Here is a 57,671-nt window from a genome sequence, read left to right on the forward strand (position 1 = left end):
CTTCACTTTCCCATTAGGAAGAGGCATACTGATCATGGAAGCAGGATTGACGACCATTTCACCTTTTTCAAACGTGACCTTTCCGCCAATCTCTTCTAACAGATCTCGTAATGTGTCAATATCTGAAATATGCGGAAGGCCCTCAATCGTTACTGGAGAATCAGCGAGAATCGTGGCAGGAATCAGTGCCACTGCACTATTTTTCGCACCACTAATATGTACGGTCCCGCGTAAGGGGTCACCGCCGGCAATGTTTAACTTTTCCATATTTGTCTCCCTTCTTAAAGAAGATCACTGTTGGAGTTATACTGTTTGTGGATGTCGCGCTTTAAAAGGTCTTGTCCAAAATTTAGCCAATATCAAGAGAAAGAATACAGGTTAAACGAAATTTGTCGGAAGAAAAATAATCGAAGCTTTGCGAGGCTGTGATGTTCTCTTCTTTGCACAAAACATTTCTTAGCGTTTTTAAGGAAAACTGCGGCAAACAGGAGACAATCCCGCCTGCCACAATCACTTATTTATTCCAATCTGCTAAAAATTGCTCAATGCCCGCATCCGTTAATGGGTGTTTCGTCAGCTGCTTGATGACTTTCAGCGGCATTGTGCCGATATGAGCACCTCTAAGTGCAGCTTCTGTCACGTGCTGCGGATGACGAATGGATGCAGCAATGATTTGTGTATCTAAGCCATGAACATCAAAAATGGTTTTCACTTCGCTGATGAGATCGAGACCATTTTGGCCAATGTCATCTAAGCGGCCGAGGAATGGAGAGACATACGTCGCACCAGCTCTAGCTGCAAGAAGTGCCTGGTTTGCACTAAAAATCAAAGTGACGTTTGTTTTGATTCCAAGGTCTGTTAACGCTTTGACAGCTTTAAGACCATCTGTTGTCATTGGGATTTTAACCGTGATATTTGGTGCGATGGCAGCAAGCTCTTTTCCTTCTTCAATCATTTCTTCTGCTTTGAGGGAAATGACTTCCGCACTGACAGAACCTGATACCACGTCAGTGATTTCGCGAAGACGGTCGTGGAATGATACGTCCTTTTCTTTCGCTACTAAACTAGGGTTTGTTGTGACGCCTGCTAAAATGCCAAGCTCGTGCGCCTCTTTGATGTCTGCGATATTCGCTGTATCTACGAAAAATAACATAACCGTGCCACTCTCCTATCAATAAATTGTCTGAAATGTAAATTTTGATTGCGCTTTCTCAAGATATGGAGAAAACCGCCTGTGACTCAGGCGGCTTTCGGTTCTCATCAAATTATGCTTGGTTAGAAGAACCAAATTCACGCATTTTGCCGATAACAGTCGCTTTAATTGCGTCACGAGCTGGTCCAAGATATTTACGTGGATCATACTCTTCTGTTTTTGCAGCAAGTGTTTCGCGTACTGCTTTCGCAGAAGCAATTTGGTTTTCAGTGTTTACATTGATTTTAGCTGTACCAAGTGAAATTGAGCGCTTGATGTCAGCAGTTGGGATACCTGTTCCGCCATGAAGAACAAGTGGAAGACCTGTCATTTTACCAATTTCTTCCATTTCAGTGAAACCAAGGTTTGGTTCACCTTTGTATGGACCATGTACTGAACCTAATGCAGGTGCAAGGCAGTCAATACCAGTGCGTTCTACAAGCTCTTGGCACTCCTTTGGATCAGCATAAATAACGCCCTCAGCGATGACGTCGTCTTCTTGTCCGCCAACAGTTCCAAGCTCAGCTTCTACAGATACACCGTGGAAATGAGCAAGCTCAACTACTTTCGCAGTTGTTGCTACGTTCTCATCGAATGGATGGTGAGAAGCGTCGATCATGACAGAAGTAAATCCTGCATGGATTGCTTTTGCACAAGATTCAAAGCTTGAACCGTGATCTAAATGAATCGCAACAGGAACTGTTACATTATATTCTTCGATTAACGCTTTAACCATTGCGACAACTGTTTTGAAGCCGCCCATGTAGCGTCCTGCTCCTTCAGATACTCCTAAGATAACTGGAGATTTCTCTTCTTCAGCAGCTTGTAAAATCGCTTGCGTGAATTCTAAATTATTTAAGTTAAACTGTCCAACAGCGTAACCTTTTTCCTTTGCGTCTTTCAACATTTCTGTCATTGAAACTAAAGGCATGATGAAAAATCCTCCCTATGTAGCTAATTTGCTTACTAAAAAAAGCTCTCCACCCTAGCATGACCAGAATTTCTCGCCATATGTAAACTTTCAAAGTCAGATCGCTTTCTTCTTCTTATCTAGGATACCAATTATTCGACAAATCGGCAACAGAATGACTCGATTCAATCATTTCCAACTACCCATTTGTTTCGAGCGGCAAGTATTCTTTGACAGCATCTCGGATCTCATCAATATCAAAAGGTTTCGCAAAATGCGTCAAAGCACCGAGTTCTTTGGATTCTTGGATCATGTCTAATTCCCCATAGGCTGTCATAATGATGACACGGATGTCTTCATCAATTAATTTCATGCGTTTTAAAATTTCAATTCCATCCATTCCGGGAATCTTCATATCAAGCAGCACAAGATTTGGTCTATGATTTTTCACAATATCTAACGCCTGAAGTCCATTGGCTGCTTGGAAGGTTTGATAGCCTTCTTTATGAAACACTTCATTCAATAATATTCTAATACCATATTGATCATCGACAATTAAAATTTTCTCATTCATCTGTTACACCCCATTGCTTTCATTTTTCGCCATAAAAAGAGCTGTTGTTAAATAATTCTGTTTGATTTTCACATTTCCTTTATTTATAATAGTTTACTTTACGACATTTTCTGAGCATTTTTCCTAATATTCTCTTTATATTCTATTATAAAATGATCTGACCGAAGGAGGAAATCAGTCTTGTTAAAAATTTTCACGACCCAGTTATCAGGTATTTTTTCACGTATTGGAGAAAAGCAGGCTGAAGCGATCGAGGATGGTGCACGCCTTCTTGCACAAGCCATTGTCAGTGGACATGCTGTTTATTTTCACGGGAAGAATGAACTGGCTGCTGTAGCCCTAGAGGCAACTGAAAGCAAGGAGCCATTTCCAGGTGCGAAAGTGCTGCCGCTTGATCAAATGGAGCGCAGCTTGCTTCATCCAAGCGATAGAGTGCTGCTATTTTATTCAGACCCAGAAGACGAGGAGATTCAATCTCTTGTAAAAGAACTGCACGCGCAAGGGACGCCCGTTGTTGGTGTCGGGCCGGCACAAAAGGAGCCGTCCATGATTGAAGAGCTTTGTGATGTCCATATTGATTTTCAGCTCAAGAAACCGCTTGTGCCCGCTGATGACGGAACAAGGTTCGGTTATCCTGCTTTAATGACATGCTTATACGTCTACCACGCTCTATCGTTTACTGTGAAAGAAATCGTTGAGGAATATGAATAAAAAAACTGCCGAGAAGATGATATTCTCGGCAGTTTTTTTGTTTTATTTTGATTCAGATGCTTGCAGTGAAGCACCAACGAAATCTCTAAATAATGGCTGAGGTCTTGTCGGTCTTGAGACGAATTCCGGGTGGAACTGAGAAGCAAGGAACCAAGGATGGTCCTTCAGCTCGATAATTTCAACAAGACGTCCGTCTGGGCTTGTACCAGAGAAGACAAATCCTGCAGCTTCCATTTGCTGTCTGAATTCATTATTAAACTCATAACGATGGCGGTGGCGTTCGTAGACCACTTCATCGTTGTATGCAGCAAATGCTTTGGAGTCTTCATTTAATTTACATGGATACAGACCAAGACGAAGTGTTCCGCCTAAATCATCTACATCCTTCTGTTCTGGAAGAAGGTCAATAATTGGGAATGCTGTTTCAGGATCAATTTCCGCTGAATGAGCTCCTTCAAGGCCTAGTACGTTTCGTGCATATTCGATTGACGCAACTTGCATTCCTAAGCAAATTCCGAAGAATGGCACTTTGTTTTCACGGGCATATTGTGTAGCAATAATTTTCCCTTCCACTCCGCGGTCTCCGAAGCCTCCAGGAACGATGATGCCATCGACATCTTGTGCGAAATCAGCCATATTTTCTGCTGTCACTTCTTCTGCATTGATCCATTTGATTTGAACGTCTGCATCAAATGCATAACCAGCATGGCGAAGTGATTCAACGACAGAAATGTATGCATCTTGCAATTCAACATATTTTCCTACTAGACCAATTGTGACTTGTTTTGAGAGGTTTTGCACTTTATCGACTAGCGCTGTCCACTCCGTCATGTCTGCATCTTGGCAATCAAGTTTCATATGTTCACATACAAGCTTGTCTAGTCCTTGTTTTTGTAAATCAAGCGGAATAGAGTACAGCGTGTCTGCATCCTGACATTCGATAACAGCTTTTGTATCAATATCACAGAATAACGCAATTTTGTCCTTCATGTCCTGGGTCATTGGCATTTCAGTTCTGACCACAATAACGTTTGGCTGAATACCAAGGCTGCGAAGTTCTTTTACACTATGCTGTGTCGGTTTTGTTTTCAGTTCACCTGCTGCCCGAATGTAAGGAACAAGGGTACAATGAATGTACATGACGTTTTCACGGCCAATGTCACTCTTCATTTGACGAATCGCTTCTAGGAATGGAAGGGATTCGATGTCTCCTACTGTTCCGCCGATTTCTGTGATGACCACATCTGCACCTGTTTCTTTTCCGGCACGGTACACGCGATCTTTAATTTCATTTGTAATATGGGGAATAACCTGTACAGTTCCGCCTAAATAGTCACCGCGGCGCTCTTTCTTCAGAACAGTAGAGTAGATTTTACCTGTTGTGACGTTGCTGTACTTATTTAAGTTAATATCAATGAAGCGCTCATAGTGACCTAAATCAAGGTCTGTTTCAGCACCGTCATCTGTGACGAAAACCTCACCGTGCTGATATGGACTCATCGTCCCTGGGTCTACGTTGATATATGGATCGAATTTTTGAATGGTGACATCCATCCCTCTATTTTTCAGAAGGCGGCCTAACGAGGCAGCCGTGATCCCTTTTCCAAGTGAGGAAACAACTCCTCCTGTTACAAAAATATACTTTGTCATTTCGTATGCTCCTCTCTTTTTTACCCTTGCATGACTAGACATGCACAGCTTCATCCTTTTTAGAGTGTATCCCTAAATCTCTTGAAAAATAAGAAAGCTCCCTTTCAAATAAATGAAAGGGAGCGTAAATGAACGTATCTTTACGTACTCTTTTTAGAGAGCCCAAAATACATACTACATAGTTCGCTCTCGAAAGTCAAGACGGTTTTGTCCTGTTTTGAGGACCGGTTTATGAGGGTTATTTCTCTTCCTCTTTATCGTCTAAATCGTCTTCGTCAATTTCTGTTAAGCCGTCATCATCTTCGTCATCATCTTCGTCGAATTCTTCTATATCTTCCTCAATTTCCTCATCATCGTCTAGGTCGAGATCATCGTCGTCTTCAACAAGATCAAGGTCTTCTTCAAGCTCTTCGATTTCCTCTTCCTCTTCAATTTCATCGAAGTCTTCTTCAACGACAGCTGCTTTTGTTTTTTTCTTTTTCGCTTTTGTTTTCACAGCTGGCTGAACTTCTTCTTCGATTTGATCAACTGGATACCAGCTGCGAAGTCCCCATCTCTGATCACCTAACGAAATAAAGCGGCCATCTATATTTAAGTCTGTATAAAATTGAGCAAGGCGATCATCAAGATCAGATTTTTGTATTCCTTGTAAACGGACCATTTCATCTATTAACTCGGAAAACGTAATCGGTGTTTTGCTGTCTCTGAAAATTTCATAAGCAAGTTCAACTAAAGACATGTGCTTGAGCTGCTCCTGTGAGTATTCTTTCAAACTCAAGGTCAGACACTCCCTTTCTATTACATGTATGTATCCATTTATCAGTGAAATAATAAGTGTTTATCCCTTATTTTTACGACAAACCATACCTCTCATTATAAACAAATTAGGGGAGTTTATGCCACCTTTAATCATGTTAATTTTTGATTTTTTCTCAAGGGGAGCAACTAATGGTTCATCATTTAGGTGAAATGGGTCTAGCTTTTGTGTCCGGCCTGCATTTTGTAAACCGTTTTATTCATTCCAAACGAAAAAATGGGAACAATCAGAGGCAGCAATGGTGAATGAATAAATTTTGGCTATCATTCGAACGAAGTGATTGTCCATTTTTTATAAAGCGTATAAAAAGGTACACGCCAACGGGTTCAGTTGACGTGTACCTTTAATGAAAAAAATTGTATAACACCTTTTTTCTCAAGTAACCTTGAATTCAGTTTTTATGCGAATACCGTTACTTCTTTTCGCAAGAGTTCATGCTCTATTTATTATTCATTACAGTACAGCGACTATTTCTTTTCCTAAGGAAATGAAAGCATCTATAATAAATGGTGCCGCAAAGAGAATCGAAGCTTTCCAGTTCGCTTTTTTGTATTGAAAAAAGAACAAGATCAACACTGCTCCTATGAGTGCCGTGAAGAGGTACAGCCATAAGCTTTGTATTTGCAAGATCCCCATACATATTACATTAATAAACATAATGATAATCTTAGGAATTAGAGCATAAAACAAATGACCCTTAACCTCTGGAGCAAAGATGATTAATAGGAATTTTGCGATGAGATACTGAACTAATAGGCTGATGGTGGTTAGAATTGTTGTAATGACAACAATTAGATTCAGCATCGTTTCATAGGACATATCCTCTAACATAGCTCTTAAATCATCTAGTTGCGAAATGTAGCCATTCAGCTCAATAGCAAAAGTAACGAAATAATAATTGGCCATAATAAAAATGACCAATGATATCAATGATGTTATTCTTGGACGTTGTTCCATAATAACCTCCCATCCCCTATACTCATAATGCTTGAATGATCGTTTAAGCGTTTATTCACCATGCTATGGGAAACATATATGATGGTTGAAATTTTTTTAATAGAGAGATTCACTAGCCTCTCAGATAGCATCTCTATACTCTCTGAATCTAGAGATGACATGGTTTCATCAATTAGAATGGTTTCCCAATCTTTTACGAATAATAAAGATAATCCTACCTTCGCTTTCATACCCGTAGATGCTCTGCTATACGAACCATCTAGGTTACCATCAAAAAAATCATTCACTTTCCCCATTTGTTCTTCAGTCGGCACAATTTTAAACGTATTCCACAGAATCTCTAGGTTTTCTCTAATTGTAAATGGGTGAATGCCAATAGGATCCACATTTAAATAAAGAGTCGATTCTTTGTTTGCCTCAATATTTCCAGAGTATCTCTTATCTAAACCAGCTATCATTTTAAGGAGAGTGCTTTTACCTGCACCATTTCTCCCCACTAAATGAAAGAGACCTGTTGGAATTGAAAAATTCAATTTATCTAGTATGATATTGTTTTTGAACTTCTTCGTACATTCTACAAATTCTAATCCCACTTGAATCCCCTTCTCTGTCGTATAGAGTCTTCAATAAAACCATCTATGATTGATCATGATAGAAAATAATAAAGAATCATACCCTTCAATAAAAGCAGCTATTATTAGGATGACTAACGATAGTAGATAATAAGGAATCATTTTTTTCATGACACCTAAAGCAGCTTTAATTGATTTCGTATAAATTAGTGTGAAAAGCACATACTGGCTGATTCCTTGATAAAACAACATATTTGGAAATTCTAATAGCCCATGAGGAATTAGTTTACCTAAAGCTTCTTGTGCTCCTAGCGTTCTAAAACCCATCGTAATGACGAAGGACGAACCTCCAAAATCCATTATTTGAAATAACGGCGACAACAAGAAACCCAGTAAATACATTGCAAAGTTCGTTAAGTTATGTGTCAGGACTACAGACATAAATTCCTGGCCCGAAGTTGGTGGTGCGGCTTCAAATAAATCTTTGTTGACTATATTCCCTAGATAAATCCCTGTACCTATCAGCAATATACAGTAGATAGAGTAGTAACACAGAAAATACTTCAATCTTTTATGTATCATTTTCCTCCTCTTTTCATGAAGTAATCGTGAAAATAGTAATGCATATGAGTAATAAAATAGGCAAGGACAGCTTCAATAACTTATGTTCATAATCGTTGATTAATAGTTCTGTTTTTCTGAAATATACGACCCCAATAAAGATGATTAAAGGCAACGATAACGTATTTTTAAGAATAATTGAGATATCGGACGTGTTGATCATTACTCCGACTATTCCACACACACTGACAAAAATCAGTACAAGACATAGTAAATATATCGTACTGGATTTAAATCTCTCGTACGGACTCACAATCAAAGAGGATTGCAACGTCTCGATTCTTGCCCTATCAAGCACAATCTCTTCCTTTTTCGACCCTATTAAGATTTCTAAGATCGTAATAAAGTTTATATAGACTAAAATGAGCGCAGGCAGATTTTCTATTTTCGTTAAAAAGGATTGGGCGAAATAAGTAAGCATTGATACTAAGGCACCTATTAAAATGATCAATATTTTATTACTAGTGATATATGACAAAAATAAATACAGAATATTTCCAGACCTATATTGCTTATTCGCACTTTTTAGGAAGGAAAGTCCAGTTGTCAAAGGTATTCTATGAGAATTACTTATGTAAATGTAAATAAGAAGAGACTGTACTATTTGCAGTATCATCACTGCTTCAAAAACGGACGTTATGATATACCAAAATTGCAACAAAAGGAGTATTCTGTTGATGATATTGAATAGACCTGACAATAATTGAGATGCAAAAGAAAGCATCACGACAATAAGTGCTAGTATCATAATGAAATATTGATTTTCTACTAACAAAAAGGTTAAAGCGATGAAACAAGCCAAAAGTAATTGAACTGAATATCCTTTTTTAATCGTAAAGAATAAATGTTTCAACAACAATTGTTTAGAGACAAAGACCACGCCTGGCTGCTGTCTTCTATACGGTAATACACAACGATTAATATTAGCTGTAGCTACAATGTATATTGAAATAAAAACAAAGCTGTTTAGGTAAGTGCCGGGAATCTCACCCCGATAGAAAATCAACGCTACCATCACAATGAAAGAAAAAAGAATCATCCCAATATAATTGAGGTACCCCATTATACTTTGATCATATATTTTAAATAGTTTATTTGTTTTATGCATAAGTCATTTTAAAAAGCAGCAGCCTTGGCTTTTCCTTGTTTTTTAAGTACAAACAAAATAGCAGCGGGAGCCCCAGTACTAACACCTAGATTGGCTACTATCAAAGAACCATTTCTAACAACTAAAGATGCCATTGTAACTGCAAATAACAATAGTGAGAATGAGCCAAGATTTTTTGCTTTTATCATAAAATTTCCTCCTAATTAATGTTTTATTACAAGCCGGATGGGCATAAAACGTTAAATTAGTTTTTAAGTCACTATCTATTAAACGTTGTTTCATCTGATACAATACACTTTTGGAAAAAAAATCATCTCAATAAAGATTGAGATGATTTTTTTTTAGATTAAAAAGCAGCAGCTTTTGCTTTTCCTTCTTTTTTAAGAATAGCCAAGATAGCAGCAGCTACACCTGAACTAATTGTGCCTACGCCAGTGAAAACACCAACGATTGTAATGACAGTCGCTACTGAGGACCAAGTATCTAAGAAATTCACTACTGTTGCCGCAGTTGCAGTACTAACACCCAGATTTGCTGCAATCAAAGAACCATTACCAATCACTAAAGCTACTAATGTTACCGCAAGAAGTGACAGCGATAATAAAGCATAAAACTTAGAATCTGTTGCTTTCGTCATAATATGACCTCCTTCGATTATTTACTACTTCTTTAGTCTAGCAAGAAGGAAATGACATTTCAATATTTTTTTGGAAAATTTGTAATATTTATTTAATTAACGGTATTTGTAATCAGTTTTTATCAGGATTTACGTTCATTTTCCATTTTTACCGGGCACTTATGTAATAGCATAAAATGCTCTGATTCATTCAAATCTAGTCAGAATTTCTGATAAACTCTATCAAAAAATCAATTCGTTTCAAATCTTCAATGCCTTCTTTTTAGAGACAGGTAAACTTTTATGATGAATTTTTTTAAGAGATGCTCGTTTCCTGTAGTACTTTGATTATTACTGAGATATTCTTCAACAATCGGAGCTCACCTTCGTTAAAGACAGAGACCAAGTTCAAAAAATCACTGAAAGATCATGTTATAGATGTGGAAAAAGAGTTGATTTTATTTTGAATTCAAGAGAAATGATGAATAGAATGGGAAGTAAGTTATACACATTGACCCTAAGGAGAGAAGAACCGTATCCTGTATTAGGGAGCGATTCATTTTTGGAAATATATCAGTATCTTTATACATTTCAGTTCCTATCATAGCTTTTGAAAAATTGTAACATTTAGAAAATGTGATAAACATACTATTCTCTAAAACACAACATAAGTCCCTACAAATCGGAGTCGAAAAAGAAGAAAATGGATTAAATTACCTAGTTAAATTGAATCAATTTCCTCAATTCCAAAAAAATCGAGACACTCATATTGAGTTGTCTCGACTTCGATTTGATATCAAAATAGATACCCATTATTCAAATCTTTGAACGTATGATGAAAAATAATGGCTGCTTTTTGCATGAATCGTCTGTATAGTCATTTCTGTATTTTCTTTAGATCCAGATATTCGGGCAAAAAAAGCATTGCTCCTTTATGTAGGCAGAATCATAACCATCACGTTAGAAATGAGGCTGAACCCTGACATTTCTGCAAAGTCTAAACACATTAGTGAATGAGATGAACTTGCTATCTAGTTCTCAAGCATTGAAATATGCTTTCATAACGATACACTTTTATCGTTTATTTTAAGGCTAGAGATTCTGAAGTAATGAGATGACTACTGCTATGGTCAATATGATGCCTGCAAGCATTAAAACAATTAATTTTCTACGGCTATTTTCTTTTTCATTGTGATCTTTCTTTGAAGACTTCGAAAGTTCTGCGGAAACCATGATCCATATCACCAAAGTCACAATTGCTATAATGGTAGTAGTTGTGGTCATAATAACCTCCCATATTTTTATTTTCTTAATTTTAACATAATGCTAATATAATATGGATCGATACTGGAAATCATCTTAAATTCAGGAAAACCTGACTATTACCTTGTATGTGGGTTATAGCTATATCGTTCTTGAGGTCTAATTCTTTAGTAGGTATATTGCCAATTCACATGTACCAATACTCACTACTTCACCAGTTACAAATCACTCATACGTTAAAGCTGTTTCCTGTTGCCGACACTATCCTTTTACAATCCTAAAATAAAAAAACTTTGGATGATGCTAGTGATTAATGCTTCATGAACCAAACCAAAACAGACCACCTCACATCAGGTGGTCTTTGCTTTGTTTCTACATATCTAGCAGTTTGCGCGAGATGACTAGGCGCTGGATTTCCTGTGTGCCTTCATAAATTTGGGTGATTTTTGCATCACGCATGTATCGTTCGACTGGGTAATCCTTTGTATAGCCGTAGCCGCCGAAGATTTGGACGGCTTCTGTTGTTACCTTCATGGCTGTATCTCCAGCAAAGAGCTTGGACATAGCTGATTCCTTTCCATACGGGAGCCCTTTCGTTTCGAGCCATGCTGCCTGATAAGTGAGCAGCCTAGATGCTTCAATTGCGGTTGCCATATCTGCGAGCTTAAAAGCAATTCCTTGATGCTGAATGATTGGTTTGCCGAATTGCTTTCGCTCCTTCGCATAATCGACTGCCGCATCAAGAGCGCCTTGTGCAATCCCAACAGCCTGTGCAGCAATACCGTTTCTTCCGCCATCAAGGGTCATCATAGCTATTTTAAAGCCTTCTCCTTCTTGTCCGAGCCGGTTTCTTTCATGAATCCGGCAATCTTCAAATCGAATTTCAGTCGTTGGCGATGAGCGAATGCCCAGTTTGCTTTCCTTTTTGCCGACCGAGAAACCCGGTGTCTCTTTTTCTACAATAAAGGCGGTCGTATTTCGAGATGTAGCTTCTTGGTCTGTCACAGCAAACACAATATAATAATCCGCAATGCCTCCATTTGTAATAAAGATTTTCGCACCGTTCAGGACGTATTCACTGCCTGCTTTTACTGCCGTTGTCTTCATTCCGCCGGCATCTGAACCCGAACCGCTCTCAGTGAGTGCATATGCCCCTACCTTCTGTCCTTCTGCAAGCGGCTTTAAATAGGTCTCTTTTTGTTCATCTGTTCCGAAAGTATAGATAGGCCACGAGGCGAGAGAGGTGTGGGCGGAGAGGGTGACGCCTGTAGAGGCGCACACTCTTGAAAGCTCCTCCACTGCGATGACGTAGGCTAAATAATCACTTCCGATCCCGCCTACCTCTTCCGGCCAAGGAATGCCCGTTAAACCGAGCTCCGCCATTTGGCGAAAAATAGCTGGATCATACGTTTCTGTCTCGTCCCGCTCTGCTGCTGTTGGCTCTACTTCATTTTTCGCAAAATCCCTCACCATTTTTTGAATCATTTCATGTTCATCACTTAATTGAAACTGCATCATGAGCCACCTCGTTTCATATTAGCTGTTTACAAATGACCAGCCTTTGAATTTCACTTGTTCCTTCATAGATCTCACAAACTTTCGCATCACGAAAGTAACGTTCTGCTTGATAGCGATTCGTATAACCGTCCATGCCGAGTAAATGGATCGCTTCTGTACTGATCTCAACCGCCGTTTTTGACGCAAATAGCTTTGCCATGGATGCTTCCTTTGTCACCGGACGATTCGCCTCTTTATAAAAAGCCGCTTGATAGACTAATAGTTTGGCAGCTTCAAGCTTCGCTGCCAAATCACCCAGCCGAATGGTCGTTTCTAGACCTGCCGGGTGCTGCTTTAAATACGTCACCGCTTCGGTTAATGCAGCTTCAGCTATACCGAGGCTTTGAGCCGCGATACCGATTCTCCCCGCATTTAAACTAGACATGGCTATGTGAAAGCCCTCTCCTTCTGCACCGAGCAGCTGCTGTTTTTGAATCCGCACATCATCAAAATGAAGCGTGACAGTTTTTGACCCATGGAGCCCCATCTTTTTCTCATCTTTTCCGATCGTAAATCCTGGTGTACCTTTCTCGACAATGAATGCCGATATATTTTTTTTCGCAGAAGCAGGATCTGTCACGGCAAAGACAAGATACAGTTCTGATTCCCCGCCGCTTGTGATAAACATTTTTGTACCATTTAACACATAATGGTCGCCCGCCCGCTCTGCTCTTAACTGAATATTGGAGGCATCTGAGCCTGCCTTCGGTTCAGTCAGGCAAAATGCTCCCAGTTTCTGCCCGGATGCAAGCAGCGGAACATAGGATTCTTTTTGCTCATTCGTTCCAAAAGCCAAAATAGGCATCGTCACAACAGATGTATGAACGGACACAATGACACCGATGGTCGCACTCACTTTGGATAATTCATGAATGGCGATGATATACGTTGTAAAATCTGCTCCTAAGCCTTGATACGAAGCTGGTATTGGAATCCCCAGAAAGCCTTGTCGTCCCATTTCTGCTAAAAGTGTTCTTGGGAACTGACCTTGTTCCATGGCTTCCACTTCAGGGAATACACGCTGTCTTGCAAATTCTGCTGCCTGTTCTCTCCAGAGTCGCTGTTGATCCGTAAGCAAAACATCCATTTTGACTCCCCCTATGAGTGGTCGTGGTATGTGTAAAAACCTCTCTTTGTCTTTTTGCCCAGCCAGCCTGCATTCACGTATTTTTTCAAAAGAGGACAAGGTCGGTATTTGCTATCCCCAAGTCCCTCATGAAGGGTATTCATAATAAATAAACATGTATCTAGTCCGATGAAATCAGCGAGACGAAGCGGCCCCATTGGGTGATTCATTCCAAGCGTCATGACACCGTCAATACTTTCTGCATCTGCCACGCCTTCATAAAGGGTGTAAATAGCTTCATTGATCATTGGCATCAATATGCGGTTTGATACAAACCCTGGGAAGTCTTCCACTTCAATTGGGGTTTTGTTTAAATTCTTTGCTGTTTCACAAACGAGTTGATACGTGTCGTCACTCGTTTGCAACGCTCGAATGACCTCAACGAGTTTCATGACAGGCACCGGATTCATAAAATGCATGCCAATCACTTGCTCCGGTCTCCCCGTAACAGCTGCTAATTCTGTGATCGACAAGGAGGATGTGTTTGTTGCAAATATCGTTTTCGCCTCTGCAAATTGATCGAGTGTTTCAAAGATTTGCTTTTTCACACTCATTTGTTCAGATACAGCTTCAATCACTAAATGAGCCTGCTGCACGTCTTTTAAATCTGTAGATACGGCAAGCCGCTGCGTAATATCTCGGACTGCCTGATGGGCTAGCTTTCCTTTTTCTGCTCGTTTCGTCAGTTGTTTGGTCATGGAGGAAATGGCTCGATGAATCTGCTTTTCAGATGCATCATGCAGCAGAACTGTATAGCCAGACTGAGCAAAAACTTGGGCAATGCCTGATCCCATTTGACCAGCTCCAACGACCATGACGGTTTCTTCTGTACTCATGACGATGAACGCCTCCCTTTTAATCTACCTTTATCATGATGGCATCTCCTTGACCGCCTCCACTGCAAATCGTCGCAATGCCAATACCGCCGCCTCTTTGTTTTAATGCATGAATCAAGGTCAATATGATACGTGTTCCGCTTGCCCCAATGGGATGACCAAGCGCAACTGCACCACCGTTGATATTCATTTTCCGCCGGTCAAGCCCGATTATTTTTTCACATGCCAGCGCCACAGCTGAGAAGGCCTCATTGATTTCAAATAGATCGATATCCTCTAGGCGCTTGCCTGTTTTCTGTAAAATTTTCTCGATAGCAAAGGCTGGTGTTTTCGGAAAATCCTTTGCCTCTACAGCTACCTGCGTATGACCAAGCACGATTGCCAATGGCTTGACGTCATGCTGCTTTGCATATGTGTCTTTCATTAAAAGAAGCGCACTTGCTCCATCATTGACACCTGGTGCATTTCCAGCGGTAATGGTACCCGTTTGATCAAAAACAGGCATGAGCTTTGACAGCCGTTCATATGACGTATCACGACGCGGGGATTCATCTTCTGTCATCAGCCGCTCTCCCGTTTTCGTCTTGACGGTGACGGGAGTGATTTCATGCTGAAAAAAGCCGTTTTTCTGCGCTTCGATCGCTCGTTCATGACTTCTTAATGCCCAAAGGTCTTGCTCTTCCCGCGTGATACCGAGCTCCTTCGCAGCCATGCTCCCATACTCACCCATATGAACGCCTGTAAACGAACAGGTTAATCCATCTAAAATCATCGCATCTTGTACCGCACCATCTCCCATTTTGTAGCCCCATCGCGCTTTTTTTAGCAAATAAGGGGCGTGTGACATGGATTCCATACCGCCCGCTACGATGACCTCCGCATCTCCAGCTCGGATGATTTGATCTGCTGTGCTCACACTGCGCATTCCTGATGCACAGACTTTATTGATAGTTTGCGTCGGAACGGACCACGGAAGATCAGCATGTCTTGCTGCTTGCCTTGAAGGAATCTGACCTTGTCCTCCCTGCAAAACACTTCCCATGATGACCTCATCCACATGATGTGAATCCGGCACTCTTTCCAGCGCAGCCTTGATTGCCACTCCGCCTAGTTCTGCGGCAGTCAACCCACTGAAAGCACCGCCTAGTTTTCCAAATGGTGTTCTTGCTCCAGATACAATGACTGTCTTACTCATGTATGTCCCCTCCCTTTTGTTACCGCTTACATATTATCTAAACAGCAGATGTACAGCGCCATGTATAAGCCGATGAACATTCTATTCATCGGCCTGTTTTGCTTACGAAACCTGCTTTCCAGCTTCGCCAAACACTGATTTTTCAAGAAGCTCTGCGACATCAAATGTACCTACCTGCTCTTCTACTTCTTTCGCTTTCGTCCCATCTCCCAGCATCGTTAAGCAATAAGGACACCCTGAGCTAATGATGGACGGCTGCACTTGTAACGCCTGCTCCGTTCGGGCAGTATTAATCCGGGTACCCGTCTCTTCTTCCATCCACATTAAGCCCCCGCCTGCACCGCAGCACATACCCGTTTCACGATGCCGTTCCATTTCTCTCAGCGTCACACCAGGGATGGCTTTTAAAATGTCTCTCGGCGGATCATACACTTCGTTATATCTGCCTAGGTAGCAAGAGTCGTGGAAGGTAATCACCTCGTTCACTTCATGTACAGGCGTTATTTTTCCTTCTTTCACTAGCTCTGCCAGTAATTCTGTATGATGGTACACTTCTGCCTCAAGCCCGAAGTCTGGATACTCATTTTTAAATAAATTGTAGGCGTGCGGATCAATCGTAACGATCTTTGTGACACCGTTTTTCTGGAATTCTTCAATGTTTTTTGCAGCAAGCTCTTGGAATAAAAATTCGTTTCCAAGCCTTCTTGGTGTATCGCCAGAGTTTTTCTCCTTATTTCCTAGAATGGCAAAGGAGACTCCTGCTTCGTTGAGAAGCTTTGCAAAGGCAAGCGCAATCTTTTGGCTTCGATTGTCATATGCCCCCATTGAACCAACCCAGAATAAATAATCGAAGGTTTGATCTGCTTTTTTCAGCTCTTTTACTGTCGGCACGTGCACATCTTCTCTCAGTTCACGCCAATTTTCTCTTTCTTTCCGGTTCAATCCCCACGGGTTCCCTTGGCGCTCTATACTTGTCATGGCACGCTGTGCATCTGCATCCATTTTCCCTTCGGTCAGCACAAGATATCTGCGCATGTCAATAATCTTGTCGACGTGTTCATTCATGACAGGGCATTGGTCTTCACAGTTTCGGCACGTCGTACATGCCCAAATTTCTTCCTCTGTAATGACTTCACCAATAAGAGAAGGATGATACATCGAGCTGGCAGCCGATTCCTCTGCACCTGCTCCTCTCGCCTGTAGCGCCAGCTGATTTCCTGTTGTCTGCCTGAAGGCAAGCTGCGGAACCCAAGGCGTCTTCGATGTAATGGCGGCCCCTTTATTGGTTAAATGATCTCTTAGCCTTAAAATCAAATCCATAGGAGACAGCATTTTCCCTGTACCTGTTGCTGGGCACATATTTGTGCAGCGCCCGCATTCCACACAGGCGTAAAGGTCGATCAGCTGTGACTGACGGAAGTCTTCAATTTTTCCCACACCAAAGGTCTCTTGTGTCTCATCTTCAAAATCAATTTTTTGCAGCTTGCCTGGCGGGTCTAATCTGCTGGCAAATACGTTCACCGGCCCTGCAATGAGGTGAGCATGCTTTGACTGCGGGACATACACTAAGAATGTCAGCAAAATCAGGAGATGCACCCACCATGCGACATAAAAAACGACCGTTGCCGCAAGAGGTGAAATACTGCCCAGCAAGAAAGCAACACTGGATGCGATTGGCTCAGTTGGTGATAAAGAGTGTCCATGCCAGATGATATTCATCCCGTTCCCAAGTAAAACGGTCAGCATCAAGCCGCCAATAAATAAAAGCACTAGACCGGATTTAAAGCCACGCTTTAAACGGACAAGCTTCTCCACATACCTTCTATGGAACGCCCAAACAACAGCTACTAAAATGAGAAGTGTGACTACCTCCTGGAAAAAGGTAAAGACACCGTAAAGCGGACCTAAAGGGAGTCCGCTATCTGGAACGAGTCCCTTCATAATAAAATCAAGGGCTCCGAACTGTACAAGGATAAATCCGTAGAAAAACAGCACATGAATGATGCCGCTCTTCTTGTCCTTTAACAGCTTCTTTTGCCCAAATACATTGACCCAAACACGCTCTAAGCGTTTTTTCATGTCTTGTTGGAACTCTTCTTTTTTGCCAAGACGAATGTACGCTGCTCGTGTTCGAATGAGATAAATAAACAAATACACAGCGTAAGCGGTCACCGCCGCAAATGCGATCATGTTCATGATTAAAAGGCTATTCATCTTGCTCCCCCTTTCATTCCCCAAAACCCACTTTGTTCCGTTTCCATGTTGTACCTCTATCATAAATAATGAATGAGTATTCAGTCAATATTTTTTACACGTTTGGGTACACTATTGAAATATGCAAAAAAGGAGGAAGCTTTATGATCGCATTGATCATCCTACTCGTACTCGTTATCATCGTTTGTCTCATATTGTTAGACCTTTATATGGGAAAGAAATATTTTTCTACCCGCGCTTTTGAACGATCTTTTGACCAAACAAGCGGTGATGCCGTTTTTTATCATGATGGCGAACCATTTTTTGATCAGCTGCTCGCGGATATTCAGCAGGCCTCTTCTTCTATTCATATGATGTTCTTTATTGTAAAGAACGACAAGATTGGTCAAAAGGTCTTACAAGCATTGAAAACAAAAGCGGAACAAGGGGTTTCAGTCTTTTTGCTGACCGATCGACTAGGGTCCTATCCGTTTGATCAAAAGTCCATCGACATGCTAGAGAAAAGTGGCATCCAATTTTACTTTTTAAATAAGCCTCGTTTCCCTTTTTTGATTTATCGGTTAAACATGAGAAATCATCGTAAAATCACGGTGATTGATGGAAAGATTGGCTATATTGGCGGGTTTAATATTGGCGATGAATATGTTGGGAAAAAGGGTCGGTTTGGCATTTGGAAGGATTATCATTTGCGCATGACGGGGCAAGTTGTCGCAGATCTCCAGCATGTGTTTTTGAATGATTTATACCGGACATCTGGTATTCATCAGCTGCAATATGAGGTTTTTCCTGCTTTGGAACCGGGAACACTACAATGCACAACACGCGCGACTGCTGGTTTTTCTTTAGAAGCTTTGTTCCTCAAAGATATTCAGCAGGCGAGGAAACAGATCATCATCTGTACACCTTACTTTATTCCATCTGCTCCTCTTCTGAGTGCACTGCTTGATGCACGAAAGCGAGGCGTTACGGTTGAAATCATCATCCCAATGAAAGCAGATCATCCACTCGTCAAAGAGGCTGGATTTCATTATTTGAAGGACCTCATTGCCTCCGGCTGCCTTGTTTATCGTTTTTATAAAGGATTTTATCATGCGAAAGCCATTCTAATTGACCAGAGACGCTGTATGATCAGTACGGCAAATTTTGATAAACGCAGCTTGTTTTTAAACGAGGAAGTAGACGTCGCCATTGATGATACCGACTTTACTGCCCACGTAGAGGAAAGGATTCGCGAGCACATAGAAGTGTCTGAGCTTATGACAGAAGAGAAATTGGCACAGCGTCCGCTTCTGTCACGTCCGCTTGAATGGGTTGCCGCCATGTTCTCTTATTTTTTATAAAGGAGATGACCTATGCGTTATCGATTCGGTTATGTATCCAATGCCGTCACCTTGTGGGAGGCTTCTCCTGCCAAGTCGCTGACCTTTGCAAGATACAGTAAGCTCTCGAAGGAAGAGAGAGAAGAGGCTTTATTACGAACAACAAAGGCCAATCTCGTGAATACATTAAGAACGCTTTACTTTGCCATTGCTCATGATATCCCGCTTTACCGTTTTTCGAGTTCGATCGTCCCGCTTGCGACCCATCCCGAGGTACGATGGGACTTTGTGACACCTTTTCAAAAGGAGTTTCTTGAAATTGGCGAGTTGGTGAAACGGCATGGGCTTCGTGTGAGCTTTCACCCCAATCAGTTCACCTTGTTTACTAGCCCCAAGCCTTCAATCACAGAAAATGCCGTGATCGACATGGCGTACCATTATCAAATGCTTGAGGCGATGAAGCTTGAAAAGGAAGGCTATATGAACATTCATGTGGGCGGTGCGTACGGTGATAAAGATTCGGCGCTTCAACGTTTTGATGAAAATATCAAACAGCTACCAGCGCATATCAAGGCGAGGATGACGCTTGAGAATGATGACAAAACGTATACGTCGTTAGAAACGCTTGGTGTATGTGAAAAGCACGGTATTCCCTTTGTTTTTGATTACCATCATCACGTGGCCAATAAAGATGACGATGCCGCGCTTGAAGACATCCTGCCAAGAATGTTCGGCACTTGGACGAGCACTGGTATTCCGCCTAAAATTCATTTATCCTCACCGAAATCAGAAAAAGCCATACGCAGTCATGCAGATGGTGTAGATATGTCCTTTGTCTTACCGCTTTTTCATGCATTAAAACCGTATGGGCGTGATGTAGATTTTATGATTGAGGCGAAGTCAAAGGATCAGGCACTGCTCCGTCTTGTCGAAGAGCTCTCTGCGATAAGAGGCAACAAGCGAACAGGCGGAGGAACCATTGAGTGGAAATCATAGAGAAAGGTTTATCCCTATGCAAACAAGGGTAACAAAGCTATTGTGAGAAAGTTATTAACAGGAGGATATGAAGATGTCTCAGATCTATTCAATCCAAATCGCTGCGAGAGCATTGAATTTACATAAGCTTATTTCTCTTTATGAAAAATGCCACCAGGCTCAACATCGTCTATATGTGTATTCTAAAAAAACAATGTGTAACATCAAGAACATCGTAGAGCTTGAAACCTTCAGGCTCACTCATTTAGAATCTGACTACTTAATTGTCGTAGAGGGAAAAAAAGCGCAAGATCTCTTGCAGCCATTTGAAAAAGAGAAAGTTTCATAAAAAAGAGCAGCCATCAGGCCGCTCTTTTGCTATATCCACTCTTTCGTCAACCACACTTGTTTTGAAGCTGCATCCATTTTCACTTGTGCCCCGATTGGCATCGTAAGCATCGGGTGCGTATGGGCACAGTCAAAATCTGCGATGAGCGGTCTCTTTGTCTCTCCAAGCACCTCAAGTAAAATCTCGTAAGGTTCTTTGCCCGTTCCCTCATCATCAAACAGCTCATGTTTTCCCAAAAGAATCCCTGATACCCGCTCAAACACTCCATTTACTTTCAATAAAGAGAAGTTTTTTTCTACAACCGAAGCGGTTTTCATGCAATCTTCAATGAGAAGAATGTCTCCCTTTTGGATTGCCGGCATGTACTCACTGCCCCATATGCCGTACATAGCATTCAGGTTTCCGCCGATCAACCTGCCTTCTACCTGTCCTTCTATGACGCACAGCCAATCGTTCGGACGCTGCCCTTTATCACGCGTCTTTTCTTCCCAATTGATTCGTTCATCCGTCCAAAAGGGTGGTTTTTTGATCTGATAAGGAATAGATTGAGGCTGCATCAGGATGTCTTCGAACGACTGATATGTATAAGCAACGAACGGTTCAAACTCTCCAAAAGATGGGACAAGCGCCGGTCCGTAGAATACAGGCAGTCCCGTTTTTTCGTAAGCGGCTAAAAGAATCGCTGTCGCATCTGAATAACCGATCATGATCTTCGGATGTTGATTCAGCAGCTCAAAATCAAGATAAGGGAGCAAGCTATTTGAATTTGTCCCGCCAATCATTGACATGACGCACGCCAAGTCTTCCCTAGCCATTAGCTCATTCAGCTCATCTGCTCGTTCTTGAATTGTACCTGAACGGTAATGATCCTCTTTCCCTGTTAATGATCCTGGTACCACAATGAATCCTTTTTGCTCAAGCCACTTCTTCGCCCGCTCATACCTAAGAGGCGAGGTCGCTGATGCTGGACTTGAAGGTGAAAAAATACCGATCTTATCGCCCTTTTGTAATCGCCGAAGCCTCTTCATTCCATCAGATCCTTCCTACACGAGTTTTTTCTATCCTAACAAAAAAAGCCCCTTATCAAAAGGGCTTAATCTTTAATGACCAAACTGCGCTTCGTGCAGTCTGCTATATACGCCGCCCATTTGAATTAAATCTTGGTGGCGGCCTTGTTCTTCAATGCCTTCCTCTGTCACGACGATGATACGATCGGCGTGTTTAATTGTTGCAAGGCGGTGGGCTATGACGAGCGTTGTCCTGCCGACAGCCAGTTCACTCAGTGCATCCTGTATGGCTTTTTCTGTTTCTGTATCAAGTGCTGACGTGGCTTCATCTAGAATGAGAATGGACGGGTTTTTCAGGAACATCCGCGCAATCGACAGACGCTGCTTTTGACCGCCTGACAGTTTGACGCCGCGCTCACCTATGACGGTATTTAACCCTTCTGGGAAACGCTGTACGAGTTCCTCTAAATGCGCACTTCTTACAGCCTCCCAAATCTCTGCATCGCTGGCTTCTAAGTTGCCGTACGCAATGTTTTCACGAATGGTGCCTGAGAATAAAAAGACATCCTGCTGCACAATACCGATCTGCTGCCTTAAAGATGACAATGTCATAGACTTTGTGCTTATACCATCAATCGTGATCTCCCCTTCATCCACATCATAAAAGCGAGGCAGCAGACTGCAAATGGTTGATTTCCCCGCTCCTGAAGGCCCGACAAACGCAACCGTTTCTCCTTGTTTAATCTTTAAATCGATATTCTTCAGCACATGACTGTGTTCATCGTAGCCAAATGTTACGTTTCGATATTCAATTTCACCTTTTAGTCCGTGTACATCACGTGCTCCCTCTGTATCCTTCACATCCGGCTCTGTTTCTAGTAAATCGACATAGCTTTTAAAGCCCGCAATGCCTTTTGGATACATTTCAATGACCGTGTTGATTTTATCAATCGGTCTAAATAAAACATTTGTGATCAGAACAAACGCGATAAAGCCACCTGCCGTTAATTGACCTTGCAGGACAAACCATGTACCTGCGAGAAGGACAAACAGTGTCACAAGACGTGTGAGAATATAGCTGATCGATCCATTGACCGACATAATTTTATAAGAAAGAAGCTTCGCCTTGCGAAAACGGTTGTTGTTTTCCGCAAAACGCTTTTTCTCGAAATGTTCATTGGCAAAGGCTTGAACAAGACGAATGCCCCCGATATTGTTTTCAACCCTCGCATGAAAGTCTCCAATGTCATTGTTGAGCTGTGTAATCGCCTTCGTCATCTTCTTATTAAAATGAAGGGCGAGCCAAATGATGACAGGCATGATGAGGAAGGTTAAAATGGCCAGCTGCCAGTTAATCATCAGCATGACTGCAAAGGCACCGAGAATTGTCATAATCGCTATAAACAAATCTTCAGGACCGTGATGCGCCACTTCTCCAATGTACATGAGGTCGTTTGTCATCCGTGACATGAGCTTCCCCGTTTTGTTGTTGTCAAAGAATTTAAAGGATAGTCGCTGAAAGTGATCAAACAGCTTTTTCCTCATATCTGTTTCAATATTGATGCCAAGCATATGCCCCCAATACGACACAATAAATTGCATAACCGAGCTGAGGGCATAAATGACAAACAGCGCAAGTGCCGTCCAGACAATGACTGTCCAGTTCCCTGTTGGCAACAATGTATCAATGAAGTAGTTCACGATAAGCGGGAAACCCAGTTCCATCAATCCAACGGCGACAGCGCAAAAGAAATCTAAAAAGAACAGACCTCGATAGGGCCTGTAATAGGCGAAAAAGCGTTTTAACATATGTAAAAGAACCTCATTCCCTCTATAATTGATAATCATTTTCAATTATAGAGGAATCCTCTTCAAAATACTAGATTAGGAAATGATTTCTTTGACTAGAAATCCTCATAGAACGCCAGAAAACAACCGAGCAAATGATTCCTTTAATCGCTCTTTTAAGCCTCTTTTATAAAAATGAACAGGTCCCATTTGCTCACATTCTTTCATATCTTCTTCGTAATGGGCCATCAGCTGCTCAATGGGCTTTTTCGCGGCCGTAAAGACGTTGACCTCAAAATTGAGCTGAAAGCTTCTCATATCCACATTTGCGGTACCGACAGAGGCAAGTTCTCCATCTGCAATCATCACTTTTTGATGCATGAAGCCCTTTTGGTAGTGATACACCTTGATGCCCTCTTTTAGGAGCTCAGAAAAATAGGACCGTGTGGCGTATTGTGTGAGAAAGCCATCATTGATCTCCGGAACCATCACCCGGACATCCACCCCTCTTGTCGCAGCAATTTTCAATGCCGTACGAAGGGATTCATTTGGGACAAAATAAGGTGTCGCAATCCAGACAAATTGTTTCGCATTTGAGATGAGTGCATCATATAAATCACTCATACTTTCTTTCATATCGGGTCCAGTTGGTACAACCTGAATGACATCCTCTCCCGTCACAGGATGCGGAGTATGATATTTCGGATCATCAATTAATACTTCATCTGAAACATACTCCCAGTCGAGCATAAACACAGAGTGAAGGGTTTGGACAGCCTCACCCTTTAACATCGTATGCGTATCACGCCAAAAACCGATATTTTCATCACGTCCGACATATTCTTTTCCGACATTTAACCCGCCAACAAATCCTGTCTTCCCATCAATGATCACGATTTTTCGGTGATTGCGGAAATTGATTTTTTGATTAAAGAAACCATATTTTAAAGGCAGAAAAGGAGCGACCTTGACTCCTGCCTGCTTCAAGCGTTTAATATCTTTTCGGGAGAAGCGAATGCTGCCAGCCGCATCATAGATGAAGCGAACCTCTACCCCTTCTTTCACTTTTTCTATCAAAATCTCCATCATCCGGTGCCCGAGGAAATCCGATTTGAACATGTAATATTCTATATGGATGAACGATTTTGCCTTTTTTAATTCTTCAAAAATACGGGGAAACGTCTCCTCCCCATTTTTTAAAATGTCCATATCACTATTTGTGTTCACATGCATGCCTGTTGCTTTTTCTGTGTAATGAAAAAAAGTCCGCTGATTTTCGGTTAGACGCGATTCATCCGGCTTGCTCTCAAGCTCAGATATTCTGCGTAGTTTTTCACGGTTGTACATTCTTTTTGATTTGAATAAATGACCTTTCACATAGAGCTGTCCCGAGAACAAATAAAACATATAGCCAATGATCGGGAAAAAGATCAAAACATACATCCATAAGAGTGTGTGCTGTGATGTACGGTTCTCTAGCATGAGCGAGATGATACTAAATAAAATAATGGCGATATAAACTGCTGCGTACAGCTGAACACTCCACGCTGGAACCGGCCACCAATACACCACATATGCCCCGAATATCATAAAATATAAAAATAAAAATTCCAGTCTCCTCTTTTTCACATTCTTCGCCCTCATTCGTTTCTGTCTTTTCTCTTCCATACCCTTTGCACAGCTTGTATGAAACGCACGGTCCACTTCTTTCTTCTAGCTTTTACAGACTTGGACCATTTGATCCGATATAATGGATAAATATGTGATGGAAAGGAAGATTTGTTTATGCATACACCACCTCCTTTAAAAAAAGGCAGTCATCTTCGTGTCATTGCCCCAAGCCGAAGTGCCAGCATTTTATCAAAAGAAGGAATCGCTCAGGCAAAAAAGCGTTTAGAGATGTTAGGCTTCACTGTCTCCTTTGGACAGCACGAGTTTGAATGTGACCTTCACTCCTCTTCATCTATTGAGCACCGCTTGTCTGATCTGCATGAGGCGTTCATGGATGATGAAGTTGACGGTATTTTGACAGCAATCGGAGGCTTCAATTGCAATGAGCTCTTACCTTATATTGATTACGACTTGATTCGTCAGCACCCTAAAGTCCTTTGCGGCTACAGTGACATTACCGCACTCGCAAGTGCTATTACTGCCAAATGTGAGATGGTGACATACTCTGGACCCCATTTCTCCAGCTTTCAAATGGAACAGGGACAAGAGGAGCAGACCGCTATGTTTCAAGCCTGCTTGATGAATGGTAGTGAGTCTTTTAATGTGAATCCTTCGACAAAGTGGAGTGATGATGCGTGGTATCTTGATCAAGCGAACAGACAGTTTCATCCGACGAAATGGGGAATATATCAAGAGGGAACAGCCGAAGGTACCTTGTATGGCGGTAACCTTTGTACACTGAACTTACTGCAAGGGACATCGTTTATGCCTCATATTAAGGATGCCATCTTATTTGTGGAGGATGATGATTTGGTTTTCCCTGAAATGTTCGCCAGAGACCTCACATCCCTCTTACAGCATGCAGAATCCATTAAAGGGCTGATCATCGGACGCTTTCAGAAGAAATCCAAGATGACAGAGGAACATTTGAGATTCATCCTAGATAAGCACCCAATGCTCAAACACATTCCAGTGATCTACGATGTCGATATCGGACATACGCAGCCGGTCTTCACCTTACCGATTGGTGGAAGTGCCGAGCTAACGTGTAATGGTGAAGAAGTGAAGTTTCGAATTTTTCAACACTAAGATGTCTATCTATTCAAATAATATCGATGTTAAATCTCTATTTTTTTAAAAACAGAGTAACAAAATATAGAAATTAAAAAAACAATTTATTATTAGAGGTGTTTTTTTGCAGAAAGATTTAGAAATCAAGTCATTAGAAGATGATAATTTAGGTATCTCAGATAACATAGATAAATTCATAGAACAGTACATTAATTCTAATTTTACAGGCTCAATATTATTAAATGGAAAGTGGGGAATTGGCAAAACAAGTTACTTGAATTTAATTAAGGAAAAATCCGATTCCAAAAGAACAAAATTTATTGATATCAATTTTTGGACTGACCCTTGGATACTTAAACCATTTGAATTATTCGCAAAAAAACTAAATCCTATTTTCTATTGGATCGTGAAAACTTCACCGATTTTATTAGTAGTGTTGTTAGCACTTATACAGTTTTCTTATAATATTATCAGCAAGTCAACAGATAATATTTCAAGAATGGATTTTTTCATATGGGGCGCTTTAATCCTTATAATAAGCTTTCTCAATTTATTATTAGATAAATTCTCTACAGAAAGTATATTTGAATGGCTTGTTAAAAAAAAGTTAAAGAGTAATAGATACAACAAGAAGGTTATTTTTATCTGCGATGATTTTGATAGATTAGAATCAGAAAATAGAAAACAACTCTATGCATACTTGTCAAAATTAAATTCTTTTGAAAAGAGTATCCTAATAGTTGTAGGTGATTACAACAAAATTGTGCAAGATGAAGACGACTCTTTATTCATTCAAAAGATCCTTTCAAATTTAGAGAGTATGCCATTGAATAATAAGGCTTCTCAAATTTGGAGCAAAGTAATCGAAGAACAATTCAATAGTGACAATATAAAAATCATGGATTTAACAGACTCAGATAGATTATTAATTCAGAAACTTAGAAATTTTTTTGTAGATGAACAAAGGACATTTCGCGAGGCAAAGCTCTTACTGAATATTTTCTATAAAAAATCACCAAAATCAACTACAATAAATGTTAATATCAGCGAACAGCTTGCTTTGTGCTATTTTTATCAATTTCATTATAAAATTTACGAGTGGATAGTTGAAAATTTAAATTTTTTATACCAAAAAAAGGTTATTCCACACAAAGATTTTGCCAGTACAGAAAAAAGTCAACTTATCTTAAAAGATGCAATTGAAAAAGACATAGGAGAGAATAATTCACCCAATTTATATGAATTCTTATATTCTATATTTATTAATGGTGAGCATGATAAATTCAACTTCCCTAGTATAAAAAACGAAAAAAACTTCGGATATTACCAAATTGAAAATATATCGAGTATAACAACATTGAATATTGAAGTAGTTGAGAATGTATTTATAAATTTAGATAGCAATATAGATAAATTGATTGAAATACATTCAAAGGGTCAGATGGAGGATTTCAACGATTTTTTAAGGAATCATTACCTTAGTTACACAAGTAATACTCCAGAAACTAAAATATTATCCTTACTGAGAAATATAATAGCTTTTAAGATGCGCAATTTGGAGCAAGACACAGCTTTTTTAAAAATATCTATATCAGATACTATTATATATAATTGTTTAAATGCCCTAAAAAATAATCATAATAGAAAAGAAACTGAAATTTTCACAAATAGTATTTTACCTATAGATGAGTTGGATACTTCTGAAAAATTGGAAATCATACCTAATTTTATACCTGCACGTTCAGATGAACAATCAATAGAACAAATAAAATTAGTTAAGATTATTTTTGAGAATTCCATCTTTACTATGAATAATGATTTCAATATACTTACTGAAAGAAAACCGAGGAGTTGCTTTCTTTTCTATAAAAAATATCAATCATATTTAGATCAAAATTCAGATTACCAAGTGATTTTCGACAAGGTTCTAACTTTAAATGACAATGTATTGTTTAATTATTTAAAAGATAAATTATCTTATAAAATTACCTATCCAAACAATTCGGTAGCCACAGCTCTGAGCCTAGATGATATAAGTTATAATCAAGAATTTGAAATAAAACTAAAAGAAAGAATAGCCAATTTGCCGTCACATCAAAAAAATATTCTAGTAAAAATGATTGAGCTAAAGTTTTAAAATAGGATGCAAGATAAGTTTTTTTAGAAAAAGTGATCCAACCCTTCATCCCCTTCGTTAAGTAGATGTAAAAAGAAAAGAGAGGAGGCAAAAACATGTTCTCTGATGTACTTAGCCAATTATTCGATTCTATTTCTAACATCATTAACACACTTGGGTAATTCCTATGACACGCACATACTACATGCTTTTTGAAAGGAGGATACGCTCATGTTCTCTGATGTACTTAGTCAATTATTCGATTCTATTTCTAACATTATTAATACGCTTGGTTAATTTTCAAAACCCGCTATCTCTCGAGAATAGCGGGTTTTTTATATAAAGAAGCCCCGCTCATAAAATAGAGCGAGGCTTTCCTTCATTCCACTACATCTTTTCCGGTGCCGATACGCCAATGAGTTTTAATGCATTCGCAAGCGTAATTTGTGTTGCTTTCATGAGTGAAAGACGTGCTGTTGTTTTTGTTTCGTTTTCTACATCAATGACCTTCTCGGCATTGTAGAAGCTGTGAAGGGCTGATGCAAGGTCATAAATATAGTTTGTCACACGGTGCGGAATACGCTTTTCAGCTGCTTCTGCTACAACTTCTGGGAAGCTACCAATGATTTTGAGAAGATCGTATTCTTTTTCCGATTGAATGTGAGAGAAATCTGCTTTTTCAAGGTTTGGCTCGTAGCCTTTTTCTTCCCCTTGACGCAGCATGCTGCAAATTCTCGCATGGGCATATTGTGCGTAGTACACAGGGTTTTCGTTAGACGTAGAAATCGCTAAGTCTAGGTCAAAGTCCATATGTGTCGCCGCACTTCTCATCGCGAAGAAATAACGAGTGGCATCTAGGCCCACTTCTTCAATCAGATCACGCATGGTGACGGCTTTTCCTGTACGTTTACTCATCTTCATCTTTTCACCGTTTTTGTATAGGTGAACGAGCTGAATGATTTCTACTTCAAGCTTGCCAGCAGGATATCCAAGTGCTTGAATCGCCGCTTTCATTCGAGGGATATAGCCGTGATGGTCCGCTCCCCAAATGTTAATGAGCTGATCAAAGCCTCTGTCTAATTTGTCTTTATGATATGCGATATCTGGAAGCAAGTAAGTGAAGCTGCCGTCTTTTTTAATGAGCACGCGGTCCTTGTCATCGCCAAAATCAGTTGAACGCAGCCACGTTGCGCCGTCTTCTTCAAAGACATAGCCTTTAGCGCGAAGAGTTTCCAGCGCTGGTTCGATTTTTCCGTTTTCATATAAAGAGGTTTCTGAATACCATACATCAAATGGGACACGGAAATTCTCAAGGTCTACACGTAATTTCTCTAACTCGTATTTTAAGCCGTATTCACGGAAGAACTTCATACGTTCTTCTTCTGGCTCATGCACGAAACGGTCACCAAATTCATCTGCCAGCTTTTGCCCGATGCCTTTGATGTCTTCTCCTCTATAGCCGTCTTCAGGCATCTCTTTTTCAAGACCGAGCGCCTCAAAGTAACGTACCTCTACAGATAAAGCGAGGTTATTGATCTGATTGCCTGCATCGTTGATATAGTATTCACGGCTCACCTCGAACCCTGCTTTATCAAGGATGTTGCAAAGAGAATCACCTACAGCTGCTCCGCGGGCATGTCCAAGGTGAAGGTCACCTGTTGGGTTGGCTGAGACGAATTCAACTTGCACCTTTTGGCCGCCGCCTGTATTCGTTTCACCATATGCCTCTTTTGCTTCAAGGACAGCTGGGATCAGCTTTGTTAAATACTGATTGTTCATATAAATATTAATGAACCCTGGACCTGCGATATCCAGTTTTTCAATAGAAGCTTTCCCTTTATCAAACGCTTTGACAATGTCCTCTGCGATTTGACGAGGTGCTTTTTTTGCAATGCGGGCAAGCTGCATCGCCATGTTGGTGGAGTAATCACCGTGAGTTTTATCTTTCGGCACTTCTAAAAGGACATCTGGTACCTGGCTTTCATCAGCAAGTCCTGCTTTGACGACTGCCGCAATAATTTCTTCCTTTAACGCATCTTTGACCTGTTCTGCGATATTCATGAACGTAAATCCTCCTTATACGAAATCGATAATGTATGTAAATGCTTTTGATCTTCCCCTGTCAGCATATCGTACGTAATGTGCAGCAGTCCCTTGTCCACATCGAGATCAATGCCATGTGTGTGTACATCAAGCTGTAGTGTACCGAATGGCATCGTGTAATGTGTGACGGTCGTTTCTCCAATGAGAAAGCGCTGCTTCATTTGAATGGCCCCTGATCTCATGACAAAAATTTCTTTTTCACTCATTTTCACAACGGTTTTTACTTGACCCATTTCATGTTCTTCATGGTAAGTGAGATACGTTTTGTCATTCTTTTCTTGATACGTTCCAGTCGTGCGGAATTCGATCGTTTCAGCCGGCTCCGTCTCTGGTTTCATCACTGACTTTACATGAATTGAAATTTGGTTTTGTGTCATTTTGCACTTCCTTTGCTAAGACCCGTTTAACTAAAATAGTATACCATATTCATGATCGCCTATCATACCATCATTTCTCTTCTTCACTGCGATTAAACTTCGTTTTTGATCTTACACCATCCCTTTAGAAAAAAAGAAACAGGAAACTGACTAATACCACCAACACAGCCTTTACGCCCATGTCTTTTCTTTTGATTAAATAAAAAAGAGCTTGTACGCCTGAACTTGCCAAAAATGCCTGAAAAAAATCAAATGGCACGATCTGTGCTCGCTTAAATACCACCTGCATGAATAACGCAATGGCCGTCAGATAGAAAAAGCCTCGATCTTGAAACAACCCCAACATCTCTTCCTTTGCTTCCTTTTTCGAAGCAAAAACGGGCGGCGCAGCTGCGAGCTCTCGTTTCAGCGTGAGAAAACCCGCCGCTAACACACAAAAGGCGAGAAGCACCATCAATATAGAAGAAAACATGAACTGCCTCCTTTATTTTTTGATCCATGTAAAAAAAGAGCTTGTCCACATGAGATGACAAGCTCCTCTATCAAGGTGTTATTTCACAAATCCAAGCAGCATTTCGCGTAAAAGCTTGCTCGCTGTATTCGCTGTTTGGTCGGAATGATCGTATACAGGTGCTACCTCTACAAGGTCTGCACCGACTACTTGAACCTCAGATCCTGCAATGGCATGAATGGATGCAAGCAGCTCTTTTGATGTAATACCGCCAGCATCCACCGTGCCTGTACCAGGTGCATGAGCTGGATCGAGTACATCAATGTCGATCGTCACATAAACTGGACGCCCCTTCAGCTTTGGCAATACTTGCTTCAACGGCTCCAACACTTCAAATTTAGAAATGTGCATGCCCGCTTCTTTTGCCCATTCAAATTCTTCCTTCATCCCAGAGCGAATCCCAAAAGAGAACACATTCTCAGGTCCAATGAGTCCTGCTACTTTACGAATCGGTGTTGAATGAGACAGAGGCTCACCCTCGTATTCCTCACGAAGATCCGTATGTGCGTCCATATGGATAATCGCCAAATCAGGATATTTCTTATGCATCGCACGGAAAACCGGCCAAGACACAAGATGCTCGCCGCCCATTCCTAATGGAAACTTCCCTTTTTCTAAAATGCTGTCGACATACTCTTCAATTAAGTCCAAGCTTTTCTGAGCATTTCCAAAAGGAAGCGGAATGTCACCGGCATCAAAGAATGGTACTTCGTGCAGCTCACGATCTAAATAAGGACTGTATTCTTCTAATCCAATCGAAACTTCACGAATACGGTTTGGACCAAAACGTGAGCCTGGTCTATAACTGACGGTCCAATCCATCGGCATACCGTATAAAATGACTTTTGCATCTTCCCATGTCGGATGACTTCCAATAAACACTTTTCCTGAATAAGCCTCGTCGAATCTCATGCAAGATTCCTCCTTTTACGCTTCAAAAAATGCGCAAACTGTTATTTGCGCATTTCCTCTTCGCTTCATTTATTTGATTAAGTCGCTCACAAATTTCGGCAGAACGAATGCTGCTTTGTGCAATTCTTTTGTGTAATATTTAGTGTCAATATCAAAGAAACGGCTGTCTTCTACAGCAAGTGGATCATATTTTTTTGAACCGATGGTAAATGTCCAAAGACCACTTGGATACGTTGGAATATTTGCTGTGTAAAGCTTCGTGATTGGGAAAATCTCTTTCACATCACGCTGTACATTTGTAATCAGCTCAGGTGTGAACCAAGGGTTGTCCGTTTGTGCCACGAAAATACCGTCTTCTTTGAGTGCTTTTGAAATTCCTGCGTAAAATCCTTTAGAGAACAGGTTCACAGCTGGTCCAACTGGTTCAGTTGAGTCCACCATGATAACATCGTACTCATTGTCAGCTTCAGCAATATGCATAAAGCCGTCTCCAACTTTGACATCTACACGAGGATCGTCTAGTTTCCCAGCAATCGAAGGAAGGAATTTTTTCGAGTATTCGATGACTTTGCCATCAATATCAACAAGTGTCGCTTTTTTCACACTTGGATGCTTCAGGATTTCACGAATGACACCGCCGTCTCCTCCACCTACGACAAGAACATTTTCCGGATTTGGATGAGTGAAAAGAGGAACATGTGCCACCATTTCGTGGTATACAAACTCATCTTTCTCAGACGTCATCACCATACCGTCTAAAAACAGCATATTGCCAAACTCTTCTGTTTCCACCATTTCTAAATGCTGAAAATCTGTTTGTTCTGTGTGAAGGGTTTTGTTCACCTTCAAAGTAATACCAAAATTCTTCGTTTGCTTCTCTGTATACCAAAGTTCGCTCATTGTCCATCTTCCTCTCATCCAATAATAAACAAACATCTATTGTTAGCGCCTTTAACGGCTATGACTATATCGATTGTCCAAGAAAAAAGTATAGTGGATTCATATCAAATTGTAAAGAACCGCATGAGTTCTCTTCAATTTTAAAGCACGCTCTTGCAATCATTTGTTTAAAACGGTTTTCTTTGTTCCATACTGATAAAAAACCGTCAAAATGGGGGCTTTGCATGGACACAATCATGAGTAATAAAAAAATCCGCATGACCGTGAAAACGATTCGAGCCTGTTTTTTTATTGGCTTGCTCGCTTTTCTATTTGCAGGCACTGTCTTTTTGACGATTCTTTTAATAGCCAAATGGCAAGGCGCCCCTTCTGTTCAAGTTCCCCAATCTACGACGATTTATGCAGCCGATGGTTCAAAGCTTGGAGAATCCAGTTTTGGAGAAAAGAGATATTGGGTGCCCTTAAAGGACATGTCCCCTCATATCAGGCAGGCAGCTGTAGCTGTTGAGGATAAAACCTTTTATGAGCATCATGGCTTTGATGTGAAACGGATGGCGGGTGCTGCAGTGGCTGATATTCGTGCCATGGCTAAGGTACAAGGCGCAAGCACGATCACCCAGCAATATGCACGAAATCTGTATTTAGATCATGATAAAACGTGGAAGCGAAAATGGAATGAAGCCTTTTACACGATTCGCTTAGAGCAAAACTATACAAAAGATGAGATTTTAGAAGGATACTTGAACACCATTTATTATGGTCATGGAGCTTATGGCGTGGAAGCGGCGTCCCGTCTGTATTTCGGGAAAAAAGCGAAGAATTTAACTCTCGCTGAATCTGCCTTACTTGCCGGTATCCCAAAGGGCCCTTCTCTCTACTCCCCTTATGTGAATGAAGAGAAAGCCGGCGCAAGAAAGAATATGATTTTGAGACACATGCAAGAGGACGGCATGATTACGAAAAAGGCAGCCGCTGAAGCCGCGAAAGAAAAACTGTCCTATCGCCCTTTGCAGAAGAAGCAGCTGCAAGCAAAGCAAGCTCCGTATTTTTATGATGATGTGATTCGTGAGTTGAAACAAAGCTTGGGGTTAACTGAGGAACAGATCGAAACTTATGGCCTTCATATCCAAACGACTTTAAATCCAGAGTTACAGAAAATGGCTGAGAATACGTTAAAAAGCACAATCTATTCGAAATCAGACATTCAAATCGGCTTTACCGCTATCCATCCCCAAACTGGTCATGTACTCGCCCTCATTGGGGGAAGAGATTATGAGAAAAGTCCATTCAACCGGGTGACACAAGCAAAAAGACAGCCCGGTTCAACCATGAAACCTCTTCTCTATTACATTGCCTTGCAAAATGGGTTTACACCAGCAACCGTCATGCGCAGTGAAGAAACAGTTTTTGAGCTAGATGATCAAGGAAGCGGTGCTGCTTATTCACCAAGCAATTATCATGGCTATTACGCCAATGATGGCATTACCATGCTTCAGGCCTTGGCGCTGTCTGATAATATTTATGCCGTGAAAACCCATCTATTTTTAGGAATGGAGCAGCTTGTACGTGCTGGCAAAACATTTGGCATCAACGAAAAACTAGATCAGGTGCCATCACTTGCCCTAGGTACGTCTCCTGTCAAACCAATTGAAATGACCAATGCTTACGCAATGCTTGTCAATGGCGGAAAACGAGTCAAACCCACCTTTATTACAAAAGTAACGGATGCTAAAGGCAACGTGCTTTTTGAAGAAAAACAAAAACGAGAGCAAGTCCTAGATGAAAAGGTAGCCTTTGTCACCACCGACATGATGTCAGGAATGTTCAATGATCAGTTAAACGGCTATACGAGTGTCACTGGCCGCACCATTATGAAGGATCTCACGCGAACATACGGAGGAAAATCGGGAACGACAGGAGCCGACAGCTGGATGATCGGCTTCTCTCCCCAGCTCGTGACAGGTGTGTGGACAGGCTATGATAAAGGGCGAACCATTGACTCGGTTGAAGAAACAGCCTATGCAAAAAAGATATGGGCATCTTTTATGGAATCAGCCCTCTCCAAACAGCCAGCCTCCTCCTTCATGCCGCCAGACGGCGTAAAAGGTGTGTATATCAATCCAAAAACCGGCGATCTCGCAGGCCCAGGATGTGAATCAAAGGTATTCACCTATTTTATAGAAGGAACGGAGCCGACAGGTGTGTGCTACGGTGCTGAGGATAAATCATCTGAGCAAGATCCAGTTCAAGATCAAAAGCCAAAGAAATGGTGGGAAAAGTGGTTGAAACGTTAAAAAAAGACATGAAAAACCCCGAGATTTACATCTCGGGATTCTCCATGTCCTAGCTTTAACACCAGTTTACTCAAAAACCAGCTGGAATTGGTAGCAATTCGCCATTCTTCACAAAAATTTCACAATTATTCAGGGACAGACAATCCTTCTTTTAATTCATCTGTGGATGCTTCCCATAGTGCTTCATTATGACTCTTCAAGAAATCAGCCAGCACCTTTTTCGATACATCATCCATATGACTGACAACGATTTTTCGCTTCATTGATTTATCCATGAAATTCACATGCTCTGGAAGCGACTTATACCCGCGGCGAATTGAACGATCAACGGTCATTTCGCAAGCCGTGACACCCGCATAGTAAGGACCTTCTTCTCTACGGTCAATGGTCACCCATACGAGCCAATACGGTTTTCCATTCGGCACTTCTTCTTTTGTTTTCAGAAATTTAATTCCTTTTTCAACGGCACTTCTCGCATGCATCGCACCAATATCAATGACAGCTTCCTTTTCCTCTACATCAATGATCACCGGCGAAATGTTATCTAGGCTGAGCGCACCGGCTCCAAAGCCTCCGTGTCCGTCGGTTGCATCTGTTTTTTTAATGATGTTAAAACCAATTGGTTTCTTCTTTTTACCTTCCATTCATTAAACCTCCTAAAGCAGCGGCTTCAAAATAAGATTAAACCATTGAATGATTTGATCCCGCATTCCGATCAATGGACCAAAAACAAACTGTCCTAGCGGCGTGATCACGAATATGAGAAAAATAATGATCCCATATTGTTCGAATTGCGTCATTTTCGCCCGGATACGGGGGCTGACAACGTCCTCAATAATACGATACCCATCCAGCGGCGGAAGTGGCAATAAGTTAAATAGGAACAAAATGACGTTCAAGTTAATAAATATCCGGAAGAAATGATCAACTCCCGGCTCAAAGCGCATGAGCGACTCCCCGCCAAATTTCTGAAGAAGCACGTACACGAAAAAGCCTAGAAACGCCAACACTAAGTTACTTAAAGGGCCAGCAATCGAGACGCAGATTCCTGCTAAGCGCGGGTTTTTGAAATGGTAACGATTGACCGGTACAGGTCTCGCCCAGCCAAACCCAGCGACAAAGATCAAAATCGTCCCAAATACATCAAGATGCTTCAGTGGATTTAATGTGAGTCTCCCTTGGTTCTTAGCTGTCGGGTCGCCGAAACGATACGCAACATATGCATGTGCCAGCTCGTGCATCGTAAATGCAACAACAAGTGTAATGGCGACATATGGAATGAGTTCTAATGGATAAACAAGAAATTGGTTCAAAGGCATGAATCCCTCTTTCTTTCTATACAATGATTTACTTCATTCAGTATACTATAAGAAGTCCCTTAAACTAAAGGGAAGCGTAGCATGAAAGGAAAAAGGAGGTTTTCGCATTGCCGATTGTCACCGTACAAATGCTTGAAGGAAGAACAGACGAGCAGAAAAGAGCTCTTGTGGAGAAAGTCACTGATGCTGTTGTTGAAACAACAGGCGCAGGTGCAGAAAAAGTCTCTGTTATTATTAAAGAAATGAAAAAAGAACACTATGCCGTAGCAGGAAAGCGAATGAGCGACCTGTAAGCATAAAAAAAGGACAAGCACATAGATGTTTGTCCTTTTTTCTCTTATTTTATCTGTACCACGCTTTGTTACGGTTCACTTGATTTTTATGAGCCGCATCAAAGAAATCGACAGTGTAGGAATAATCATAATTCATTAAGCAGACAATGCCGCTGCCCTGAGGGTCATGCGGTAAGCCAAAGTTATGGCCGTATTCATGCGTAGCCGCTTTTGCTGTATTCGCTGTTCCTTGATCAAGGTTGACGGCGAATGCACTTCCGCGCGGTGCACTATTGTATACATAGGCAATTCCGCCAGCATCAAAGTTTGGATTTGCTGTAAATCCAGTGACAAAATCGTATCCTCTGCCATCAAAGCTGCGCGAAAGGTTAGATAAAATTTGCTCTGCATTTGATCCAGAAGATGTCCAAGATCCTACTGCTTGTACGACAAAGTCCACATCATGATCACGGTTAAAGGTGACGTCCGCTTGCTCGATGATGCTGACAATGCGCGTCTGCCAGTCACTATATTTCGCACGATACTGCGCATCTGCTACAGCATAGACCGTTACTTTTTGACTGCCTGTACTTGCCTTTGTTGAAATAGAATCTCCTGTATTCGCCTTAAAGGTTCTAGAGCCCACCTGCTTACCAGACTCATCTAATACCTTTGTTGTCACATCTCGTTCAATTGGAGGTGCTTTCGTCAAATCTTTAAAATCGTTTGCCTTTGGCAACCCCTCACTAATATGTGTTTCGAACGGCGCATGACCATGATCATGCCCATGACCAGCACTCGCGACTGGTGCTGAAGCTGAACTTACTCCCGGTAACAAACTACCTACCAATAAAAATGACAAAAAGACTGAACGCTTTTTCATTCCTATCCCTCCTTTGATTTTCACAAAGTTATATATTCACTGAAAATTCACCACTTTCCTTCTATTCAGTCAAAAACAGGGAATTAGATACACAGGAAGAAAGTCGAAATACGTCATATTCACTAATTTTTCGGATATTCCGACACAGATTTCATCGAAAAATAGCGCTTTTGGTCTGGGTCATTTACTTAATAAACTCCCATGGTTTTAAGACATGATGTCATGGACTCAATGACACATCTGAAAGAAACAAAAAATGATATTAGAAAAGATAAAGTCATACTTTACTGATACCAATTATACTTCTTTACGATTCTACCTTATGATGAAAAACATAAAACATGGCTATTTCAAAACAGAAGGGACGATCCGCATGTCTGAAAAAAAGCACATACAATTTGGATTAATGTTACATGGTCCGGGAGGTCACATGAATGCGTGGAAGGATGAATCAGTTCCAGCAGATGCAAGTGTTAATATTGATTACTATCAAGCGATGACAAAAAAGGCAGAAGCAGCGGGTTTCCGTTTTGTCTTTGTCGCAGATGGCTTATATATTCATGAACATTCGATTCCTCATTTCTTGAACCGATTTGAACCATTAACCATCTTATCCGCTCTTGCTGCAGTCACCAAACAAATTGGACTTGTGGGGACCGTATCCACTTCCTACAGTGAGCCCTTTACCATTGCCAGACAATTTGCCTCCTTGGATAAGTTAAGCAGAGGCCGGGCAGGATGGAATGTTGTGACTTCACCGTTAGAAGGTTCTGCTGAAAATCACATCATCCGTTCTCATCCTAGCCACTCCCTTCGATACGAAATTGCAGAAGAGTATTTACATGTAGTGAATGGGCTTTGGAATTCATGGGAAGAAGATGCTTTTATAAGAGATCGTTCAACAGGTGTCTTCTTCGATCGAGATAAACTGCACACATTAAACCATCATGGGAAACACTTTTCTGTCAAAGGTCCTTTAAATATTGAACGATCTGAACAAGGGCAGCCCGTGATTTTCCAAGCAGGTGCTTCAGAGGCAGGAAAAGATCTAGCCGCAAAAGAAGCAGACGCTGTATTTACAAATGCCGATTCACTTGAAAAGGCAAAAGCCTATTACCGTGACGTGAAAAATAGAGCCGAAGCGCTTGGTCGAAAACCATCCGATATCAAAATATTCCCTGGCATCCACCCGATTACAGGGAAAACAGTCGAAGAAGCAGAAGAAAAATATGAAGCCATTAAACATCTAGTCTCTATTGAAGAAGCCCTGCATTACCTCGGCAGATTCTTTGATCATTTGGACTTCAGTCAATTCCCGCTTGATGAACCTTTTCCTGATATAGGTGACGCTGGTTCAAACAGCTTTCAATCTACAACAGAATCCATTAAAAAAATGGCCAAAGAACAAAATTTGTCCTTAAGAGAAGTCGCTTTACAAGTGACCACTCCAAAAAGTGCCTTTTTCGGCACTTACGAACAAGTGGCTGACAAATTGATTCAATGGATCGAAGAAGATGCCGCAGATGGATTTATTTTTGGCGCTCCGATTCTAGCTAGTGGTTTATCCGAATGGACAGAGCATGTGATCCCGATTTTGATAGAAAGAGGATATTATGATCCAAATTATCAAGCTCATACCCTTCGCGAAAATTTGGGTCTGCCTATTAAGAAGAATCAGTTTCTTAAACAAACCGTAAAATAAACATGAAAGAGGGGTCAGCACAAAGGCTAACCCCTTTTTCATGTTGTTCGATGCAATCGATTTTCAATGAGATCAATAAACTGGAGTACAGCTCTTCCAGGCGCATCATTTGTTTTCCTCAATAGACCAACTGGCGGGGACACTTGAATACCCTTTATTTCTAATACCTTTGTACCGGGGAGTGTAAAAGAATGGGCGGTTCGAGTAAAAAGAGACACTCCTAATCCAGCCTGAACATAGTGTTTATGGGACATGCTGCTCGTAATCTCTAACTTATTGTAATTGCTCCCAATGACGTTAACGATTTGTTGTTCAATTTGGATGCGGATGGGGCAATTGTGAGGTGTGAATAATATGGTTTCATTTTCTAAATCTGTTACCTCCGCTGCATCTTTTTCCGCCAATCGATGGGAAGACGGAACCAACAAAACAATATCATCTTGAAAAAGCGGCTTATAGCTATTTTCCATCGAAGCTTCTGGTGCGCCGCAAATCGCAAAATCAATCTCATCATGGGAAAGCAAGGAACTCAGTGTATTTGCATCTGCTACTTGCACAGAAAATTCTACATTCGGAAACCTTTCCTTGAATTCTGCAAGAAGCGATGGGAACTCTAAGCTGGCTGTGGGCTCAGAAACACCGATGCGAATGAACCCCGCAATGCCTACCTCTAAATCTTGGAGCGTTTTCGTCAGTTTCTCATATTCATTGAGTAAAGAATTGGCTCTTTCATAAAAAAGCTGTCCTGATGCTGTTAACTTTAAGGTCTTCCCTCTTTCTAGAAGCTTCTCTCCAATTTCCTCTTCTAAATGTTTGATATGCAAAGTAATGGTTGGCTGAGAATAATTCAGCGCTGCTGCTGCTTTTAAAAAATTTCCGTATTTCACGATGGTGGCAAAAGTGCGTATCGCTCGAATCTCCATGAAAACCCCTCTTCTCCCTGTATTTTAAATATCTGAATCGTGTATTTATGATTACTAATTATACTTTTCTATTGGTTTGCCTTATTATAATTTATATTATCAACTATTCCAAGTTGTTTAGACGGAATTATAAGAAATGGAGGAGACGAATTGACGAAAGTAACGATTATAGCAGGAGGTCATTCCGTCCAATCTCGATTAACGGGTGTCCTGCAGCATATTCAGCAGCAGTTAACATTCAATGGAATAGATGTACATACCATTCAAGTTCACCAGCTGCCTAGCAGCGCACTAATAGGAGCAGACTTTTCAAACGAAGAGATTGTCAAGGCCATTGAACTCGTGAATGAGAGTGACGGTGTCATTGTGTTAACGCCTGTCTACAAAGCGTCATTTTCCGGTATTTTAAAAACGTTTTTAGATTTACTTCCCCAAAAAGCATTACAAGGAAAACCCGTTCTTCCGTTCGTTTTAGGAGGAACCTATGGTCATCTGCTCGTCATTGAATATGCTCTTAAACCGATTATTCACCAACTTGGTGCAACAGTTGTTCAATCTGGTGTGTATGTCGTGGATCAACAGGTCAAAAAGCAGGGTTCAGATAATTATTTAATTGATTCAGATGCCATAAACAGGTTAAACCTCGCATTATCTCAATATCAAAGTCTGATAGGAGGAACAGCCAATGTCGATCACCCTTAGTATTCTTGATCAAAGCCTTGTCGGTGAAAACGAGAACGCAGAGGCGGGCATTCAGCATACTGTCAGATTAGCTGAAGCAGCGGATCAACTTGGCTATCACAGGTTTTGGGTGTCTGAACATCACAATAACCCTCAAGTAGCAGGTTCATCCCCTGAAGCCCTTGCCGGCTATCTATTAGCAAAAACGAGCAATTTGCGAATTGGTTCTGGAGGTGTCATGCTACAGCATTATAGCCCATTTAAAGTAGCTGAAACATTTCATGTACTGGCATCACTAGCGCCTGGCAGAGTCGATTTAGGCGTTGGGAAAGCACCAGGAGGGCTGAACCTCTCGACACAAGCACTTCAGGAGGATTATCAAGCGTCACGGAAAGATTTTTCTCAAAAATTAGTGGATCTCAAAACCTACCTTACGGAACACTCAAAAGAATTGAATGCTCAGCCCATCCCACGTTTGTCACCCGACATCTTCCTTTTAGGGGGAAGTACGGAGAGCGCTAAATTCGCAGCAAAACTCGGAATCTCCTTTGTATTTGCCTTCTTTATTAATGGAGATGAATCATTATTAAAAGAAGCAAGGGAGACCTTCCAAACATATCAAAAAGCGGGCACTCGCCAGCAGTTCCTTCTCGCCATCACCGTTTCCGCAGCCGAAGATCATGAACAAGCACTCTTGCACATCAAACAAAAGGAAACAGTAAAGGTCTCCTTTTCCGATGGAAGAAAGCTCAATGTCACATCAATAGAGGATGCAGAAAAGCTAGTGAAAGGAATGGAAAAGGAACACTACAGCATTCACGTACAAAAAACCGGCTATACCGCTGGCACAAAAGAAACTGTTCATCACCGGCTGACTGAGCTGGCCGAGACATACGATATCAATGAATTCATCGTACTAACTCCGATCGTAGACATTGAGGCAAGAATTGCGTCTGTCACATTGTTAAAAGAAGCGTTTAACCATGAACAAACAGCAGCTAAAAAAATAAATCACGAGGTGAACGTCTAATGTCAAACAGTCAAAAAATCATTTTATGGAGCAAAAATGGATGCAGTTATTGCAAGGACATTCAATCCTATTTCAACGAACAGCAGATCCCTTATTCAACGATTGATGTCACTGAACATGATGATTACAGAAACATTTTAGAGGAAAAATACGGCGTCCGCTATGTGCCTGTAGTTGAGATCAGTCATGATCCTCACGTGTATCAAGCATTGTTGAATCCAGATATCGAGACTTTAAGAAAAGCATTAATCTGACATTACATTTTGAATGGAGGTTTGTCATGAGTCGAGATATTTTTCGTATCGCTACCGAAGAAGATGCGCCAGCCTTTTTAGAATTGCTGTCCAGTGCATTTAAACCACTTGGGGAAATGGGCATTGATTGGCCATCCACGAACGCCACACTTGAAATGGTCATAGAAAACATTACACAGTCCGCTGCCGTTGTTTTAGAACGAGACGGGCGGCTCATATCAACCATCACCATCCGTTTTCCTTGGGAGAGTACGCAACCGGTCTCAGGATATCCATTTGTTTGGTGGTTTGCGACAGCTCCTGATTTAGCAGGGCAAGGGATTGGAAACAAGCTGCTCGATTATGTGGAAAACACCTTGCTCCGGCAAACATATAAAGCGCCTGCGTATACACTGGGCACTTCTGGCCGGAAACACCCTTGGCTTTTAGACATGTACGAACGAAAAGGATACACAAAATATATTGAACGTGAAGCCGAAAATGGTGACTTAGGTATCTTGATGTATAAAGTACTTATCCCAGAACGGTTCGATGCTGCCATATTAGGCGCGCCACCCGCAGAAGAAAAAGTCGAAACGACTTCTACATAGGAGGTGATTCAACATGGGTGAGTTTTTCAAATGGGAGTATGTGGTCACACTCTTCCCTAAAGTATTATCAGCCCTTCCGACCACCTTGCTGATCGTTTTATTTGCCACTTTGATTGGCAGCTTTCTTGGATTTATCCTTGCTTATTTCCGAATTGAGCGCATTCCTGTCCTGCATCAGCTCAGTGCAATCTATGTCTCATTTATTCGCGGAACACCTATCCTTGTTCAAATGTTTATTGTCTTTTATGGCCTGCCAGGTGTGCTCGCAACAATTGGCCTTGATATCTCCATGTGGAACAAATTGATCTTTCTTTATATTACATATGGACTCAATACTGCTGCCTACTTTTCAGAAATATTCCGATCAGCCTTATCAAGTGTCCCAGCATCTCAATATGAAGCGGCTGCCTCGATTGGGCTGACAAAATGGCAGATTTATAGAAGGACACTCATTCCTCAAGCAGGAAAAATCGCACTACCGAATATTGGTGTGGCCATCGTCAACTTATTACAAAATACCTCTCTCGCCTTTACACTGGGCGTAATGGATATTATCGGAAAGGTTCAAACATTAGGGGCATTATACTACCGCGTATTAGAAGGATACTTTATTGCTGCCGTTATTTTTATAATGTTAAGTCTGCTGCTAGAAAAAGCGTTTGACCTATTGGAAAAGTGGATCAATACACCGAAAACAAGAAAACAGCGTCAAGCAACGTTCGTTTCCTTAAAAAGAGCGGAAACGGCCTTTACAGTCGAAAAGCGTGCGAAGTAAAACGAGGAGGATTTCACATGAAAAATAACAAACAATTCAAAAAACATTCCATCATCGGTCTGCTTACACTTGGCTCATTGCTGCTTGCTGCCTGCGGAAATACGGAACAATCGAATGAAGTCAAAGCAGAAGCAACGAATAATGATCCAGATGCGAAAGAAATCATCGTTGGCACAGGGAACGCTTACCAGCCTTTCGTTTACTTAGATGAAAACGGCAAATTAACAGGCTATGAGAAGGCTGTATTAGACGAAGTCGATCAGCTGCTTCCACAATATCAGTTTAAATATGAATCCTTTGAATTTAAAAATATTCTGCCCGCTTTAGATGCTGGTAAAGTAGATCTCGCTGCCCATCAATATGAAATCAATGATGAGCGCCAGAAGAAATATCTATTTGGAAAAGTTGGCTACACAGACTATACAAGCTATGTGGTTGTTGATAAAGCATCCGGTCATGATTTTCAAAGCCTGGACGATTTGGCAGGACACAAGGTACATACTTCTACAGGGAGTAATTTCGCTTATCTGCTAGAACAATATAACGAAAAGCACGATCGGAAAATTGACATTGTCTACGGAGATGGCGGGAACGAAATTCTAGTCAAAAACCTTCAGAATGGCACAGTCGATGCAGCCTTGCTCACAAAGTATGACGTCAATAAGCTAAACAAACAGTTCAATGCCAATCTTGTGACATCTGGAAAGCCTGTAAATGTATCTAAAACGTACTATCTTTATCAAAAAAACAATACAAAACTTCAAAAAGACATTGATCAAGCATTACAAAAGCTGATCGATAACGGCAAGCTCGCTGAATTGTCTAAAAAAATATTGGGCGGAGACTTTACTACATCATAAGAAAGGAGCGATCTGAGTGGATTTTGATGTTGCCTTTATGCTGCAGGCCTTTCTAGCTGCACTTCATTATTTGCCAACAACTCTGCTGTTAGGCTTTCTACCGCTAATATTTGGCTCTGTCTTTGGATTTGGTATTGCCCTTATCCGTTTTTATCAGGTGCCTGTATTATCTCAATTGTTCAAATGGTTTGTGGCTATTTTTAAAGCAATTCCTGTTGTTCTAATTTTGCTCGTATCTTATCTTCTTTTTTCAGACTCGCTAGATCATTTGGCTGCATCTCTTTCTCTTCAGATTCGTTTCAGTGATTTGGACAGACGATGGATTGCCATTTTCGCCCTTACTTTATATGCCGTAAGCGGGTTATCCGAAATATTTCGAAGCTCTCTTGCATCTATTCCAAAGGGTCAATTCGATGCCGCATTATCCGTTGGTTTCACCAGCAAACAGGTCTTAAGAAGGGTCATCATTCCACAAGTCTTTCCCATCTCCCTTCCACTTCTGAACAACATGCTGATCAGTTTAATCAAAGCCTCTTCTCTCGTCTCTATGGTGTCTGTGGTCGATATTTTAAACGGCGCTTTAATCAAAGCCAATGTGAACTATCGTTATCTTGAAGCATACATCGCCGTTGCCCTGATTTACTGGGCACTGTGCGCCTCTATTGAAGCCATCACAGCCGCATATGAGAAATATGGACACAAAAACAAAAGGAGACGATTGGCATGATTAACATAAAACAGGTGCATAAAGCGTTCGGCAAGAACGAGATTCTAAAAGGAATTGATTTATCAGTGGAAAAAGGCGAAGTGGTTGTCATATTAGGTCCGAGCGGTTCTGGGAAATCAACCTTTCTGCGTTGCTTGAATTTTCTTGAGCGTGCGGATCAAGGAGAAATTAGCATTGATGACACGACTGTCAAGTTCAATCAAGCCAAGCCTAAAGCCATTCTCGCACTTCGAAGAAAAACCGCCATGGTCTTTCAGCAATACGATCTATTTCTTCATAAAACAGCACTTGAAAACGTCATGGAAGGTTTAGTCATTGCCCGTAAACATCCGAAAGATCAAGCCTATGACACAGCTCTTCAATTGCTTACAAAGGTTGGATTGCTAGAGAAAAAGGATGCTTATCCGCATCAATTATCTGGCGGACAGCAGCAGCGAGTTGGCATTGCACGGGCACTGGCTTTAAATCCAGAAGTCATTTTGTTCGACGAACCGACCTCTGCATTAGATCCCGAGCTTGTAGGAGAAACGCTTGATGTCATTAAACAGGTAGCGCAAACCGGGGTCACCATGATCATCGTCACGCACGAGATGAGCTTTGCCTATGATATTGCCGACAAGGTGATTTTCATGGAAGATGGGGTCATCGTCGAATCAGGTACGCCGGAAGAAGTCTTTGAACAGACGAAAGAAGAACGTACAAAACAATTTTTAGCGAGATTCTCTTATCACCATTCATAAAATACAAGTCGATCCATGCGGTCGACTTGTTTCTGCGCAAAATAAAAACCAGTCTGTTCTAGCCATTAGCCATCACACACTGGTTCTTCTCGTTAGTTCAATTCCTTCAACTGATCAATATAAGCAAGAGCATCCTCAAATTCTTCGTCCGTATAGCGCTGCTTGCTTTTAATGGTGAAGACCTTTTCCTTTACCTCATCTTGTGGCAGATCATCAAAGTATAAAATCGTAGAGACGAGCTCTAGGAAACGAGACGACTGCTCGTTCATCTGCTGCGTCAGCACTTTGAGGTCAGGCATGTCCACTTCACACTGATCGAGAAACTCTTTCCCATTGTCCGTCAGCGAATAGCGATATTGATAGTATCCACCTTTTTTTTCCTTCATTTCGTCCAAGAATCCAAGGTTGCACAACTCTTCAATTCTGAGCGTCAACTCCTCTGAATAGGGGCCATAAAAGTGAAAATCGTATTTCTCGTAAAAAGGCAAATCTAGCTTTTTTGCTATGTAAATCATCTTTTGCAGCTTCTTCCGTCCAACGATTTCCCCGGATTCAGAGAATACCTTCATCAACTTTGCATGCTCTTTCAACAAATTCCCGACATCTCCTTTTTCAGTACTTCCTTATCCCAATCCAAGCAGCTTCATGATCGCCTTCTTTTCTTCAGCTTTTTCCGACATATCTACAATTAAGTCCATCGGGAAATAAAGTTTATGATCGGTTCTTCGTTTACCGGAAATGGCATCAACAATGTCTGACTGTCTCGACAGCTCTTTAATATGACCACTTTGCGTCAAAAGGTGGATCGGCAGTCTCTCTTCTTCCTCCCCTGGTCTGTAGAAGTCGTATGGCAAGTCAGAGGAAGAGTCGACGACTAAATAATAGTCAGGATCAATGCCTGCCTCCTTGAACAAGGCGGTCAGCTTGAAATATTTCGTCATTTCTTCATTCGGATTAAACTCTGTATATTGGAACAATCGGCGGTTCATAAAACGGCGGCACAAATCAGCCAGCACGTGATCTTCTTCATCTTCCCACGCCTGAAAATAAAATAAGACAATGGATTCATCCAGTTTAATATAGTCCTCTGTGGTGACATTCCCCTCGAAAATCGAATAAAAATGAACAGGGGCATGTGTGAAAATATAGCCCGTTTCATGCAGCTCTTTTGCACGGTGGAGAATTTTCGTTAAAATGACTTCCGCACTGCGTGTCACTGGGTGGAAATAGACTTGCCAGTACATTTGATAGCGGCTCATAATATAATCCTCGACCGCATGCATCCCGCTCTGCTTCATCACAATCTGATCTTCTCTCGGACGCATCACGCGCAAAATACGCTCCATATCAAAATGACCATAGCTGACGCCTGTATAGTAGGCATCACGCTGCAAATAGTCCATACGGTCGGCATCAATTTGACTTGAGATCAAGCTGACCACCTGTTTGTTTTGATACGTTTTGGCAATGACTTCAGCCACATGCTTCGGGAAATCATCACTCACCCGGCGAAGCACTTCATTGACTTCGGTTTGCCCTAAAATAATATCTCTTGTAAACGATTCATGATCTAAGTGGAAGACCTTTTCAAAGGAATGAGAAAATGGTCCATGTCCGAGGTCATGAAGCAAGGCCGCACTCAGGACAAGCTCGCGTTCTCCCTCATCCCATTCCGGCCGTCCTTTGAATACATCATCCACAATCCGTCTCACAATCTCATATACACCGAGTGAATGATTGAAACGGCTGTGTTCTGCACCATGAAACGTCAAATAAGTGGTTCCTAGCTGTTTAATTCGGCGCAGGCGCTGAAATTCTCTTGTTCCTATTAAGTCCCATATTAATGCGTCCCGTACATGAACATAACGGTGCACAGGATCTTTAAATACCTTTTCCTCAGATAATTTCCCTTTTGGATACGCCATCGTTTCGTCCCTCTTTTTTTAAGACGTGTTTCTATTATATCGGGTAACTTTTCCCGAAAACATCCTTGAATTTGCTCGTGAATGTGTTCTCAACGATTGCATGGACGTAAAAAGCCCGACCTGACAGGGACGGACCTCTTTTTAGGTCGACTGAACACATTCAGTGACATTTATTTGACTTTTTTTTGAACCTTTTCGAGTAACTCATCTTCTGTTGGTGCGGATAATGGGCGATTGTTCACAAACGCAAAAGCCTTTTTTCGTCCTGGACCACAATAGGATTGACAGCCAATTTCAATTTTTGCATCAGGGTCAACCGATTTGAGTCGAGGCAGCAACGTCTTTAGGTTCGTCGCATCGCAATCGTCACATACGCGAAACTCATTAGCCATGGTCTTACGCTTCCTTTCAATGATGAACTTCATTTTATATAAAACAGTTGGACAACCAAGAGTCATAATATACCACCCAACATTGTACATCGAAGTTGCTGGACTTGCAAGACGCATGATAATCGCTGAGACGCGCTCATATAAAAGCTAGTATTTTCCACTATCCTTTTAGCAAACTTGTATAAACCTTCTTGAACTTGGCTAATCTAATACCATCAAATCATATGGGGGTTTAAACATGTCAAAACAAAGACAAGATGCTTGGTCAGAGGAAGACGATCTCCTTTTGGCAGAAACCGTCTTACGTCACGTCAGAGAGGGCAGCACACAGCTGAATGCGTTTGAAGAAGTAGGAGACAAGCTAAATCGCACCTCAGCGGCATGCGGTTTTAGATGGAATGCTGTTGTGAGGCATCAATATGAAAAAGCTCTAGCCCTTGCCAAAAAGCAGCGGAAACAACGGATGCGCGCACTCGGCAATGGTCAGCCTGCAAAGAAACGATTACTCTATCAGCCGCAAGTAGAAGAAACAGTCACGCAAGAGGAATTCTCACAGGAGCTGGAACCAGCGAAGGAAGAAACGTTTGCACCAGCATCTGAAACAGCCGAGCAACTTCAGTTTGTAGACCAAAGCTACAATGAAGAGTTAGCTAGTTTATCACATTTATTGTCACAGGCTTCTCATGTCGTAGAGAAAAAGCCAGAAGCCAATCCTTTTAGGCAGCAACAGGATTTAACCATCGAAGATGTCATTGATTTCTTGCGCCGCTATGAAGGCGATGGACAGCAATCCTCTGCCTTACGCATGGAAAACAGCCGGTTAAAACGAGAAAATAACGAACTTTCACATAAAGTCACACAGCTAGAAGCAGAAGTGAAAAAGCTTGAAAAGGATCAACTCACGATTCAAGAAGATTATGAAACACTCGTCAAAATCATGAACCGTGCAAGAAAACTAGTTTTGTTTGAAGAGGACGACACTGCCGCTCCAACCTTTAAAATGGACCGGAACGGCAACCTCGAAAAAATGGCAGAATAACAAAAAGTGCTCCCCATCTGCGGGAAGCACTTTTTTAAATGCCCAAAAATAGCATCACACTAAATAGGACATTAATCAAAAAAACAAACATAAAAATATACCTGACTTGTCTCACCTGAAAATCACCAAATATAAAAATATAAAGACCTGCGATGCCAAGTGTCAGTACAGGCTGAAGAAACGGCACCAAAAGCGAAATGCCGTAGCCGGCTCCCATGAGGACAGGAAGCCATAGTAAATAGAGGTAACCGCCGTTTTTTGATTTCAAGAAACCACTCCCTCTCTTTCTTCTATCTGCTTGATGTCAGGTTGAATAAACTTGAGTCCGACAATTGTCCGGCCGCGTTTTTTTGAAGTCCAAACGGCAATCGCGGGCTGATCTGTCAGAGATTCTGCGTCAATGGTGATCAGCACTTTCTCATGTAATTCAATGACAGCTTCAGACTCGATTTTGCATCCAGATAAACTAATATCATGTATGTTCACCGGCACCTTCTCTTCTAACCGGCCCTCATAGGACAGCGTGCCTGCCACACCTTGCAAAGGCCTTCTCATCCATTTGCGCTGCAAGGCCTTTGGTACCTTCTTCGTTTCTCTTACAAAGCGGAGAAATGTCCGAACAGCATAGGATTTTTTCTCACGATCCGTTATCGATACATGCTCTCGTGTGAATAGGAAGCGGATCAGTGATAGATACTCTGATTTTTGTGTGTCAGTAAAAGCAACACCAACCATCAGCTTGTCTCCCTCTGGATGGCTCCAAACCACATCACACGCCACACTTTCATCCTCTGAAAAGAACAATTGCGTTTGTCCTTGATAAAGAGAAGAAGCTTGATCCAATGGAATGGATAGACGCGCACCTGAATCACTCATATCTAGTAGAAAACAAGCAATCGACTGATTTTGATGATCGGAATGAAGCTGCCCGTCTTTTTCAATGATAAATCGCTCTGATTTCCGATAACGCGGACGGTCAAACGCCACAAGCAGTGCCATGAATAGACCTGCACCGTTATACATCACCCAAAATATATTAATCAACATGAGATCAGCATTCATCGTCCCATTTACCTTCACATCGTATCCTATTTTCACTAGGACAAGCAATGAGAGCAGCAAAAAGATCAAATGGGGAATCATCGTTTTCAAATGAAAGTGTCTTTTGTCCGTTTGAATTCCCTTTGGTGTGACAAGAAATTCCACTCTCTTTTTGAAAAACAGCTCACTTAAAGCCACACCAGCCAGGTGGAATGCCATAGAGCTTTCATAAATATGACTCCAAAACATGCTTCTTTTTTGATTCGACACTAGTTTAAATGCTAAATAGGAACTAAAGAACGCCGGTAGCCAGAACATGAAAATGGACTGGAAATCTGCCCAGAAACTTTGAATACCAAACAATAAAAACAAAATCGGTGTGAGAATGTAAATCATTTTAAACAAACCGTTAAACCAATACACAATACCATCTAAATAAAGAACTCGCTGCATCAGCGTTAAGCCACGAACCTTCAAAGGATTAAACTTACGGGCACACTGAATGTTCCCTCTCGACCACCGATCTCTCTGCTTTAACAGATCCAGCCAGCTTTCAGGTGCCAGACCGACGGCTAATACTTCTCCGACAGACACAGATTTGAACTTTCCTTGGAGTAGCATTCCTGTCGCCATGTCTTCTGTAATCACCCCAGTAGCAAATCCGCCAATTTCATCTAAGGCGATTCTTCTAAAGACAGTATTACTACCGACATACATCACAGCATTAAACCGATCCTTCCCAGCTTGGAGGGTTTGCATGAAGAAGTCCTGCTCATTTGGAATTCGATCCTTCGAGAACATATTATATTGGAAAGGATCTTCGTTATAAAACGCCTGTGGAACTTGAACAAACGCCGTCGCTCCATCATGAAAGTAAGGGACTGTTTTTTCTAAAAACGAAGGAAGGGGGACCATATCCGCATCAAGTGTGAGAATCAGCTCCCCATTCGTTTGAGACATCGCATGGTTTAAGTTACCCGCCTTCGCAAACTGGTTATCTGTTCTTGTCAGATAATGAACACCAAACTCAGAAGCAAGCTGCTCTACAGACGCCCGCTTGCCATCATCACATAAATAAATGTGGACTTTGTCCTTTGGATAAGAGAGATTCACACAACCTGCAACAGTGCGTTTCAGCACTTCAATTGGTTCATTATATGTAGCTATGAAAATATCAACTGTTGGCAGCCTGTCAAGATCACTGATCATAACTTGTTTCCGATTGGAAGGCTTCCAAACAAGTGTATAAAACACAAGCAGCTGTAAAAACCCAATGCATTCACAGGCAACAAGCAAAATACCCATCACAATATTAAAAATACCTTCATGCGGCAGTGTAAAGAAAAGACGCCAGCAAATATAGGCGGCATTTGTTAACACACAGAGCACAATGATGATTTTTTTAACAGTAGTGGCCACCGGCTGAATACGATACATTACATACAGCACAGATAAAACACAAAGCATAAACAGCGGGTAATACGTGGTGAATAATGACAATACATTTTCCTTCTTTCTTATGCCATAAATGACTATTACATATAAAATTTCATAACAAAGGAGGGGATTTTTTCATAACATTGCCCCTCCAATTCTATTCAAGTAGCCAAATCAACTATTATTTCCATAACCATCTAACTGATTTGAATAAAAATCAATCGCCTTTCGATAACTTAAAATAGCAGGATCTTTTGTCGTTTCAGTTAAACAGTTCAGTAATATTTCCATCGCTTTGCTATGTTCCTTTAAATTATACAAAGTCATGGCATAGAACGTTTGAATGGCTTTGTTGTCTGGATAAGTTTCCATCCCTTTTAGGAATATCTGTTTTGACTTTTCATATTCTCCCAAAGTTCTGTATGTACTTCCTAACCCTAGTAAAGCGTCTTCTAGTTCTTCTGAAGACAATCCTAACTCAATGGCTCTTTCATAAAAAAAGACAGCTTGCCTTTCCTCTCCTAACAAGTCATAACTCCAGGCACATTGATAATGAATAGAGGCATCGTCTGGATACTTCTCTACAAGATAAGAGAGCATTTTATTTGATTATTGAAGGTGTCCACTTTTTCGAAGTTCAATGGCTTTCTCAAGCTTCGTTTCCATCACTTCACCTCTATGCTTTTCAAGTTTTTTAAGAAAACACCTTTTCATTCCGCTCAATCATCCGCGTCATGTTTTTTTCAAACTCCAGCTGTTCTTCTGCGTTCAGTCCAGACGCTGTCAGCTGATCACTGAGCGTTTGAAGCTCTTCTAGTAAAAGACGCATAAGAAGCGCACAATCAATTGGTTCTCCAGTTAATTCTGATAAAGACGCCATCGTATCTGGCTGTATATCAGGAAATACTGCCTTCACTTCTTGCCGTTTATTCTTTAATCCGGCATCATAAAAACGGCGGATTAAGTCGGCACGTTCCCGCCCGCTTCCATCTGCACACAAATAAATCTGCACAGCAACTCCACCGCGTAATCTACGCTGAGAAATGCCTGCAAATTTCTTTCCATTGATGCTTAGATCATAACTGCCCGGACAATAAGAGCCGACAATCTCATAAGCTTCAATGTCCACCTCATACTTAGACAGCATCCGGCGGACCAATTCCACCATCGCATCATACCCGCGGTCAATATCAATGCCCTTCTTTTGTTCCGCAAAGATTAACGATACATTCAAGACACCTTCATCCAGCACCACAGCAAGACCGCCTGAATTGCGTACAATGACGCGATAGCCCTCTTCCTCAAGCAGCTTCACACCATCTTGAAGAAATGGAAGTCTTGTATCCTGAATACCAAGAACAATCGTATTATGATGAACCCAAGAACGGGCTGTTGCTGGTGAGAGCCCCTTCCCGACAGACGCACAAAGCGTATCATCCATCGCAAAGGATTGCTTCGGGTCCACATAAAGACCGAGGCTCGATTGATCTATGATTCGCCATTTCGGCTGTGTCAGTAACTCAATAGGTTCATTTTTCATGTCCTGCATATCCTCTCGTTCATAAACTGTGTTTATTATAACATGGGATGAATGGAGGGAGAATTAGAGAGATCATCAAAAAAGCTCCATGACATTTGACGTCACAGAGCGTTCAGTTTGATGATTCAGTTTTACTTTTCAGTGATTCATGTATTTGAAGGCTGTGATCATTCAATGATACATCCCCCACTCACCCACTCCAGCAAGTTTTCAGTCATCAACTCTGCATGCTGAGGGTCCATCACACCAGCATCCACAATCCACACCTTTTTCTCATCCTCAGCCAAACGCATGAGAAATACTTGTCCGCCGCCATCGTCGCCAATGGCTACATAGCCGCTTGCATATTGCTGAACCTCCCATGTTGCATTGCGTTCCGCCATGTCCTCAGTGCCGTATAGTAGGACATCGCCGCCAATGGAACATCCATTTGTCTGTTTTAGCAATGCTTTATATGCATGGGGCAGCACCATGTTAAGCTGGGATTCTGCCTCTTTGATGTGTATGTCACTTGCTGGTTTAGGATTGTTGGGATTTTGAGAAGAATTAATCATTTCGGAAAGCCTCCTAAAGGGTTGAACTAGCTTTTAATCAGCTAATTTTGTCATGATCCTTTTATACATCCACATCAGCAACATCAATAGAAAATGATGAGATCAATTTTCAATACTTTCTAACCATCTATTAAAATTAATGTTTCAATTAAAGAACCACACCTCATGGTTAGTCTTACGACTTTAATGAGTAAACGAGTTCGTTCATGTTTTTATACTATCTGCCATGTAGATAAATCTGAAAAACATTTAAATATCAATTAAATTAGCTCAACACCCACTTGATTGTAAAATTTAACTTTTAGAGTTTCTTCCTCATTCACATACACAATCAGAGTCCTGTCATTTCTTTTTATGCTGGTTACGTGAGAGAACTCACCTGAAAAAACTACAAAATCATTAAAAGTAATACTTAAACTAATTGTTTGTTTATATACATCAAGTGATAAAATTAATTTGAAATTCAGATCGTCTTCATAAGAATAGATGTACTCTCCATCATCTAAATTACCCGTAATACTAACTGGCTCACTTTGAAAAAGTTCTAACAAATCATATTCATCATATTTTAAAAACATTTTCATTCACCCTTTTACTCATTATTTAGGGATAACTGTAATAACATCACCAAGTTCATTTATAACAACTCTTACATCCTGCGTATCGTGAACAAAGGTTCCTTTTCTATGGCCAGGCATCTTATTGGTATTCTTTATAGCATCCTCAATAACAGAAGGCGGAATATCTCTTGGATCTACATATTTTTTTATAAAATCATTGAAGTCCTTTGTTTGCGGCCGATAACCTAATTCATCAGCTTTTTTTAATGCTCTTTTTGTTAATGTTGCCCTTACTTCAGGAATATTTGGTGCCATTCTTTCTAGAGCATGCTGAGAATATTTTCTTTTATTTATTATTCCTCCACCCTTTGACAAACTCCAACCAACTTGACCTGTAACGCTAGTCGGCTTCTCAACCCTCTTGACCAATTTCTCCCCATGATCAATTTTAAAAACATATTTCCCGCCCTTAATGATTTTCATAAATGGGATAATTGAAGCTGCGGACAGAGCTTGTTCTGTGCTGCTGATGTTTTGGCTGGTTTCTGGGTCTTTGCCAGTAACGGCTCGATATCCGTCGTAGATGCCGCTGTATTCTAGGATGATGTTTTCGGTTGTTGAGACAACTTCACCGTCTAATATGCGCTTCGCGTTGCCTCGGCTTCGGCTTTCTGGGATTTTGTCTACTTCTTCTATTCTTACTTCACCGTTAGCGATATACGTTCGGATGATTTGTTTATTGGCGTAAACGGTGTATCGGCCGCCAATAAAATCAATATCGGATGAGTCGGTGACAACTTCATCTGCGATATCGAATTCTTTTAATTTTTTAATGCCTTTGACGTTGTATAGTTTACCATTTATGACCCTGATGTCTCTATGAATCTTGTTTTTCCCGTTCACGGCTTCCCTTTGCAATGTCGTAAGGGATGGGTCGTTGACTGTGACTTGTTTGTTGATGTATTTATGTGTGTCATCCCGATCAACCGTCTCCACATCCGTCCGTTCTTTCTCCCTCAGTTTCTTCAGCATGATCATCATCGGGTTGTCTTTCGGGTTGTCTATTTTGTCATTCAATCCACTGATGGTGCTGCTTATTTTTTCTTCTTTTTCATTTTTGAAAATAGACCCTTTTTGATAGCTCGTGATGTCGATTTTTGGGCCGGTGAACATGGTGCTTAACGTGTTGATGTATTGCTTCATTGTTTGAAGGGAGCTTTTTGTTTCTTGTAAAGCGCTTGTTTGCTCTCTGTCAAATGCATGAAGCAGACCAACGGTTCTTGAGGTCTCGAGCCATGCTTTTTGATAGTTCTGCTGAAAAGCTGATTCGTCTACATTTGGTAATTTAACAATATGACCAACTCTGCCAATAGCTTGGTTCACCTCTGATACGATTTCAGAAATCATTCGTTCAGCTTTTTTTAAACCTTGATCAAGTTCGTGTTCAATAAATGCTTGTGATATAAAGCCATGCCCGTTTGATTCAAGTGCATGAAGCGCCTGTTTTGTGCTTTTCAGCGCAGTGCTGTATTCCTCAATGACGACCTGAAAGAATTGCAGGAAGGGGATATGACATTCTGTATAAAAGGAGCGGATGGCTTGTCCCGCCTCTCCCTTTAGTGCGCCATCAAGTGAAATGATGTGATGGATTTGTTTTTCTATGGAGCTGATTTGTTGTGATTGCTGCTTTAATGTATTCAGCGTTTGGTCAATTCCGTTTATTAGCGCAAAGGCGTCAAGGGTTTTCATTGCGTTCTCCTTTATTTTCTTTTATTGCTGGAGGCAAGCGCCTTGTCCGTTTCGATCATGGTGTTCACCGCTTGTTCTGTTTGTACAAGCTGTTTCTGAAGAATGCCTATGTAGGATGTACTTAATTCGTTCAACTGTTGATTGATTCTTTCTAATGTATCTGCTGCTAGGAGCTGGTTTCTCCCTTTGATGGTTGTTGGAAGTTTTGTATTCATTTGAGCGCCTGATTGTTTGGTATGTTGTAAAACTCGTTTGATTTCACTGGCATCTATTTTAATTTCTCTACTCATGTGACTTCCCTCTTTTTTCTTCCAATTGTTTCTGCTTTTCTCTCTCTATTTTTCTTTCAACGGAATGGATCTCATGTTCTAACGAATGGATTTCCGATTTTAGGTCACTGATTTTCTCATCAATTCGATTCACTAGATTGGTCAGCTGTACACCTTTTATCTCTTGACTGGCGGATGCCATCTCGTCTCGAATGTCATCAAACGTATCTGCAAGATGGCCAAACCATGTATGTGATGTCAGATCTGGATGAGTGATTTTTTTACAAGCATCTTCCAGAGTCGATTTTGCTTCTTTTATTTCTTTTCGACACATGCTCAGTTCTATGATTTGTTCTTTTTTTATGGATATGTCTGCCTTTAACGAATACAAGGCTGTTGTATAACCGATGATAGCTCCAGACATCGTCAAACACCTCTATTCCTTAAATAGTCCTCCGTTATGTTACCATTTCCTAGCACAAGAGGCATATGATTGAAAACGAATTCAACGAAAAATGAATCGTACGTATTGGGTTTCTATGCCTATTTCACACGCACAAAAAAAGCTGAATTCACCAACTGAATCCAGCTTTTGACGCTTATTTGATCGAATCACCAGCTGATGCTGATGGTTGATCGCTAAATGACGTGTCTTTCTTTTCAGAAATATAATGAAGAGAGAAACCAACAAGACTAAAAAAAGCGCTTAACACTAGTGTGGGATTTTTGAATAGGTTCGTACTTGCTATGATCAAATCTCCATTCTGCAAGAGAATCCCTAGTATTTGACCGAATACCAACAGGGTACCTGACGTTAAGAAAAGGACAAGCAGCACTTTAAATAAAAATTCCATCAATGCTCTCATGTGTTTCTCCTTTCTATACTGGAAGTATGCCCATTCCGATGAGCCAGCCAATTCCTACAATCGGCAGCATATAGTAAAGAATGAGCGGTATAAATGTTTTCTCCGGCCGGGCTCCTGCAAGACCAGAAGCGATGAAAATTGACCCAGATGCCGGCGGGGAAGCGCCTTCTGTTGATGAAAAAGCAAGAATGGCGACAACAGCGACAACAGGGTCTACTCCGACTGAGATTA

The 57,671-nt window shown here is 41.1% G+C and carries 60 protein-coding genes and 1 pseudogene (2 of these 61 cut by a window edge); 18 read left to right on the forward strand and 43 right to left on the reverse strand.

The genetic code is table 11. The features are described 5' to 3' along the window. From MHH54_RS17000 to MHH54_RS17015, 4 genes are all read right to left on the reverse strand, one after another. Window positions 1–267 carry the 5' portion of a UDP-N-acetylglucosamine 1-carboxyvinyltransferase gene (locus MHH54_RS17000; protein WP_003214820.1) on the reverse strand. It extends 1,023 nt beyond the left edge of the window, so the window shows 267 of its 1,290 coding nt (coding positions 1–267); it begins with the start codon at window positions 265–267; its stop codon lies off the left edge, out of view. Between the two features lie 247 nt (window positions 268–514). Next, window positions 515–1,153: a fructose-6-phosphate aldolase gene (gene fsa, locus MHH54_RS17005; protein ID WP_003215343.1), complete on the reverse strand. Its 639-nt coding sequence runs from the start codon at window positions 1,151–1,153 to the stop codon at window positions 515–517. A gap of 112 nt (window positions 1,154–1,265) precedes the next feature. Further along, entirely contained in the window at window positions 1,266–2,123 is an 858-nt protein-coding gene (locus MHH54_RS17010; protein WP_003214879.1) for a class II fructose-bisphosphate aldolase, read from the reverse strand. Between the two features lie 178 nt (window positions 2,124–2,301). Continuing rightward, window positions 2,302–2,676 (reverse strand): response regulator, encoded by a 375-nt coding sequence (locus MHH54_RS17015; RefSeq protein WP_003214681.1) that lies wholly within the window; start codon window positions 2,674–2,676, stop codon window positions 2,302–2,304. A gap of 180 nt (window positions 2,677–2,856) precedes the next feature. Between MHH54_RS17015 and MHH54_RS17020 the strand changes: the two genes are divergently transcribed. Continuing rightward, window positions 2,857–3,387: a DUF2529 domain-containing protein gene (locus MHH54_RS17020; RefSeq protein ID WP_050944447.1), complete on the forward strand. Its 531-nt coding sequence runs from the start codon at window positions 2,857–2,859 to the stop codon at window positions 3,385–3,387. 42 nt (window positions 3,388–3,429) lie between these two features. Here MHH54_RS17020 and pyrG read toward each other — a convergent pair whose 3' ends face one another. The 13 genes from pyrG to MHH54_RS17085 form a co-directional block, all read right to left on the reverse strand. Continuing rightward, complete coding sequence (pyrG, locus tag MHH54_RS17025; RefSeq protein ID WP_003215143.1) at window positions 3,430–5,037, reverse strand: CTP synthase (glutamine hydrolyzing); 1,608 nt, start codon at window positions 5,035–5,037, stop codon at window positions 3,430–3,432. 238 nt (window positions 5,038–5,275) lie between these two features. After that, a complete protein-coding gene (gene rpoE, locus MHH54_RS17030; protein WP_003214586.1) occupies window positions 5,276–5,815 on the reverse strand; it encodes a DNA-directed RNA polymerase subunit delta in 540 nt (179 codons plus the stop codon). 492 nt (window positions 5,816–6,307) lie between these two features. Then, window positions 6,308–6,811 carry a hypothetical protein gene (locus MHH54_RS17035; RefSeq protein WP_003215181.1) on the reverse strand — a complete coding sequence of 168 codons (504 nt, stop codon included), beginning with the start codon at window positions 6,809–6,811 and terminating at the stop codon, window positions 6,308–6,310. After that, a complete protein-coding gene (locus tag MHH54_RS17040) occupies window positions 6,790–7,404 on the reverse strand; it encodes an ATP-binding cassette domain-containing protein (protein ID WP_342500462.1) in 615 nt (204 codons plus the stop codon). The genes MHH54_RS17035 and MHH54_RS17040 overlap by 22 nt, the downstream gene beginning before the upstream one ends. A 30-nt stretch (window positions 7,405–7,434) precedes the next feature. Next, window positions 7,435–7,965 carry a stage II sporulation protein M gene (locus MHH54_RS17045; protein WP_342500463.1) on the reverse strand — a complete coding sequence of 177 codons (531 nt, stop codon included), beginning with the start codon at window positions 7,963–7,965 and terminating at the stop codon, window positions 7,435–7,437. A 13-nt stretch (window positions 7,966–7,978) separates the two neighbouring features. After that, window positions 7,979–8,425 carry a hypothetical protein gene (locus MHH54_RS17050; protein ID WP_223250666.1) on the reverse strand — a complete coding sequence of 149 codons (447 nt, stop codon included), beginning with the start codon at window positions 8,423–8,425 and terminating at the stop codon, window positions 7,979–7,981. 695 nt (window positions 8,426–9,120) lie between these two features. Beyond that, complete coding sequence (locus MHH54_RS17055) at window positions 9,121–9,300, reverse strand: hypothetical protein (RefSeq protein ID WP_106035697.1); 180 nt, start codon at window positions 9,298–9,300, stop codon at window positions 9,121–9,123. Between the two features lie 158 nt (window positions 9,301–9,458). Then, complete coding sequence (locus MHH54_RS17060; RefSeq protein ID WP_003214902.1) at window positions 9,459–9,749, reverse strand: uberolysin/carnocyclin family circular bacteriocin; 291 nt, start codon at window positions 9,747–9,749, stop codon at window positions 9,459–9,461. Between the two features lie 1,614 nt (window positions 9,750–11,363). Further along, entirely contained in the window at window positions 11,364–12,506 is a 1,143-nt protein-coding gene (locus MHH54_RS17065) for an acyl-CoA dehydrogenase (protein ID WP_065097849.1), read from the reverse strand. 16 nt (window positions 12,507–12,522) lie between these two features. Further along, window positions 12,523–13,635, reverse strand: a complete 1,113-nt coding sequence (locus tag MHH54_RS17070) for an acyl-CoA dehydrogenase family protein (RefSeq protein WP_106029532.1) — start codon at window positions 13,633–13,635, stop codon at window positions 12,523–12,525. Window positions 13,636–13,646: 11 nt separating this feature from the next. Beyond that, entirely contained in the window at window positions 13,647–14,510 is an 864-nt protein-coding gene (locus MHH54_RS17075; RefSeq protein WP_044140176.1) for a 3-hydroxybutyryl-CoA dehydrogenase, read from the reverse strand. A gap of 19 nt (window positions 14,511–14,529) precedes the next feature. Beyond that, window positions 14,530–15,705 carry an acetyl-CoA C-acetyltransferase gene (locus MHH54_RS17080; RefSeq protein ID WP_106035699.1) on the reverse strand — a complete coding sequence of 392 codons (1,176 nt, stop codon included), beginning with the start codon at window positions 15,703–15,705 and terminating at the stop codon, window positions 14,530–14,532. A gap of 102 nt (window positions 15,706–15,807) precedes the next feature. Next, entirely contained in the window at window positions 15,808–17,919 is a 2,112-nt protein-coding gene (locus MHH54_RS17085; RefSeq protein WP_342500464.1) for a heterodisulfide reductase-related iron-sulfur binding cluster, read from the reverse strand. 143 nt (window positions 17,920–18,062) lie between these two features. On the opposite strand from MHH54_RS17085, the gene cls (MHH54_RS17090) reads away from it, so the two are divergent. From cls (MHH54_RS17090) to MHH54_RS17100, 3 genes are all read left to right on the forward strand, one after another. Next, entirely contained in the window at window positions 18,063–19,259 is a 1,197-nt protein-coding gene (gene cls / locus MHH54_RS17090) for a cardiolipin synthase (RefSeq protein WP_342500465.1), read from the forward strand. A gap of 12 nt (window positions 19,260–19,271) precedes the next feature. Next, window positions 19,272–20,234: a UV DNA damage repair endonuclease UvsE gene (uvsE, locus tag MHH54_RS17095; RefSeq protein WP_342500466.1), complete on the forward strand. Its 963-nt coding sequence runs from the start codon at window positions 19,272–19,274 to the stop codon at window positions 20,232–20,234. Window positions 20,235–20,307: 73 nt separating this feature from the next. Continuing rightward, window positions 20,308–20,562, forward strand: a complete 255-nt coding sequence (locus MHH54_RS17100) for a general stress protein (RefSeq protein ID WP_106032105.1) — start codon at window positions 20,308–20,310, stop codon at window positions 20,560–20,562. A gap of 29 nt (window positions 20,563–20,591) precedes the next feature. Here MHH54_RS17100 and MHH54_RS17105 read toward each other — a convergent pair whose 3' ends face one another. The 3 genes from MHH54_RS17105 to cls (MHH54_RS17115) all read right to left on the reverse strand — a co-directional run bounded on the left by MHH54_RS17105 (window position 20,592) and on the right by cls (MHH54_RS17115) (window position 24,986). After that, complete coding sequence (locus MHH54_RS17105; RefSeq protein ID WP_106029527.1) at window positions 20,592–21,590, reverse strand: S66 peptidase family protein; 999 nt, start codon at window positions 21,588–21,590, stop codon at window positions 20,592–20,594. Window positions 21,591–21,662: 72 nt separating this feature from the next. Then, window positions 21,663–23,378, reverse strand: a complete 1,716-nt coding sequence (locus MHH54_RS17110; protein WP_106032275.1) for an ABC transporter ATP-binding protein — start codon at window positions 23,376–23,378, stop codon at window positions 21,663–21,665. A 105-nt stretch (window positions 23,379–23,483) separates the two neighbouring features. Beyond that, complete coding sequence (cls, locus tag MHH54_RS17115) at window positions 23,484–24,986, reverse strand: cardiolipin synthase (RefSeq protein ID WP_268492379.1); 1,503 nt, start codon at window positions 24,984–24,986, stop codon at window positions 23,484–23,486. Window positions 24,987–25,142: 156 nt separating this feature from the next. Here cls (MHH54_RS17115) and MHH54_RS17120 point away from each other — a divergent pair, with 156 nt between their 5' ends. Both MHH54_RS17120 and MHH54_RS17125 read left to right on the forward strand, forming a co-directional pair. Then, window positions 25,143–26,117 carry a S66 peptidase family protein gene (locus tag MHH54_RS17120; protein WP_342500467.1) on the forward strand — a complete coding sequence of 325 codons (975 nt, stop codon included), beginning with the start codon at window positions 25,143–25,145 and terminating at the stop codon, window positions 26,115–26,117. Window positions 26,118–26,223: 106 nt separating this feature from the next. Continuing rightward, entirely contained in the window at window positions 26,224–28,236 is a 2,013-nt protein-coding gene (locus MHH54_RS17125) for a P-loop NTPase fold protein (protein ID WP_342500468.1), read from the forward strand. Between the two features lie 366 nt (window positions 28,237–28,602). Here MHH54_RS17125 and argS read toward each other — a convergent pair whose 3' ends face one another. The 5 genes from argS to speE form a co-directional block, all read right to left on the reverse strand. After that, window positions 28,603–30,276, reverse strand: a complete 1,674-nt coding sequence (gene argS / locus MHH54_RS17130; protein WP_003214600.1) for an arginine--tRNA ligase — start codon at window positions 30,274–30,276, stop codon at window positions 28,603–28,605. Beyond that, complete coding sequence (locus MHH54_RS17135; protein ID WP_003215400.1) at window positions 30,273–30,695, reverse strand: DUF1934 family protein; 423 nt, start codon at window positions 30,693–30,695, stop codon at window positions 30,273–30,275. The genes argS and MHH54_RS17135 overlap by 4 nt, the downstream gene beginning before the upstream one ends. Before the next feature lie 124 nt (window positions 30,696–30,819). Further along, entirely contained in the window at window positions 30,820–31,167 is a 348-nt protein-coding gene (locus tag MHH54_RS17140; protein ID WP_106032101.1) for a hypothetical protein, read from the reverse strand. Between the two features lie 78 nt (window positions 31,168–31,245). Then, complete coding sequence (gene speB, locus MHH54_RS17145) at window positions 31,246–32,118, reverse strand: agmatinase (protein ID WP_003214818.1); 873 nt, start codon at window positions 32,116–32,118, stop codon at window positions 31,246–31,248. 69 nt (window positions 32,119–32,187) lie between these two features. After that, the gene (gene speE, locus MHH54_RS17150) at window positions 32,188–33,018 is read right to left on the reverse strand and encodes a spermidine synthase (protein WP_003214614.1); all 831 of its coding nucleotides are present in this window, start codon (window positions 33,016–33,018) and stop codon (window positions 32,188–32,190) included. 224 nt (window positions 33,019–33,242) lie between these two features. On the opposite strand from speE, the gene MHH54_RS17155 reads away from it, so the two are divergent. Continuing rightward, window positions 33,243–35,312, forward strand: coding sequence for a transglycosylase domain-containing protein (locus tag MHH54_RS17155; RefSeq protein WP_342500469.1), 2,070 nt, complete (start codon window positions 33,243–33,245; stop codon window positions 35,310–35,312). 125 nt (window positions 35,313–35,437) lie between these two features. Here the strand turns inward: MHH54_RS17155 and MHH54_RS17160 are convergent, their stop codons facing one another. Both MHH54_RS17160 and MHH54_RS17165 read right to left on the reverse strand, forming a co-directional pair. Continuing rightward, complete coding sequence (locus tag MHH54_RS17160) at window positions 35,438–35,956, reverse strand: YwhD family protein (protein ID WP_106035706.1); 519 nt, start codon at window positions 35,954–35,956, stop codon at window positions 35,438–35,440. A gap of 12 nt (window positions 35,957–35,968) precedes the next feature. After that, entirely contained in the window at window positions 35,969–36,625 is a 657-nt protein-coding gene (locus tag MHH54_RS17165) for a site-2 protease family protein (protein WP_223251196.1), read from the reverse strand. Window positions 36,626–36,738: 113 nt separating this feature from the next. Here MHH54_RS17165 and MHH54_RS17170 point away from each other — a divergent pair, with 113 nt between their 5' ends. Beyond that, the gene (locus MHH54_RS17170) at window positions 36,739–36,924 is read left to right on the forward strand and encodes a 2-hydroxymuconate tautomerase (protein ID WP_342500470.1); all 186 of its coding nucleotides are present in this window, start codon (window positions 36,739–36,741) and stop codon (window positions 36,922–36,924) included. A gap of 49 nt (window positions 36,925–36,973) precedes the next feature. On the opposite strand, the gene MHH54_RS17175 is transcribed toward MHH54_RS17170, so the two are convergent. Beyond that, on the reverse strand, window positions 36,974–37,786 hold the full coding sequence (locus MHH54_RS17175) for a zinc-dependent metalloprotease (protein ID WP_106032099.1): 813 nt from the start codon (window positions 37,784–37,786) through the stop codon (window positions 36,974–36,976). 373 nt (window positions 37,787–38,159) lie between these two features. Between MHH54_RS17175 and MHH54_RS17180 the strand changes: the two genes are divergently transcribed. Next, a complete protein-coding gene (locus MHH54_RS17180) occupies window positions 38,160–39,488 on the forward strand; it encodes an LLM class flavin-dependent oxidoreductase (protein ID WP_342500471.1) in 1,329 nt (442 codons plus the stop codon). A 38-nt stretch (window positions 39,489–39,526) separates the two neighbouring features. Here the strand turns inward: MHH54_RS17180 and MHH54_RS17185 are convergent, their stop codons facing one another. Further along, window positions 39,527–40,411 (reverse strand): LysR family transcriptional regulator, encoded by an 885-nt coding sequence (locus MHH54_RS17185; RefSeq protein ID WP_003214906.1) that lies wholly within the window; start codon window positions 40,409–40,411, stop codon window positions 39,527–39,529. Between the two features lie 150 nt (window positions 40,412–40,561). Here MHH54_RS17185 and ssuE point away from each other — a divergent pair, with 150 nt between their 5' ends. Genes ssuE through MHH54_RS17225 form a run of 8 tightly spaced genes read left to right on the forward strand, consistent with a single transcriptional unit; the run spans window position 40,562 to window position 46,068 of the window. Next, window positions 40,562–41,113 (forward strand): NADPH-dependent FMN reductase, encoded by a 552-nt coding sequence (gene ssuE / locus MHH54_RS17190; RefSeq protein ID WP_050944466.1) that lies wholly within the window; start codon window positions 40,562–40,564, stop codon window positions 41,111–41,113. After that, window positions 41,097–42,122: an LLM class flavin-dependent oxidoreductase gene (locus tag MHH54_RS17195; RefSeq protein ID WP_342500472.1), complete on the forward strand. Its 1,026-nt coding sequence runs from the start codon at window positions 41,097–41,099 to the stop codon at window positions 42,120–42,122. The genes ssuE and MHH54_RS17195 overlap by 17 nt, the downstream gene beginning before the upstream one ends. Next, window positions 42,122–42,376, forward strand: a complete 255-nt coding sequence (locus MHH54_RS17200; RefSeq protein ID WP_226804308.1) for a glutaredoxin family protein — start codon at window positions 42,122–42,124, stop codon at window positions 42,374–42,376. Before MHH54_RS17195 ends, MHH54_RS17200 begins: the two co-directional genes overlap by 1 nt. A gap of 26 nt (window positions 42,377–42,402) precedes the next feature. Further along, complete coding sequence (locus MHH54_RS17205; RefSeq protein ID WP_003215102.1) at window positions 42,403–42,966, forward strand: GNAT family N-acetyltransferase; 564 nt, start codon at window positions 42,403–42,405, stop codon at window positions 42,964–42,966. 13 nt (window positions 42,967–42,979) lie between these two features. Next, window positions 42,980–43,741 (forward strand): amino acid ABC transporter permease, encoded by a 762-nt coding sequence (locus MHH54_RS17210; RefSeq protein ID WP_003215084.1) that lies wholly within the window; start codon window positions 42,980–42,982, stop codon window positions 43,739–43,741. A 17-nt stretch (window positions 43,742–43,758) separates the two neighbouring features. Beyond that, a complete protein-coding gene (locus tag MHH54_RS17215; protein WP_003215163.1) occupies window positions 43,759–44,601 on the forward strand; it encodes a transporter substrate-binding domain-containing protein in 843 nt (280 codons plus the stop codon). Window positions 44,602–44,617: 16 nt separating this feature from the next. Next, window positions 44,618–45,328, forward strand: a complete 711-nt coding sequence (locus tag MHH54_RS17220; protein ID WP_003214542.1) for an ABC transporter permease subunit — start codon at window positions 44,618–44,620, stop codon at window positions 45,326–45,328. Beyond that, on the forward strand, window positions 45,325–46,068 hold the full coding sequence (locus tag MHH54_RS17225; protein ID WP_003215167.1) for an amino acid ABC transporter ATP-binding protein: 744 nt from the start codon (window positions 45,325–45,327) through the stop codon (window positions 46,066–46,068). Before MHH54_RS17220 ends, MHH54_RS17225 begins: the two co-directional genes overlap by 4 nt. 92 nt (window positions 46,069–46,160) lie before the next feature. Here MHH54_RS17225 and MHH54_RS17230 read toward each other — a convergent pair whose 3' ends face one another. From MHH54_RS17230 to MHH54_RS17240, 3 genes are all read right to left on the reverse strand, one after another. Continuing rightward, entirely contained in the window at window positions 46,161–46,661 is a 501-nt protein-coding gene (locus MHH54_RS17230) for a YwgA family protein (RefSeq protein ID WP_050944468.1), read from the reverse strand. A 30-nt stretch (window positions 46,662–46,691) separates the two neighbouring features. Next, a complete protein-coding gene (locus tag MHH54_RS17235) occupies window positions 46,692–47,993 on the reverse strand; it encodes an HD domain-containing protein (protein ID WP_007497716.1) in 1,302 nt (433 codons plus the stop codon). A gap of 170 nt (window positions 47,994–48,163) precedes the next feature. Continuing rightward, window positions 48,164–48,385, reverse strand: coding sequence for a DUF1450 domain-containing protein (locus tag MHH54_RS17240; RefSeq protein ID WP_003215259.1), 222 nt, complete (start codon window positions 48,383–48,385; stop codon window positions 48,164–48,166). A gap of 238 nt (window positions 48,386–48,623) precedes the next feature. Between MHH54_RS17240 and MHH54_RS17245 the strand changes: the two genes are divergently transcribed. Beyond that, on the forward strand, window positions 48,624–49,424 hold the full coding sequence (locus tag MHH54_RS17245; protein WP_003214842.1) for an RsfA family transcriptional regulator: 801 nt from the start codon (window positions 48,624–48,626) through the stop codon (window positions 49,422–49,424). Window positions 49,425–49,458: 34 nt separating this feature from the next. On the opposite strand, the gene MHH54_RS17250 is transcribed toward MHH54_RS17245, so the two are convergent. The 11 genes and pseudogenes from MHH54_RS17250 to MHH54_RS17300 all read right to left on the reverse strand — a co-directional run. Then, window positions 49,459–49,692: a DUF5970 family protein gene (locus MHH54_RS17250; protein ID WP_003214547.1), complete on the reverse strand. Its 234-nt coding sequence runs from the start codon at window positions 49,690–49,692 to the stop codon at window positions 49,459–49,461. Further along, entirely contained in the window at window positions 49,689–51,965 is a 2,277-nt protein-coding gene (locus tag MHH54_RS17255) for a glycosyltransferase (protein WP_342500473.1), read from the reverse strand. The genes MHH54_RS17250 and MHH54_RS17255 overlap by 4 nt, the downstream gene beginning before the upstream one ends. Window positions 51,966–52,076: 111 nt before the next feature. Further along, a pseudogene (locus MHH54_RS17260) lies at window positions 52,077–52,568 on the reverse strand (tetratricopeptide repeat protein). A 28-nt stretch (window positions 52,569–52,596) separates the two neighbouring features. Continuing rightward, window positions 52,597–53,442, reverse strand: coding sequence for a lipoate--protein ligase family protein (locus MHH54_RS17265; RefSeq protein WP_342500474.1), 846 nt, complete (start codon window positions 53,440–53,442; stop codon window positions 52,597–52,599). A 167-nt stretch (window positions 53,443–53,609) separates the two neighbouring features. Then, complete coding sequence (locus MHH54_RS17270; protein ID WP_342500475.1) at window positions 53,610–53,996, reverse strand: SMI1/KNR4 family protein; 387 nt, start codon at window positions 53,994–53,996, stop codon at window positions 53,610–53,612. Window positions 53,997–54,256: 260 nt separating this feature from the next. After that, window positions 54,257–54,574, reverse strand: coding sequence for a hypothetical protein (locus MHH54_RS17275; RefSeq protein ID WP_342500476.1), 318 nt, complete (start codon window positions 54,572–54,574; stop codon window positions 54,257–54,259). Between the two features lie 21 nt (window positions 54,575–54,595). After that, window positions 54,596–56,305: a T7SS effector LXG polymorphic toxin gene (locus MHH54_RS17280; RefSeq protein ID WP_342500477.1), complete on the reverse strand. Its 1,710-nt coding sequence runs from the start codon at window positions 56,303–56,305 to the stop codon at window positions 54,596–54,598. An 11-nt stretch (window positions 56,306–56,316) separates the two neighbouring features. After that, window positions 56,317–56,595: a YwqI/YxiC family protein gene (locus MHH54_RS17285; RefSeq protein WP_050944476.1), complete on the reverse strand. Its 279-nt coding sequence runs from the start codon at window positions 56,593–56,595 to the stop codon at window positions 56,317–56,319. Further along, on the reverse strand, window positions 56,588–56,998 hold the full coding sequence (locus tag MHH54_RS17290; protein ID WP_106029507.1) for a DUF5082 family protein: 411 nt from the start codon (window positions 56,996–56,998) through the stop codon (window positions 56,588–56,590). Before MHH54_RS17290 ends, MHH54_RS17285 begins: the two co-directional genes overlap by 8 nt. 175 nt (window positions 56,999–57,173) lie before the next feature. After that, entirely contained in the window at window positions 57,174–57,440 is a 267-nt protein-coding gene (locus MHH54_RS17295; RefSeq protein WP_003215032.1) for a hypothetical protein, read from the reverse strand. A gap of 13 nt (window positions 57,441–57,453) precedes the next feature. Continuing rightward, on the reverse strand, window positions 57,454–57,671 hold the final stretch of the coding sequence (locus tag MHH54_RS17300; RefSeq protein ID WP_003214816.1) for a TRAP transporter large permease subunit. The gene runs 1,117 nt beyond the window's last position; only the last 218 of its 1,335 coding nucleotides appear in the window; the start codon falls outside the window, past its right edge; it ends in the stop codon at window positions 57,454–57,456.

Source organism: Bacillus sp. FSL K6-4563, from assembly GCF_038630405.1.
In the GTDB taxonomy this organism is placed as follows: domain Bacteria; phylum Bacillota; class Bacilli; order Bacillales; family Bacillaceae; genus Bacillus; species Bacillus pumilus.

What these genes read in the sequence shown, in the direction of transcription:
- pyrG (WP_003215143.1), bottom strand. Translation starts at nt 5,037, where the DNA reads ATGACAAAGTATATTTTTGTAACAGGAGGAGTTGTTTCCTCACTTGGA.
- MHH54_RS17015 (WP_003214681.1), bottom strand. Translation starts at nt 2,676, where the DNA reads ATGAATGAGAAAATTTTAATTGTCGATGATCAATATGGTATTAGAATA.
- speE (WP_003214614.1), bottom strand. Translation starts at nt 33,018, where the DNA reads ATGAGCGAACTTTGGTATACAGAGAAGCAAACGAAGAATTTTGGTATT.
- MHH54_RS17135 (WP_003215400.1), bottom strand. Translation starts at nt 30,695, where the DNA reads ATGACACAAAACCAAATTTCAATTCATGTAAAGTCAGTGATGAAACCA.
- MHH54_RS17205 (WP_003215102.1), top strand. Translation starts at nt 42,403, where the DNA reads ATGAGTCGAGATATTTTTCGTATCGCTACCGAAGAAGATGCGCCAGCC.
- MHH54_RS17225 (WP_003215167.1), top strand. Translation starts at nt 45,325, where the DNA reads ATGATTAACATAAAACAGGTGCATAAAGCGTTCGGCAAGAACGAGATT.
- MHH54_RS17175 (WP_106032099.1), bottom strand. Translation starts at nt 37,786, where the DNA reads ATGAAAAAGCGTTCAGTCTTTTTGTCATTTTTATTGGTAGGTAGTTTG.
- MHH54_RS17085 (WP_342500464.1), bottom strand. Translation starts at nt 17,919, where the DNA reads ATGAATAGCCTTTTAATCATGAACATGATCGCATTTGCGGCGGTGACC.
- MHH54_RS17070 (WP_106029532.1), bottom strand. Translation starts at nt 13,635, where the DNA reads ATGGATGTTTTGCTTACGGATCAACAGCGACTCTGGAGAGAACAGGCA.
- MHH54_RS17055 (WP_106035697.1), bottom strand. Translation starts at nt 9,300, where the DNA reads ATGATAAAAGCAAAAAATCTTGGCTCATTCTCACTATTGTTATTTGCA.
- fsa (WP_003215343.1), bottom strand. Translation starts at nt 1,153, where the DNA reads ATGTTATTTTTCGTAGATACAGCGAATATCGCAGACATCAAAGAGGCG.
- MHH54_RS17045 (WP_342500463.1), bottom strand. Translation starts at nt 7,965, where the DNA reads ATGATACATAAAAGATTGAAGTATTTTCTGTGTTACTACTCTATCTAC.
- MHH54_RS17100 (WP_106032105.1), top strand. Translation starts at nt 20,308, where the DNA reads ATGTCTCAGATCTATTCAATCCAAATCGCTGCGAGAGCATTGAATTTA.
- MHH54_RS17105 (WP_106029527.1), bottom strand. Translation starts at nt 21,590, where the DNA reads ATGAAGAGGCTTCGGCGATTACAAAAGGGCGATAAGATCGGTATTTTT.
- MHH54_RS17110 (WP_106032275.1), bottom strand. Translation starts at nt 23,378, where the DNA reads ATGTTAAAACGCTTTTTCGCCTATTACAGGCCCTATCGAGGTCTGTTC.
- MHH54_RS17060 (WP_003214902.1), bottom strand. Translation starts at nt 9,749, where the DNA reads ATGACGAAAGCAACAGATTCTAAGTTTTATGCTTTATTATCGCTGTCA.
- MHH54_RS17265 (WP_342500474.1), bottom strand. Translation starts at nt 53,442, where the DNA reads ATGAAAAATGAACCTATTGAGTTACTGACACAGCCGAAATGGCGAATC.
- MHH54_RS17120 (WP_342500467.1), top strand. Translation starts at nt 25,143, where the DNA reads ATGCATACACCACCTCCTTTAAAAAAAGGCAGTCATCTTCGTGTCATT.
- MHH54_RS17240 (WP_003215259.1), bottom strand. Translation starts at nt 48,385, where the DNA reads ATGGCTAATGAGTTTCGCGTATGTGACGATTGCGATGCGACGAACCTA.
- MHH54_RS17210 (WP_003215084.1), top strand. Translation starts at nt 42,980, where the DNA reads ATGGGTGAGTTTTTCAAATGGGAGTATGTGGTCACACTCTTCCCTAAA.
- cls (WP_342500465.1), top strand. Translation starts at nt 18,063, where the DNA reads ATGATCGCATTGATCATCCTACTCGTACTCGTTATCATCGTTTGTCTC.
- MHH54_RS17180 (WP_342500471.1), top strand. Translation starts at nt 38,160, where the DNA reads ATGTCTGAAAAAAAGCACATACAATTTGGATTAATGTTACATGGTCCG.
- MHH54_RS17010 (WP_003214879.1), bottom strand. Translation starts at nt 2,123, where the DNA reads ATGCCTTTAGTTTCAATGACAGAAATGTTGAAAGACGCAAAGGAAAAA.
- MHH54_RS17160 (WP_106035706.1), bottom strand. Translation starts at nt 35,956, where the DNA reads ATGGAAGGTAAAAAGAAGAAACCAATTGGTTTTAACATCATTAAAAAA.
- MHH54_RS17235 (WP_007497716.1), bottom strand. Translation starts at nt 47,993, where the DNA reads ATGGCGTATCCAAAAGGGAAATTATCTGAGGAAAAGGTATTTAAAGAT.
- MHH54_RS17140 (WP_106032101.1), bottom strand. Translation starts at nt 31,167, where the DNA reads ATGTTTTCTTCTATATTGATGGTGCTTCTCGCCTTTTGTGTGTTAGCG.
- MHH54_RS17275 (WP_342500476.1), bottom strand. Translation starts at nt 54,574, where the DNA reads ATGTTTTTAAAATATGATGAATATGATTTGTTAGAACTTTTTCAAAGT.
- MHH54_RS17245 (WP_003214842.1), top strand. Translation starts at nt 48,624, where the DNA reads ATGTCAAAACAAAGACAAGATGCTTGGTCAGAGGAAGACGATCTCCTT.
- MHH54_RS17185 (WP_003214906.1), bottom strand. Translation starts at nt 40,411, where the DNA reads ATGGAGATTCGAGCGATACGCACTTTTGCCACCATCGTGAAATACGGA.
- MHH54_RS17195 (WP_342500472.1), top strand. Translation starts at nt 41,097, where the DNA reads ATGTCGATCACCCTTAGTATTCTTGATCAAAGCCTTGTCGGTGAAAAC.
- MHH54_RS17295 (WP_003215032.1), bottom strand. Translation starts at nt 57,440, where the DNA reads ATGAGAGCATTGATGGAATTTTTATTTAAAGTGCTGCTTGTCCTTTTC.
- argS (WP_003214600.1), bottom strand. Translation starts at nt 30,276, where the DNA reads ATGAATATCGCAGAACAGGTCAAAGATGCGTTAAAGGAAGAAATTATT.
- MHH54_RS17050 (WP_223250666.1), bottom strand. Translation starts at nt 8,425, where the DNA reads ATGCTTACTTATTTCGCCCAATCCTTTTTAACGAAAATAGAAAATCTG.
- MHH54_RS17035 (WP_003215181.1), bottom strand. Translation starts at nt 6,811, where the DNA reads ATGGAACAACGTCCAAGAATAACATCATTGATATCATTGGTCATTTTT.
- MHH54_RS17215 (WP_003215163.1), top strand. Translation starts at nt 43,759, where the DNA reads ATGAAAAATAACAAACAATTCAAAAAACATTCCATCATCGGTCTGCTT.
- MHH54_RS17075 (WP_044140176.1), bottom strand. Translation starts at nt 14,510, where the DNA reads ATGAGTACAGAAGAAACCGTCATGGTCGTTGGAGCTGGTCAAATGGGA.
- speB (WP_003214818.1), bottom strand. Translation starts at nt 32,118, where the DNA reads ATGAGATTCGACGAGGCTTATTCAGGAAAAGTGTTTATTGGAAGTCAT.
- MHH54_RS17080 (WP_106035699.1), bottom strand. Translation starts at nt 15,705, where the DNA reads ATGAGTAAGACAGTCATTGTATCTGGAGCAAGAACACCATTTGGAAAA.
- MHH54_RS17280 (WP_342500477.1), bottom strand. Translation starts at nt 56,305, where the DNA reads ATGAAAACCCTTGACGCCTTTGCGCTAATAAACGGAATTGACCAAACG.
- MHH54_RS17270 (WP_342500475.1), bottom strand. Translation starts at nt 53,996, where the DNA reads ATGATTAATTCTTCTCAAAATCCCAACAATCCTAAACCAGCAAGTGAC.
- MHH54_RS17155 (WP_342500469.1), top strand. Translation starts at nt 33,243, where the DNA reads ATGGACACAATCATGAGTAATAAAAAAATCCGCATGACCGTGAAAACG.
- MHH54_RS17065 (WP_065097849.1), bottom strand. Translation starts at nt 12,506, where the DNA reads ATGCAGTTTCAATTAAGTGATGAACATGAAATGATTCAAAAAATGGTG.
- MHH54_RS17285 (WP_050944476.1), bottom strand. Translation starts at nt 56,595, where the DNA reads ATGAGTAGAGAAATTAAAATAGATGCCAGTGAAATCAAACGAGTTTTA.
- MHH54_RS17290 (WP_106029507.1), bottom strand. Translation starts at nt 56,998, where the DNA reads ATGTCTGGAGCTATCATCGGTTATACAACAGCCTTGTATTCGTTAAAG.
- MHH54_RS17200 (WP_226804308.1), top strand. Translation starts at nt 42,122, where the DNA reads ATGTCAAACAGTCAAAAAATCATTTTATGGAGCAAAAATGGATGCAGT.
- uvsE (WP_342500466.1), top strand. Translation starts at nt 19,272, where the DNA reads ATGCGTTATCGATTCGGTTATGTATCCAATGCCGTCACCTTGTGGGAG.